Consider the following 57,671-nt stretch of genomic DNA (forward strand, 5'->3'; position numbering starts at 1 on the left):
CGACGGAGCACGGCGTTGATTTTGGCGTGAACCTCCATGGGATTGAAAGGCTTCACCATAAAATCGTCTGCACCCAGGTTGAGGCATTGAATGCGCTCGCTGCTCTCGTCGGAACCGGACAGGATGATGATCGGGATCTCGGAATAGAGGTTGCTCGCTTTCGCTACTTTCAGGAACTCCTTGCCGCTGAGGTTGGGCATGTGGAGGTCGGCAATGATCAGGTCGGCCTGGTTGCCTTCTTCAAGCCAAAGCATCCCTTCGGAGCCGTCGCTTTTGATCACTACATTAAAATCCTTTTTTAGAAAGTGTTCCAGTATTTTGGTGATACTGGGTTCGTCGTCTATAATCAACAGATTCTTTCTATTGTCCATAGGTTGAGTATATGTAAGCAAATTTTCGGTGTCTTAACAATGGAAATGGCAGGTAATTATTTCGTAGAGTTAGTCATAATAGTTGCCATAACAAAACTTCGGCCAGAAAATTGCAGATTACGTCGATCGGATCGCCGGGATCGTTTGAAAAGTTCCGATACAGCGATAGAGAGGAAGGAATGTGCAAATCCGGGTTTGCTAAAAATCAAGAGATGAGTAGTTAAGAGCTTGTAGTAAAATTACGTACTGAGAAGTACATCGCAAAAAATAAGGGGGCGATTTTGGAAATATTTTAAAATTATTTCTACAAGTTACCTGATAACCACTTGATTGGGATGGAATAACTGCTACCGGCGGAATTCCAGGCGGATTTCCGTGAGGGTGCTCGCTGCTACCCCTTTCATCCGTACGGGCAGCCAGGCGGGGCCTTGCCGGACGATCCGGATAGCGGCATTATGAAGTTCCACAGGACCTTTCGCCATAAAGCCCGACAATGCACCTGACTCGCCGACAACAAATGTAACCACTACTTGCCCTGCAATAGCCGAGGAATCGGTATTTTTATCCAGATAGGCACGATAGGCATCCCAGCCGCCCACCGGCAACGGTTCAGGTCGATCAAGCTCGACAAGCGGTGTGGAGATTGATTTTTTTCTGCTAAAAGACGAGCCGGTTACCACCACCTCGTTCAACGTTTCCGGTGCAGCATTGTCGTTGGCATCCCCCGTTTTTCTGGCTGCAAAAGAAGGTTTCGAAGGTGCCGCCTTAGCCCTTGCGCCTGCCGATTGGGCTACCGCCTGGGATGCTCCGGGCGCGGTTAGCGCGCTAGCGGGTTCGGGAGCAGGCGCCGTTTGCGCGGGCGTAGTTTGCGCTGATCCTGAATCTGACTGCGGAACGGTGATTTGCTCTTTTTTCTCCACCACCTCCGCGACGGCAGGCGCCAACGCATAGGGTTTTAATACAAAATCAGGGGCCTGTACGGATTCGCTTTTCTCAGCTTCGGAGGCTGTTGCGCTGCCGGTCGGCTTCGAATAGGACGATAATGGCGGCGTGGCCGGAACCGGCTGGGCAGCTTCCGATCCTGCATCACTGGCCTTTGCAGGCTCGTTTGGAGTCGGCGAGCTCGGTTTCGCGGCATTTTCGCGGGCAACCATCGCGGCACTTTCTTGCATTAACCCCTCACTATCGCGTAAAAAAAACGCCCAGTACGCAAACAGCAAAAGCAAAACAGATGCCGCGGAAGCATAGGCCCACAGCGGCAAAATGCGCTTATCCCTACGCCCGACGCGCGCTCGCAGGCGGGCGTGCAGGTCGACACGCATACCCGCGATGTCCGGATGTGACGTACGCCATGCGAGAAATCCTTCGTAAGCCTCCGCTACCAGCGGCTCATCGACCATACGACCTTCGAGGGCACGCTGCTCCGCCGCCGGCATCTGCCCGCCGAAATAGCGCTCGAAGTCGTCGAAATCAGGGATGAAGTCGTTAGTAACTGCCATGGCTTTCGATGCAGATTTTCAGGTTCCGCTTTCCATTCTGAATATAACTTTTCACTTTGCCCATGTCGAAACCGGTTTCTCCGGCAATGTCGCGGTAGCATTTTTCCTGCATATAAAACAGCTCGATGCTCATCCGCTGCTCCCGCGTGAGCTTCTGCATGCAATCGTCCAATGCGTCGAGCCGGCCTTCGAGGTGCAATGGGCTGTCGTCCCTATCCAGGGCCGCATACAACTCGTGATCCGCGTCTTCGAGGTGCTCAAAACCCGCCACGGACCTTGCCGAGCGGAGTTTCATCAGGCAATGGTTCCGCGCGACGCTGTGCAGCCAGCTCTTCAGGTTCGATACCTCGTGCTGCTTTAAATCGACAATGAGTTTTTCGAAGATCTGCATCACCGCATCCTTACTATCCTCCTCGTCGCGCAGATATTGAAAGCAGACGCCGAAAACCATATCCATATAAGGTGCATACAATACCCCGAGCGCCGAGACATCGCCCGAACGCCGGTAGGCCGCGAGCTTTTCAGCCTCTGGTACCGGTTCATTGCCCTTTAAATGAAACAGTTTCAAAAACTTCACGTGTGCCTGTGGAATGTTTTCCAGCTTTCTGACTACTGGATGCGGTTTGACCAAAATTCCATAAAAAAATTTAAAAACTTTTATGGAATGAGCCGGCGGCATGCATCCAGCGGATAAATAACTAAATCAGGAAACCATGAAAGCCAGAGTGACTATTCTATTAGCCATGATTTTGAGTGCATTCGCCTTCCTCCCCGAGCGCCAGATCCGGGGTACCGTAAGCGACGCCGCCAACATGCCGCTTGCCGGCGTCTCCATTTCGCTGCACGGCGGTGCGAGCCTTTCAGTTACGGACCGATCCGGGAAATTTTCCGTCGGCGTCGCCACACTGGCGCGGGCGCTGGTATTTGCCAAAGCCGGGTATGAAAAGCTGACGGTGCCGATCACCTCCGATTCGGTTCTGAAAATTATTTTGGTCCAAAAGGCGCAGACGCTGAACGAGGTGGTTGTTAACGGTGCTACAATGGCTATGAAGCGGCAACGGATCGCATTGGGGCAGGCCACTTCGGCCCCTAGCGGCTTCGCAGGCATTCCCATGCAAGTGCCCGCCGAAACGGAAAGTTACAAGCCTATCAACGAAAACGGCTATCAGCAGGTAGGCCAGCAGCCGGTTACTACATTTTCGGTGGACGTCGACCGGGCCGCATATAGTAATGTGCGCCGCTTTCTGAACAATGGCCAGCTCCCTCCCGCGGACGCCGTGCGGATCGAGGAAATGGTCAATTATTTTGACTACAACTACCCCCAGCCAACCGGCGAGCACCCCCTTGCGATCACTTCGGAAATCACCGATTCGCCCTGGAATGCAGGATTAAAACTGGTCCATATCGGCTTGCAGGCCAAAACCATTTCGACGGAAAACCTGCCTGCTTCCAACCTCGTGTTCCTGATCGACGTATCGGGCTCAATGTCGGCACCTAACAAGCTTCCACTGCTCAAACAGGCATTCAAACTGCTCGTAGACCAGCTGCGGCCGGAGGATAACATCGCGTTGGTCGCCTACGCAGGCGCGGCGGGGATCGTGCTGCCGCCTACACGGGGAAGTGAGAAAAAGGTGATCAAAGATGCATTGGACAAACTGGAAGCAGGCGGGTCCACGGCAGGCGGCGAGGGCATCCAGCTCGCATATGAACTGGCGAAAAAGCACTTCCTGCCGAAAGGCAACAACCGCGTGATCCTGGCCACAGACGGCGATTTCAACGTGGGTATTTCGAGCGAATCGGAGCTGCAAAGGCTGATCGAGGAAAAGCGTAGGGCGGGTATTTTCCTCAGCGTAATGGGTTTTGGAATGGGTAATTACAAAGACAGCCACATCGAAATGCTGGCCGACAAGGGTAATGGGAACTATGCTTACATCGATAATATCCAGGAAGCGCGCAAGGAATTTGTGCAGGAATTCGGCGGTACGCTGTTTACAATCGCGAAAGATGTGAAAATCCAGATAGAATTCAACCCCGCTCACGTGCAGGCCTACCGGCTGATCGGCTACGAAAACCGCGCATTACGAAACGACGAATTCCATGACGACAAAAAAGACGCCGGCGACATGGGCTCCGGTCACACCGTCACGGCTATCTACGAGATCGTCCCGGCAGGTTCCACGACGTCGCTCATCGGCAAAGTTGATCCGCTGAAATACCAATCGAATCCCGTCGCCGCCACCGGCAGCAGCCAAGAGATGATGACCGTCAAAATCCGCTACAAAAAACCGGACAGCGACAAAAGCGTCCTTTTCGACATCCCTGTGAAAGCTACGACTACCGATTTCGACAAATGTTCCGAAAACCTCCGCTTCGCCACAGCGGTCGCGGAATTCGGTTTGCTGCTGCGCAACTCGGAATACAGGGGCAGCGCCACTTATAACGACGTCATCCGCCGGGCAAAGGGTGCATTTGGAAAAGACGAAGAAGGCTACCGCTCGGAATTTGTGCAGCTGGTAAAGGCGGCATTGAGTTTGGACAGCTCACACGAGCTGTCGCGGAAGTAAGGTGATATTGAAGATGAATAAATGGTAAAAGCCGGTTGACCATTCATCAACCGGCTTTTACCATTTATTCATCGCTCTGCTTTTCTGCGTTTTCTTCTTCTTTTCTCAGTGTTTCTAACAATTCTTTGGCCGGAACATATTTAAATCCCTCTTCCCCATCCCCTATCATGACCACCTCGTCAATCGCAGCGCGCTCTTCGATCATTTTGCGAACGGCTTTACGAACGCCAAGGATGATTCGTTCCGATAGTTTGTCTGTATTTGGATTTACTGGTTTCATTTCCATCGCATTTTAATTTTATCCCACAGAAATTCATCATAAATCTCATAATGCTCACCCAAACCGCCCTCCGCAATCACAACAGGCAGTGTGTGCATATTATTGATTAGCATCCAGTTGTCACAAATCGGCTGATAGATCTTGAAAAAATTAGTCAATCCGCCCTGATACCGTCTGACAATCGTCTCTTCCGGGATGGAATGGCCACCCATGCGCACGCGGTATTTCACGCGTTCCATGGCAACATAAGGCGTAGTTAGCCAAAAATACATTAATGTGACCGTGTACCCCATCGCTTTTGCCTCCTTAATGAGTGAAGGGTAGCTTTTCGTCGATAAAGTGGTTTCAAATGCAAAATCCTCGCCTCGCTGCATCAATTCCCGCACTCTCGTGAGCATGATCCTGCCTGCTTCGAATGCGACACCTTCAACATTGAATGGAGAAAGCCCCGCAGCGATGTTGTCCGCATTGACAAACTCCTTGCAATTCAGTATTTCCGGCAAAATGGTGAAACTCGCCGTGGTCTTACCAGCGCCGTTGCAGCCTGCGACGATGTATAGGTTAGCCATAGTGTGTGTTGGTTAAGTAAATCAATCCTCTTTCAAAGCCCTCAAAATCAAATCCCTACCCTGCTCGCTGTATGGCAGCGACAGCGCTGCTTCCTGGCCGGGGGCGCTCATTTTACCCCAGGTTTTGCGGAGAATGTCGATCATTTTTTCTTCGGTCATTTTGGCGATGAGGTCGTCGTATTGGTATTGAAGGAAAACGAGGCACAATGCATTTTCCATCGTTTGCACGTCGGGATCGGCTTTCAGGCGCTGTTTAAGGACGATATGCCGCACGCGGGTGATCGTTTCCTCATCGTAACCGACTTCCGACAGGATTTCCGCGGCAATGCCGGCATGATATTTCGATAAGTCGCTGCGCCATTTGAGGTAGCCTACCCGACCATCGGGGTAGCTTTTACGGGCAATTTCCCAGCGACCGATGTGCTGGCACCGCGATGCGAGCAGCAGGCTTTCGTCGGCGTCGGGCGATAGTTTCGTAACCCAATCGTGGAGCTTGATCGCATAAAAATACTCTGCGGGGTAATCCACGCCATCCCATAGGATATGCTCCGGCGAGCGTTTGTTGTAGTTGTCAAAAAGTTCGAAAGCCTCTTCGAGTCTGCTCATGGTGAATTAGTTAGGTAAAATATTAGAGAGCGGCCGTGAATTTCAGGGCGATGGTGGTCATGCGCGGATAGTCGTAGGCCGTGCTCTGGGTTTTCATGATGAACGAATCTTTGCGCACGTCGTCGGGGCGGACCGTCCATTCACCTTTGTTGGCTCCTTCCGCTGCGCTGATGGTGATATTTTGCCCGTCGACCTTCCATTTGAGCAGAAAGGGCTCGGTTTCGCCTTTGAACACACCGGCAAATACACCGTCCTTTTTGACCTGCACGGTTTCCATATAGCGTTGGAAATCAATGCTGCCGAATTGCTGGGTCATTTTGCCGTCTTTAAAAGTGACGGCGTCGTTCACGCTGATTTCCTCGATTTTCCATTGCCGTACGGCGGTCAGCAGCTCCGCGGCTTCCTGCGGGTTACCGGCCGGGCGGTCGCATGCGGCGCACGTCGCGAGGGTGAAGAATAGAAAGGTAATTTTTCTCAAAAACATGGTGGTCCCTGGGTTGTGGCTACGCGCAAATATAGCCACAACTCCATTGAGACTTCCCAATTCCCCGGCAGGAATTTTGCCGGTTACTCCCGGTTAAAAAGCAAGGTAATGCCGCTCAGGAATAGCGCCGCCTGCTCATCGATCTGCCCCGGCAGCAAACGCCAGGCCCAGTTATTCTCCGAGGAACCAGGCAGGTTCATCTTCGCGGACTCGTCGAGGTTCAGCAGGTCCTGCACGGGCAGTATGGCTGTTCTGGCTACCGACGCATACACCGCCCGAGCCATTTCCCATGAGGCGTTATCTTCTGTAACCGGCTTGCCCAGATAGGCTTCGAGCCGTTCCTGCACCCCCGACGGGGCCGCCTCTCGGAACCAGCCGCGGGTAGTATTGTTGTCGTGCGTGCCCGTGTAGGCGATGAAGTTGTGCGTATAATGATGGGGAATATGGTCGGAATGCGGCATATTTTCGTCGAATGCGAATTGCAGGACCTTCATACCCGGCAAATTGAACTTGTCGCGGAGCGCGTAAATGCCCGGACTGACCTCGCCCAAATCCTCGGCAATAAACGGCAGCTGGCCCAATGCCGCCCTAACTTTCTCGAAAAATGCCTCGCCGGGGCCCAGGTGCCACTGCCCATTCACCGCCGTTTGCTCACCGCCCGGCACCTGCCAATAATCGACAAATGCTCTGAAATGATCCAGCCTCACCAGGTCGAACATTTCCATGTTTCGCGCCAGCCGGTCGATCCACCACTGGTAATCCTGTGCCTCGACCGCGTTCCAGTTGAATACCGGCATTCCCCAAAGCTGGCCGGTTTCCGAAAATGCGTCGGGCGGAACGCCTGCAATGCCTGTGATCTGGCCGTCCTCATCCACGCAAAACAGCTCCCTGCTCGCCCATACATCGGCCGAATCGTAGCTTACGTAAAAAGGTATGTCGCCAAGGAATTTGATTTCCCGCTCGTTACAATACTGTTTCAGCTTTTTCCACTGCCGGCCGAAAATAAATTGCTGCCATTCGATAAACTGAATTTGCTCCCGCTCCGCTTCACGCACTTCGTCGAGCGCGGCTTGGTCACGGTGACGGAATTCCGCCGGCCAGGTATACCAGGGCCGATGGCCATAGCGCGCTTTAAGCACCATAAAAATTGCGAAGTCTTCAAGCCAGGCCGCATTTTTCTCTGCGAAAGCTTCCAGTTCCGCCGCATCTTCCTCGGGATCGGCCAGATGCCGGGCGAATGCTTTTTCCAGCAATGCCTGTTTGTTTTCCAGCGCCGTCGCAAAATCTACTTTGGCAGAATCCGGCACATGGTAGGGTTGTAATTCCTCTCCACGCAAAAGCCCGTCTTCGGCCAGTGCTTCCGGGCTGATCAGCAGCGCATTACCCGCACGGCTCGACAATGCGCTGTACGGCGAATGCCCCTGTGAGGCCTCCGTCGGGTTGAGCGGCAGGATTTGCCAAACCTTCTGGCCGGTATTTTCCAGGAAATCGGCGAATTTGAATGCCTCCGGACCGATGTCGCCGATACCGAACGGCGACGGCAGCGAAGTAATGTGCAGCAACAGGCCTGCATTCCGTTCATTATTGGCCCGCTTGCCTTGCAAAACCGCAAAAGGCAACGCATCGAAAATATCGTACGGGAGTAGTTTCCCCTGCACCTCATATTGACTGTCTGTCAACAGGTTATCCCACTCAGGAAGCAGGTTTTCCGGCATTACCACGTGCGTGTCCTGCCAATCCAGTTCGAAGAAATCCTTTTGCTGCTCCCGGCTCAAAATGGCGGTATGCAGCGGTATGACGGTGATCAGTACCTCGCGTTTATGGCGGCGTGCGAATGCCAGCAGGTGATCCTTGTAAGTCCCGCGTGTTTTGAGGGGAATGTACTCCCCTTCAGCAAAAAGCTGCGGAAATTGTCGTCGCAGTTGAAACAAACGGTGCGTCAGCCAAAGCTTAACCTGCCCGTTCCGCCGGTTTTCCCAAAGCTTCTCCAACAGGCTTTCCGTTTCGTATTCTTCCAGCTCTTCAAGCCATTCCTTCCGTCTCGCAAAATTCACCTCGCGGCGGTTATCCGGGTCTACAAGGCTAAAATCCCACAATTCGCAGCCCTGGTACACATCCGGCACACCCGGACAAGTGAATTTCAACAGTACCTGCGCCAGTGAATTGACGATCCCGAAATCGGCGATCGATTCCAGAAATGCCTTGAACGAGCCGGAAAACGCAGCGTCATTTTTTAAAATTTCCTGTGCAAAATGTTGCGCAGCACTTTCATAAGCCTCATTCGGTGCCGACCACGAGCTATTCGTTTTCGCTTCCCGCAATGCCTTTTGTAAATATTCTCCCAGTCGATTAGCAAAATCATCCTCGTCTTCTCCCGGCATAGGATAAGTCCCAACTACCGTCTGGTAAATCAGATATTCGTCGTTGGCGTCAGGGGCATTGTCCTCCCGCTTCAAGGGCGCATTAGCCTTCTGCCATTCCTTTACTATCGCAAGCCATTCCCCGGAAAGGTCGGTGAGCACATTCAGCCTTGAGCGAACGTCTTCGCCACGCTTGGTATCGTGCGTGGATGTTGCATTGAGCGCAAGAGGCCAATCCTTTTGCCGCTTCTTCATGTATTGATGGAAGTCACTGACAGACATGCCAAACCGGTCGGGAAAATCGCCGACTTCGTTATGCCCGATGAAGCGGTTATAGGTGTACATCAGCGTGTCCTCACCGCCTTTGGCCATCAGCGGACCGGTAAACTGCATACAGCGCTGGTAAAAATCGCCGGCGCGCCGGTTGTAATCTTCGTCGCCCAATGCAGGCCGGTGCACAAAGCATTGTTCCAGCACTTCGACAGCGGGGGAAAGGTCGAGGTGATGTTTATTAATGTCCGTAAAAATGGCTTTCATCGCCTGCAACTCCCGCTCGTTCAGCGGCATACTATTGCCGTAATAACGATAGACAGGGCAATGGATCAGGAACTCACCGATCACCTGCCTTAGCTGCTCATTACCAATGCGTTCCAGTGTTTCCGGATCGACCAGTTCCAGTTCCACGAACATCTTAAACAGGTTATCGAGCTCACCGGCCATGTGCCCGTAGAGGATGTCACTTTTCTTGCTTAGCAGCTGCTCGCGCACGGGCGCGTCCTCGCCCGTTAGTTCGTTGTAAAAATCGGTAAATGGCTTTTCTGCCGCCACGTTCGTGAACAGGTTGTTGACTACGGCCAGAAATTCATAGCCCGTCGCTCCTTGAATAGGCCATTCGGCGGGCATATCTTCTTTTTCGCCCAATATTTTTTCAGCTACGATATAGGCCTCGCTCCCCAGTTCCTCGCGGAGCTTTTCGAGATAATGCGTTGGCGCGTAGAGGCCGTCGATATGGTCGATGCGGATACCCTGGAAAATGCCTTCGTCCGTAAGCTGCTTAATGAGCGTATGGTATTTTTCAAAAACGGCATCGTCCTGCATGTTAAGGCAAATGAGCCCGTTTACAGTAAAAAACCGGCGGAAATTGATCTGCTCTTCCGTTTTTTGCCAATGGCATAATGCGTAGTACTGCTGATCGATCATCGTTTTCAGCTGTGCCTGGTCCGCATTAATGCGTTCGATAGCCGCGTCGATCGCGGACTTTTCGGAGTTCCGATAAAGCGATTTCAGCTGCATTTTCCACTCGGTCCAGCGTTCGGAAAACGATGGGGCCTCTTCCACCCGCCGCATATCTTCCAGTTGATCAACCAATTGACTGACTGCTTCCGACTGGGTTGCTATCGCGCCCAGTACTTCCCTGTATGACCTGAGATTGAGTGGGAATGCGAGCCCGCCGAAATCCATTTCCAGCCTTTCGCCGGTGAATACAACCTTTACTTGCCCGGCTTCCAGCAATGCTTCCGGTTCCGTCGCCAGGAAAGGCACCATCAGCTTCCCCTGAAAAAGTGTACTGTTCCACGCAATATCGAAAAAGGATGCGTACACCGATTGCCTACCTTTTTCGAGGACGTCCATCAGCCAGGGGTTCTCAGCGTGGAACGCCATATGGTTGGGCACAATGTCCTGCAACCACCCGATCCCCGCGTCTTTCAACTTTCCCGAAATGGTTTTCAGGCGGGCCAGGCTGCCTATTTCCGGGTCGATCTTTTCCGGGTCGACGCCATCGTAGCCGTGCGTGCTGCCGGTAGTTGATGCTAGAATCGGCGACGCATAGATCGTCCCGACGCCCAACTTACGGAAATAGGGAATCAGGTCTTCGAAATCGGAAAATGTGAATTGGTGGTGGAATTGAAGCCGGTATGTAGAAACTGGGTTAGTCATGTAGCCGATGATAAGTGTATCCTCGGCATTTGGTAAATATTATGCCAGCATCCGGCCGCGTTACTGTTTAAGAAGCTCGCGCAGCAGTGGTATTTCGAGGGGTTTGGACAAAAGCTGGATAATGTACGGATTGGCCTCGGCTTGCTCGATGTCGGAAATATCGACCGTGGAAGAGATCATGAAAAGCCGTATCCGACTGCGGATAGCTTCGGGCAGCAATCCATATTGTTCCGTGAACTCGAACCCGTTGATGCCCGGCATTTGCAGATCGAGCAGGATGACTGTTTCGGGCATACCCGCACTTTGCCCCTGCAAGTAGTAAATCGCCTCCTGCGGTGAATTGAACGTTCGCACCGTTTCGGTCAGGCCGCTTTTGAGCAAAAGCTTTTCCTGGGTGAACAGGTCGAAAACACTGTCGTCTACGATAATAAATTCCATTTTACAGCAAGAGAAGGGTTCAGAACAAACCATACTGGATGACACTTTTCCAGGCAAACACATATTGCCGCTAGTTCTACATCCGAATTGAATTGTAGAAATAGTTGTCGCGAATAAGCTACAAAGATTTTAAATCTTACTGACAAAATCGGCAAATATGACCTAATACTTTCTCCGCAACCCCATTTTTTCGCTTGAAAGTGGTCAATGGTGCCCGGCAGTCCGATCATTTACTACGATCAATGAGCGGTCACTGCCTTCGTTTCTTCGGCCTGTTGAAAGGCTATCGTTGAGCGGTGAGATCTGATAGAAGTGGGCTATTGATGGTAAAAGTTACTGAATAGTTTTTTTACTCCCAAGACAAATCAAGGAATTCCATTGAACGTAACTGCCCCCGCTAGCCGGCACACTGCAGGCATGATTTTGATTAACGTTTCGAAACATTCTTCAACAACAAACTAAAAAACCTTGACAATGAGCACGCTGGATGGAAGGAAGCGGGTAGTGATCAGCAACGTGGCGCCGCAGGTGGAAGACGGCCGGTATCCGGCGAAGCGCGCGATCGGCGAGCATGTGGGGCTGTCGGCGGATATCATCGCCGACGGCCACGACGCGGTAGCAGCCAGCGTGATCTTCCGCCATGAATCCGAGCAAACGTGGCACGACCTGCCGCTTTCACCTGCCGGCAACGACCGTTGGGAAGGTACCTGGACGCCCGCAAAGGAAGGTTTTTACGAATATCGCTTCACCGGCTGGATCGATCATTTCGCGAGCTGGAAAAGGGGGCTGATCAAAAAGTTCGATGCTAACCAGGATATCGCTATTGAGCTGCGAATCGGCGAAATATTGCTGAGAGAAGCTTTCGAAATCGCTTCTCCACCCGATAAGCCCGCATTCGAAGCATGGATCAGTGCATTTGGCAATGCCACCGATCCGCAGGAAACATTCGACCTGGTCGTGAGCGACGCGCTTGCGGTAGCTATGGCCAAGATCCGCTTCACCGACCGCATCAGCGTTTTTGACCAGACATTCCGCCTGGAAGTGGAGCGTAAAAAAGCCGGGTTCAGTGCCTGGTATGAGCTCTTCCCACGGTCGGCATCCGAGGAGCCCGGCCGCCACGGGACGTTTCGCGATGTACTCAGACTGTTGCCCAAAGTCGCCAAAATGGGCTTTGACACGTTATACTTCCCTCCCGTTCACCCGATCGGGGAAATGAAAAGAAAGGGAAAAAACAACTCGCTCGTGCCTTCCGCCGCCGATCCGGGATCGCCGTGGGCGATCGGTAACCGCTTTGGCGGTCACAAAGCTATTCACCCGGAACTGGGCACGCTCGAAGATTTTACGGAACTGGTAGCGGCGGCGAAAGAACTGGATATTGAGATCGCGATGGACATCGCCTACCAGTGTGCGCCCGACCATCCGTATGTGAAAGAGCATCCGCAATGGTTCAAATGGCGCCCCGATGGTACGGTCCAGTACGCCGAAAACCCGCCGAAAAAGTACGAAGACATTCTGCCTTTCGATTTTGAAACAGCCGACTGGCAAAACCTATGGCATGAACTGAAAAGCGTGATCGATTTCTGGATCGGCCACGGCGTGAACGTATTCCGGATCGATAACCCGCACACCAAGGCGTTTCCATTTTGGGAATGGATGATCGGGGAAGTGCGCAAAACTAATCCGCAGGTCATTTTCCTTGCGGAAGCTTTTACCCGGCCACGCGTGATGGAGCGGCTTGGGAAGATCGGTTTCAACCAATCATACACCTATTTCACCTGGCGGAACAGCAAATGGGAGCTGGAACAATACCTCTATGAGCTGACCAAGACCGACCAGCAATACTATTTCCGTCCGAATTTCTGGCCCAATACGCCGGATATTCTACCGCACCATCTTGTGGAAGGCGGCGAGAATGCACACATCATCCGTTTCATCCTGGCAGCAACTTTATCCTCGAATTACGGATTATATGGGCCGGTGTACGAATACGGTGTCAATACGCCGCATCCGGGGAAGGAAGAGTATACCGATAATGAGAAGTACGAAATCAAGCATTGGGATTGGGACCGTTACAGCCGCACGCGCGAAATCATAACCCGCGTGAACCGTATCAGGAAGGCTTTTCCCGCCTTGCAATCCACCTGGAATATTGATTTTAACGAGACAAACAACGACCGGGTAATCAGCTACACCAAAACCGCGTCGGAGGGCGGGGAGCCGCTGCTGGTAACGGTCAACCTGGACCATGATCATACGCAAGGCGCCCATATCCGCGTACCGCTGCACCATTTCGGCATCGGGTACGATCAGCCCTATCTGATCCGCGACATGCTGAGCGGAGAAAAATACAAATGGCAGGGAGAATATAATTATGTCGAAATGAATCCCTGGGAAATGCCGGCACACATTCTGAGAGTTGAACGATTGAACTGAGCGCACATGGAATATAAGAAAGGAATGTCCGAGAAAAATTTGCATTGGTATAAGGATGCAATCATTTATGAACTGCACATCAAGGCCTTTAAAGATGGCAATTGCGATGGAATAGGCGACTTTCAGGGCCTGCTCGAACAGCTGGATTATCTTCAAAATCTGGGTGTTACGGCCATTTGGCTGCTGCCATTTTATCCTTCGCCCCTCCGCGACGACGGCTACGACATCGCCGATTACTACACCATTAATCCTGCCTACGGCGACATTCAGGAGTTTAAAACCTTCCTGCGCGAGGCGCACAAACGGGGCCTGAAAGTGATTACCGAACTGGTGATCAACCATACATCCGACCAGCACCCGTGGTTCCAGCGGGCACGGCGCGCGCCGAAAGGCTCTGCTTACCGCAATTTCTACGTGTGGACCGACGACCCGAAGCAATTCAAAGACGCCCGCATTATTTTCCAGGACTATGAAAAATCCAATTGGACCTGGGACAATGAGGCTGAGCAATACTACTGGCACCGGTTCTTTCACCACCAGCCGGATTTGAACTACGACAGTCCGGATGTGCAGGAGGAAATTTTCAAGATTATTAATTTCTGGTGCAAAATGGGCGTCGACGGTTTCAGGCTGGACGCCGTCCCTTACCTTTTCGAACGGGATGGCACCAACTGCGAAAACCTGCCGGAGACACACGCATTTTTGAAAAAATTGCGCAAATACGTCGATGGCCGCTATCCCGGCACGCTGCTGCTGGCCGAGGCCAATATGTGGCCGGAGGATTCTGCCGCCTATTTCGGGGATGGGGACGAATGCCAGATGAACTACCATTTTCCCATCATGCCGCGGATGTTTATGTCGCTGCAAATGGAGGACCGCTACCCGCTCACCGATATTTTCGACCAGACGCCCGCCATTCCCGACAACTGCCAATGGGGTATTTTCCTCCGCAATCACGACGAGCTGACGCTCGAAATGGTCACCGACGAGGAGCGCGATTATATGTACAAGGTGTATGTCAAAGATCCGAAGGCCCGCATTAACCTCGGCATCCGGCACCGTCTCGCGCCGCTTTTGGAGAATAACCGGAAGAAAATAGAGCTGCTTAATACGCTGCTCTTTACTTTCCCCGGAACGCCTATTATCTACTACGGCGACGAAATCGGTATGGGCGACAACTTCTACCTCGGCGACCGTGATGGCGTGCGCACACCGATGCAGTGGAACCCCGACCGCAATGCCGGCTTCTCGCAGGCCAACCCGCAGCGTTTGTACCTTCCGCTGATCCTCGATCCGCAGTACCATTATGAATCGGTGAATGTGGAGTTGCAATCGCGGAACTCGTCGTCACTGCTCTGGTGGATGCGCAAGGCGATCAGCGTTCGCAAGAAATATAAGGCGTTCAGCCGCGGGGATATCAAGTTTTTGAATCACGAGAATGCCAAGGTACTCGCCTTCACGCGCACATATGAGGATGAGACGATGCTCGTATTGGCGAATCTCTCAAAATTCCCGCAACCTGTGGAACTGGATCTGGACCAGTTCAAGGGTTTCCAGCCGGTGGAGATTTACAGTAAAAACAAATTCCCGGGCGTAAAAGATAACACGCCGTATTTTTTCACATTGGAAGCATATGGTTGTCAATGCTTTTTAATGCAAAAAACACATCCCGAAATCAATGAGAACCAGGAGCTTCCGCTGATTAACCTGGAAAAATGGAAGGACCTGCTCGAACCGGAGATGCTCGAAAAGCTTGAAACAGACATTTTACCCTCTTACCTGATGCAAATGCGGTGGTTTGGGGGGAAGGGCAAGGGGCTCGACCGGGTGAGCATTGTCTCGCACGCGGCCATTCCGCTGGGAACTAACCCGCCGTGCTTCCTGCTTCTGCTCGAAACGTTTTATCAAAACGACCTCCCGGAAATGTACCAGCTGCCGGTTGCATTCGGTAAAGTGCCGTTTGCTTTCAATGTACGCGAAAACTGCCCGCAGGCTGTACTGGCGAGGATCAATATCAAAGGTGAAGAGGAAGGCGTATTGTTCGACGCCATTTACGGGCTGGAACTGCAACAGGCGCTGATCCAGAATATGGCCGAAAACGAGCGGCTGAATGCGAAAAACAGCCAGATCCATTTCTCCGGGAACCGCCAGCTCTCGCAGCATGTGAAGGAGACCGACCGCATTAAGCCCCGTGTGCTGTCGGGTGAGCAAAGCAACACGTCGATCACTTTCGACGGAAAGTATTTTTTCAAATTATACCGCAAGGTCGACCGGGCCATTAACCCCGATGTAGAAATTACGCAGTACCTGACGAATAAGGCGAAGTTCAAGAACATCCCGGCCTACGTGGGGGCCATTGAATGGAAATACAAACAGGATTCGATGGTGCTCGGAATGATGCAGGAAATGGTGAACAACGCCACCGATGCCTGGGCGAACATGCTCGACAGGCTGGATAGTTTTAATGAAAAAGTACTTTCGACCACAGGCCTGGAACTCCCTACCGAGCTCCGCGGCACGATGACGAGCCCGGTCGGCTACGAAGACATGCCGGAAATGCTGAAAGAGCTGCTTGATGTGCACGTCGCTGAGCAGGCGAGGCTTCTGGGTGTTCGTACAGCGGAAATGCATCTCGCGTTATCGGGTGAAAAAAATGACCCGGATTTCAAGCCGGAGGATTTTTCGCTGCATTACCAGCGCTCGGTATACTCGTCGCTGCAATCGCTCGTGCGGGTGGCATTTCAAAGCCTGAACCGCAACATGAAGAAGCTGGATGGCGATACGCGGCAGGCGGCCGAAGAGACGATGCAGCTGAAAGACGAGATTTTGACAGAGCTCAAAAAAATTTACAGTCATAAAATCGACACGGCCAAAATACGCATCCACGGCGATTACCACCTGGGCCAGGTGCTATTCACAGGTAAAGACTTCGTGCTGCTCGATTTCGAAGGGGAGCCGGCCCGGAGTTACAGCGAGCGTCGACTGAAACGCTCGGCATTGCGCGATGTGGCCGGAATGCTGCGCTCGTTCCATTATGCGGCGCACAGTAGCCTCTATCTCGACAACCAGATCCGGCCGGAGGATGCTGAAAAGCTCATTCCGTTTGTGGAGCAATGGTACCACTACATGGCCGGCTTTTTCATGAAAGCTTACCTGGAAACCGTCGCCGAAAGCCCGATTATCCCGCATCAAAAGGGCGACCTGGAAATTCTTTTGCGGACATTCTTGCTCCAAAAAGCGATTTACGAGCTGAACTACGAGGTAAATAACAGGCCGTCATGGGTAATGGTGCCGCTACGGGGTATCAGGGCCATTCTCGATCAAAACGAGGCCCCCGTGATGGTGTAACCAATGCGCTTATGACTCAACAACAGGAAACACACGCATGGCTTACCGGCTACGACGCCGATTTGTTCCGATCCGGTAAGCATTACCATATTTATAACAAACTCGGGGCGCACATCAGAACCGCCGGCGACGCTGCTGAGACACATTTCGCGGTCTGGGCACCTAATGCGTCGCAAGTTTCGGTGATCGGCAGCTTTAATGGCTGGGAGCAGAATGCAAATCCACTCACCGTGCGGGAAGATGGCTCCGGCATTTGGGAAGGCCGCATCACTGGTGTGGAAAAGGGAGCATTGTACAAATATTTTATACGTTCCGCCAATGGGTATGAGGTCGAAAAAGGGGATCCGTACGCCATTTACTGGGAAACGCCCCCGCGGACGGCATCGGTGGTGTGGGACTTGGATTACGAATGGACCGATCAGACGTGGATGGAAAAACGCGCCGAACCGGCACTGCAAAAGCCGCTATCAATTTACGAAATACACCTGGGCTCGTGGCGGCGCGTGCATGAAGAGGAAGGCCGGTTTCTCACCTACCGTGAACTGGCCGCCCAGTTACCGGAATATTGCCGGTACATGGGTTTCACGCATGTGGAATTTCTGCCCGTGACGGAGCATCCGTTTTATGGGTCGTGGGGATATCAGGTAACGGGCTATTTCGCACCCAGCAGCCGATACGGCACCCCGCAGGATTTTATGTTCCTGGTCGATGCATTGCATAATGTGGGTATCGGCGTAATCCTCGACTGGGTTCCCTCCCACTTCCCTACCGACCAGCACGGTCTAGGCTATTTCGACGGTTCGCACCTGTACGAGCACGCCGACCCGCGCCAGGGCTTTCACCCCGATTGGCAAAGTGCCATTTTCAATTACGGCCGGCATGAGGTTAAGAGTTTCCTGATCTCCAGCGCCATTTATTGGCTGGACAAATTCCACATCGATGGCCTGCGCGTCGATGCCGTGGCTTCAATGCTTTACCTGGATTATTCGCGCAAGGAAGGCGAATGGATTCCAAACCGGTACGGCGGTCGCGAGAACCTGGAAGCGATCGAATTGCTTCGTGAGTTGAACGTGGCGGTCCACCAATCTTTTCCAGGCGTCATCACGATTGCGGAAGAATCAACGGCCTGGCCGGGCGTGACGCATTCGGTGAGCAACGGAGGCTTAGGATTTGATTTTAAATGGATGATGGGTTGGATGCACGATACGCTCTCCTATTTCCAAAAAGACACCGTGTATCGTTCTTACCATCAGGGCGAACTAACATTTAGTCTGCATTACGCATTCTCGGAACGCTTTGTGTTACCGCTCTCCCACGACGAAGTGGTGTACGGAAAACACGCTCTGGTGCAAAAGATGCCAGGTGACGAATGGCAACGCCTCGCGAACCTGCGCCTGTTATATACCTATATGTACGGGCACCCCGGCGGGAAGCTGCTATTTATGGGCAGCGAATTCGGCCAGACTAATGAATGGCGCCACGATTTCAGCCTCGATTGGAACGAAAATCTCAACCCGGCACATGAGGGCGTTCAAAAACTGGTAAAAGACCTCAATGCGCTCTACCAGACCGAGCCGGCATTATATGAAAGAAACTTCTCTCCCGAAAGCTTCGAATGGATCGACCAACAGGACACGACAAACAGCGTCCTCGCGTGGGCCCGTAAAGGGAATCATGGGAGCGATCAGCTCCTGTTTATCGCCAATTTCACCCCCATCGTCCGCGAAAATTACCGTATTGGGGTATCAAAGCCTGGCTACTACCGCGAAATATTCAACAGTGATAATCTCCGGTACGGCGGTTCAGACCTTATTTCGGCCGACGACATCGAGAGCTATCCGATACCTAAACACGGCCTCGTTCATTCCCTCCCGCTAACTTTGCCACCATTAGGCGTAATTGTTTTAAAATACGACCGTGAATTTGAATGGCTATAAACGAAAAATTCCCGGGCGCACAATGCGGCACCCGGGAAAAGAAACACACACTAAACCTCCTATCCTCTAATCGTCAAAAGTATTTGATTTTGTTTTTAAGAACGACTAGATAGAACAGCCCAAACCAACGTTGAATAAAACTCTTCATAATTGTGAATCTGAGTAATGTCTTTTTTGATCAATCAATTTATCAACAGACGTTGGTGTTGTCTTAATAAATAGACTTCGGCTTTGCTGAATAGACTGTCATCGCAACGATGGAAGAAACAGCAGTTATCACCAAGCCTATTAATAGTATCTTCTTCATATTTTTATTTCTATATCTCAACTTATTGAATTAATAATACGAACTCCACCACGCCGTCAATCACTCTTCACTAATTTGAACTGCTCGACACCTTCCAGGTCAAACACAATCTCATTACAAGTTCTGCTAATGACGGAGAATTCATATTTCGCTGCTGTACCGTTTGCAAATTTCCCTTCAACTATCAGCGAATCATTTTTCACTTTCCAATTGTCTTCTGATTTCAGATAGACTCCAAACAATAAACCTTTGCTCTCTTTGAACTTGCCATTACTTTCGAACGTGATCTCTTGCGGTTGGTTATGCTCCGATGCTAGTGTGGCATTCCAGGTTCCCACGATATGCTCCGAAAGTGCTGCCGGGACACATTCCTTGTCTTTATTACAACCGGTTACAAGCGTAAGCACAAGTACTGTTTTCAGGAATCTGTCTGTCATAGATGAAGAATTTAATATTTGGAAAGAGACAATTCAGTGACGGCGTGGCGCCTGTAAAGTGAGCAAGCGGCGCTCACGCCATCAACCTGAATAACCATTACACTGTCCGGATCACTATCGGGCGATGGTAATCCGATACGCTTTGTACTGCCCATTCCGTTTAGACAGTTTCGCTACATAGAGACCGGCAGGCAAGCTCTTAACATTCACCTCCTTCTCCGGCACTAACGGTGAAGTATATACCTCAACCCCTTGTGCATTATATATCTTGACACTGGAAACATTCTTCCAATCCTCTTCCGACTTGAAATTCAGCTTATCGCTAACTGGATTGGGAAACAAGGTGAAACCTTCCTTTTGTTCGAATTTCAGGTTTCTAATCTGGCTGAAAGCGAAGGTTCCATCCTTGTCCACCATTTTGAGGCGATAGAAATTGTTGCCGCCCAAGGGGCTATCATCCACAGCGCTGTAGTGAGCCTCCACCACACTTTCGCCTTTCGCTGGTAATGATTTCAATTTTCCCCAATCCTTACCGTCACCGCTACGTTGTATCTCAAAATAATCACTGTTTGATTCTTCGGAAGTCGACCAGCTCAGGGTAGCAATACTACCCTCGCGGGCTGTTGAAAAGTCGATCAAACTCACTGGCAAAACCTGGTTAAAAGTTCCTTCTATCGGCCGCCTGCCTGCATTAAAGTCTAGGTTTGTCCAAAAAGCTCTGAATGTGGTTCCGTCAAATGGCCGGATTGAAACTTTGTTCGAGCTTAAAACTGGGCCACTGAAAGTGAGTGTAACGGTTCCAATCAATGCACCGGTCCCATCCGGAATATCTGGTTGATTGTCGCGGATCAAGTCGATGCTAAACTCTCTCCAAGTAGGTCCTCCCAATGGCGAACCAGGGATTGAAGTGTTTACTGCACCATCGCTAAGAAAGGCCGGATTAATAGCAATCGTCGCGCTTGTAATTGTTATCGCGGCTGGATCGGGTGGTACCGGCCCCGGTACCTCAACATCGGACCTGATATTCATAAACTGCCAGTTGCTGTTATTCTGATTGCTAACGTCGTACCCTGTTCCCTTAGTAGCTCGCACATCAAACGTAAATGTCTTCTGGTCCGTACTTAGTATCCGCTTTTCGTATGTGATCTTCACGACCTGGCCAACGGCCTGAGAGAAAGAAATACATATCAAAGTGAGGAAAATAAACCATTTTTTAGAAGTCCTGATCATCGTGTTTGTAGTTAGTAATTAATGATTGTCGAATATAAGCCTAGTAGAAAGTTAGTTTTGAAAAGTGATCCATCCAGCCCGTCAACAATTCCATCCATATTTGTGTCTGCTGGATTGTAGGTATCAAAAAGACCGGCTTTGAATTGCGATTTGAAATATGCGCCGTCGGAACCGTCCACAACCATATCTTGATTTGAGTTTAGATCACCTGATTGCATGCACCAAACGCCATTTTTTTGAATCATTTGGACGGGATCACCGAGTACATTAGCAGCTTGCGAAACACCGGTTGTAAAATCATAACTCACTGTCCCCGACGAGAAACTCTGTATCGGATTACTCATTATTGCCAGGTGATTTCGATGCTTCACCACCAACCTAACTGCCCCAGCCTGATTATTGAATGTCGGCGCCAGTCCATTCCTGTTCACAATACTTCCATCCGGTTTGAGCAGCAAAGCAGCACTTTGCAGGACCGTTTGAGGTGAAGATGCACTTCGGACTTCCACTAGCACCCAGTCGACTACTTCGCCGACTGCTCCGGCGGGATTGTTAATACTCGGGTAGGAACTGGACATCCCGTAAGGTGCGCCCGTCGGCAGTAAACCGGTGCCTCCATAAGTTTGTAAATCATTTCTCATTTTGGCACCGGCTCCTGACATCGCACCCTGAAGACCGGCCTTGAGGTTAAGTTGAACGTTAGTGGCACACAGATTTTGCGTAACTTTTACTTGTGCTGTTGAATTGTCGGTATTGTAACAGTCTAATGCTTGATCATATATGAATGCGTAGTAAGTACCTGCACCGACAGCAGTCGGGTCATTGACCTTGGGTGCTGTGTGAGTTGGGTTGTTGAACCACACAACTTGGGTGTTAGGAGGAACGTTGCTTGTTACTGTTTTTGTTAGATCTGCGGTTAGTATTGGGCAGGTGTTTGTTATTGAGCTTGGTTGGACGGTGACCTGTGCTGTTCCTGCTTTGCAGCATGGAGAATCGAATTTTACTATGACTGCTGAGGTGGATGTTGGGACTGAAAAGCAATTGGTTTCGGAATCGTAATAAAAAGCATAATAGGTTCCAGACATGGTGGCGATAGAATTTGGGACTGCTTGTCCCTGATGTTCACTATCGCCATACCATTTGATTGTTTGACCCGGAGAGAGCCCATTATATGCCCCTGGAAAGAGTTTAGCATCCAGTAAGTAGGTTAGATCGGGACAATGGACCGTTACTGAGTTTCCAAGGTTTAACGGAACCTGTGTTGGTGTATGTGTTATAGTTAGTTTTGCATTAGACTGCAGATTACCAGCATCCAAGCTATAACAACTATTTGCAGGGTGATAATAGAAGGCGTAATATTCGCCTGGCCCATGTTCCGTAGCGGAGAAAGGGATATTGGGCGCACTTAAATTGTCACTGTTCTTCCATACTACACTCGCACCAGTTGGCAGCGGAATTTTCACAGCACTATTAAAAGCACCTTCCCCCACATCTGAGCACGGAAATTTCGTATTTACAGTCGTTTTGGTTAGTTCCACCTGCTTGCCAGGCGGCAAAATACAGTGTAGTGGTTTATCCCAGATATCAAAGTTAACAAAGCCCGTCCCCACGTCCGTATTTCCATATAAAGTAAAAGAAACCTGCGTTGTTGTCGGGGTGAACTGAACATATCTTAACTGCCATTTATTATAGCTATTTGCATCAAAATTAACTTGTGACTTAGTTAATAAAATAGGGTTCTGTTCTACACTTCCTATATCCATTGTCGCTGATGACCCAAAGCTAGATAGTTGCGTCCTCGTTGAAATAACTCCATACTCCATTGTATACTGAACGCCTGGAATAAAACCAGAAACGACAAACTTTACCTTATCCTTTCCCGCTGGACCACTTTGCAGAGTAAGGAAAGTGCCATAAGTGTTTGTCCCAATATAATTTGTTTGTTGGCCTTCAGTAACCGATGGGGATGGAGATAGCTCAATGGTAGATCCTTGCGCTGATTTCCATAGATTTTGCCCACCTTGAAAATTTTTATTCGATACTGATGGAAAACCCGAAATTACTGAATAACCGGCACTTGGAACACAAGACGTACAAGGCGAATGCTGCATCGTTCCAGGAAAAAATTGCCCATATGAAAACACATTGCATAGCAGCAACACCCCAAGTAATAGCGTGATCGTTAGTAATTTCCTTTTCATAATTAATGTGCGTTTAATTGAGTAGTGTGTCGCACTGATAAATAGGTGATCGATTTTAATTCCTGCCTCATTTAAATTTCTTGATTCAAATCTACACCCCTCATTTCATTCAAAAAGAATCCGATGATTCATTGGCGGGATTCAAAAAACCATCGGAAAATTTACGTTGGATGCAATTCGGCAGTTACAAGACTGACCCAATTCTGTACTAATAATTAAGAAGTATAGAGAAATACCCTCCATTGAAACTGTTGTTGAACAGCGTTCCGTCCACGCCATCCACTGCCCCGTCCATCTTTAAATCCGCAGAAGTGTAGACATCGAATACCCCTGCATTAAATGCATTGGTGAAGTGCGTTCCATCCACACAGTCCACAGTGTAGTCCTGGGCGTGGCGACATCGGCCGTTCGCATGCACCAATTACCTCCTACCTGCCGCATCTGTGCAGGAGCAGTACCGTCATTGAATGCCTGGCCAGGCGCCGAGGTGAAATTGTAGGTCTTTGAGCCCGTAAAATTGGTGATTGAGGTGCTCATGACCGGCAGGTGGTTACGGCGCTTCACGACAAGCCGTACCGGCGACGACTGAGGATCGAAAGATGGCGGAAGTCCATCGGGGCCCAATACCGTGCCATCGTTTCTGAGCAGGAGGCTTTTCGATTTCAAGATTACGGAGGGGGCGACAGGCGCACCGGAACGATCCACCGCAGAATACCACTTCATGACTGCATTCGGCGGCAGGGTAGAATTGACCAGGTCAAGATTCTACGTGAGGCGGTAAGTCTGACCATGCTGCGGAATGTGCGCCGTCGCTGAAAGCGAGCCTGCCGTACGTTACAGCCACTCGCGGATCTCAATTCCAGTCCGGCCGGAAAAGCGCGATCAGCAAAATGAAGAGCGCAGTAATCATTACCGGAATGGCCATTACCCATGCGAGGATGGACGCGGTGGTGAGATCATTGATACATATAAAGTAAAGCGATGCGATGATAGCTGCGCTGATGGAGACGATCACAATCCAGAAATGCAGGCTCGGATCTTCGAGCTCTTTCTTCCTTATTATATAGTAAAGGAAATATCCTCCTACTGCCAGCACGGCAGCGCAATCAATCAAAAGGCCTGTTAGATAGAGAGCCATGGCGTCGATCAGTTTTTGATGAAATAGTAGGTTACCACTGGTGTCTTAAGCAAATTTTATCCAGGCAATCGCGTAATAAAAATAGGATGAACAAACGGCGTAATATTATTGATTAAATGGCTATTCCGACTCCTCTTGACATGCCGGCGGATCAGGTCACGAAACGGAATGATTTTCCGTTAGTGAACCGGCGACTGCCTTTCGTTCATCTCTATTTACTTTGAAATTGCTTATGGCTACATTACGCAATCACCAGACAACCGGCGATTTACATGTACCGATATCTAGCACTCTGGCTCGTTTTTGTAGTTTTTCCTTTTGCTGTCAGCGCACAGTTCGTCTTTCAGAATCTGAGGCAGGATGATGGTCTCAGTGCCAAAGATGTCCGATGCCTGTACAAGGACAGCGATGGCTTCCTGTGGATCGGAACTGCCAACGGGCTTAACAGATACGACGGGAACAGCATTAAGTCTTACACGGACCTCCAAACATCCGGTAATGTTGAGGTAAACAGCATTCATCCGATTGACCGGTCGGCAAATCTTTTGGTCGCGACTTCCAGGGGACTACGGCTCTTCAACAGGCAAAGCGGCCGATATCACAAAGACGCCCGCTTTCAGTCCCTGGCCGGCAAACCGATTCTGGCTATCAAAAAGGACGGGAACAATTGGCTGTGGCTTATCTCTCGTTCCGAAATCTTCATTTACGATGGAAAAAAGCTTGGAACGCTAACGGATGTATTTCCCTGGGCGGCGCGGATAGCACAACGAGACCTTTCATTTGCCGCGAAAAACGCGTTTTGCTGGGACGATAAAAGAAAAGGTTTTTGGGTCGGTGGTTACGACAGTTTTTTTATCGATTGCCGCAACAAAGCCATTTACGATCATACCCACAACCCGTTCCAATGGCCGATTCTTGATAAAAGACAACTCACGGCCATCACATTGGATAATTCGCATCATTTATGGTATGCTTCAACGGTCGACTTTTCGCTTCATTTTTCCGATCCGGATGCTGCCACTGATACGGCGTATGTCCACCTCGATAAAGTCCGATGCACAGATGGCATCAATTACCTGTTTGTCGACAGCCAGAACCGGCTTTGGATTTCGACATGGATGTACGCGGCATATTACAAACCCCCCGATGGCCCGATCAGGCAAATCGCGTATAGCCAGGATGCACCCTACTCTATCGCATATGGCTTCATTCAGGATCTGATTGAGGATCAGGAGAAAGACTTATGGATAGCGACCATCAACGGCATCAGTAAACTGACATTCAATAACCCGTTCGAAGACGTTTATAAGCTGCCAAGTAGCTCTTTTTTCCTTCAAACAAACTTTGCCGCTACCAACGCGCTCGCTTTTGCCGATGATACCATTCTCGCCATGAAAGAGGATGGGATTATTCGCTTCCATATCAATAATAAATCATTTACGCATTACACAGCATCAGCGCGGACTCTGGTCAATAATCGGTTTTTTAGCGGGGCCCATGCGGATGGTATCTGGTGGTTTGGCGGGCACGACGGGCTGTATTTGCTCAAACGAGGGATGACGAAACTTACCAAGTTTCAACACCCTATTCTCGGCAGGCTGCCGGCGCCGGTCAACTTTGTACTGGCCGACAATACCGGAAAAATCTGGTTTCATGTACTCCGGGACGCGTTATACAGGTTTGATCCCAGCACAAACCAATGTGAACGCTTCGATGGGAAAGATTCGCGATGGGGGCTATTCGACTACAAATCCTGTCAAAGCGGCATCAAATTACGGAATGGTGACCTGCTGTTTACCATGAAAGGCGAAGGGATATTGCGCTTTTCGAACCAGACAGGGCGCTTTTCACTGGCAGCAGTCCGTAATAAGGAACACTTCTACGTCACCCAAATGGCCGAAGATAAGTCGGGAAATCTTTGGGTATCGGTCTGGGGACGCGGCCTTTTTAAGATTAATGTACAAGGGGAATCTCTGGATAGCCTGGCAACCATTGATGGCTTTTTAACCTCGCAGATTAACAGCCTTGCCGTAGACCCGCGCGGGGCTATTTGGGCGGCAGGAGCCAGCGGACTCCTCTTCTTTTTCCCTGACAGCAAGCACATTACCCGTGTCAAAATCAATTTGGGCAAAACGTTGCAGGACTACTGGAACTTCGTATTGGCCGCATCGGACAAGATTTACGCGGCAATGCTGGACCACGTGGTGGTTTTCGACCCGGCCAAGTTCGCGACTATCCCGGTAACGAGGCCGCCTCACATAACTTCTATCAGGGTTTTCGGCAAAGAAATCACCGATTTCCCGCCCCACTCGCTGGTTCTCGGCCCGGGTGAGGATTTTGTCACGTTTCAATATGCATCCATTAAACACCGCGACGTGCCTTCCCTGCAATACAGCTATCAGCTGGTAGGGATCGACAAGGTATGGGTGAATGCAGGCCGGGATATGACGGTCAGCTACAACAGCCTGCCACCGGGCGATTATGAGTTCAGGGTTCGAAGTACAGACGAACACGAACGGTGGATGAAAAACATTACCGTCGTCAAAATCAGGATTACGCCCTACTGGTGGCAAACCTGGTGGTTCTTCATGCTGGTAGGCTGCGTGTCCGGGGCATTCCTTTTCATCACTTACAATGGCTACCTGAGCAGAAAGCACAAGCGGGAGCTGGCGCAAACGATCGAGTATTTTGTCAACTCGGTATATGGCGAAAACTCTGTAAATGAGATATGCTGGGACATTGCCCGGAGCTGTACCCTTCAACTGCGCTTCGAAGACTGTACCGTATTTTTATGGGATGAGGATAAACAAAAATTGGTGCAGAAAGCTGTATACAGCTCCAAAAACCTGATCGAAAACGAAATCGCCGATCCCCTGGAACTCGACCTCGGGGAAGGGATCGTCGGATATGCGGCGAAGCTCAAAAAGACGCTAATCATCCCCGATAGCTCGCGTGATCAACGGTATATTTCGCAGGATCCCGGGAAGTTCTCGGAAATAGCGGTGCCGGTTTTGCACGAAGGAAAGCTGATCGGGGTGCTGGATTCGGAGCATAGTCAAAAGAACTTCTTCACGGAGGAGCACGCGCGGACACTGGTCACCATCGCCTCCATCAATGCCAACAAAATTGCCGAAGCGCAGGCGGAGGAAGAGGCGGCAAAAAAGGAGATTATGCTGCTCGAAATCAATAAAATGCTGGCCGAAAGCCAGCTGATGGCACTGCGGGCTCAGATGAACCCGCATTTTGTTTTTAACTGCCTCAACAGCATTCAGGAATGCATCGTCACGGAGAAATACAGCGAGGCAAGCAAATATCTGAACAAGTTTTCCAAGCTGTTCCGCATGGTGCTTAATAACTCCGACAAGAATCTGGTATCGGTGGAGGAAGAGAAAAACGTGCTGGAATTGTACCTCGAACTCGAACAAATGCGGTTTGAACAGAGCTTTGCCTACACCATCGATATTGATGAGGATATGGAAGCCGACGATATCCTGCTGCCCTCCATGCTTTTACAGCCGTATGTAGAGAATGCGATCTGGCATGGGCTAATGCACAAGAAGGGATACCGGGAGCTCAAAATCATATTCACACGGATCAGCGAAGACATTTTTCAATGCATTATCGAAGACAATGGGATCGGTCGGCGAAAATCATGCGATATAAAAGCAAAGAATGCACATACAAAAAAGCACCAATCCAAAGGGTTGCAGATCGCCCAGGACCGCCTGAACCTGATCGACCGGCAGGGCCAGCATGCTTCGGTCGAGATTATAGACAAGTATGACGAGGCCGAAAACGCTACCGGGACCCTCGTCGTCATTGAGCTGTCCACGGCATTGGAGAACACCTGATTTTCAGTCAAAACAAATATTTCAACATACACAGCACCTATTTTACACCATAATACCCTGAACGTTATGCTTAAAACACTAATCATCGATGACGAACAGAAAGCACGCAATGTTCTGAATCACTACCTCAAAAATGCGGTCAGGCAGGAAATCGAGGCCCGCCATGCCGAATCGGTCGAAGAGGCACTTAAAGTGCTGGAAGACTATCAGCCCGACATTGTCTTTCTGGACGTGGAAATGCCGCACCAAAACGGTTTCGAATTTTTACTGGCCCGCAAAAATCCGCCTTACGACATTGTTTTTACCACCGCATTCAACCAGTATGCCATCCAGGCGATCCGGTTCAGCGCGTTGGATTACCTGCTGAAACCGGTAGACCCCGAGGAACTGCAAGCGGCCGTGGACAGGCACCTCGAAAAGGTGAATGGGGCCAAACAGGAAACCCAGCAACTCTACGAAAACCTTGTCCACAACATTGAGAAAAAAAATGTACGCGATTTCAGGCTGGCCGTGCCCACCAGCGAAGGCGTCTTCTTTTTTACGCTGGACGAAATTCTGAGGCTGGAAGCCGACAAAAATTACACCTCCATTCACCTGGTAGGGAAGCGGCCCTTCCTGGCCAGCAAAACACTCAAACATTTCGACGAAATGCTCGGCGAGTTCAACTTCATCCGTACGCATAAGTCGCATTTAGTGAATCCCAAATACATCAAGCAGGTGACGCATAACAACCAGTTCCTGCTCCTGTCCGATGGCTCACGGATCGAGATTTCCAGACGCAAGAAGGAACTCGTCCAGCAATACCTGAAATTGAAATAAGCCCTATTTTACCTGTTGCTCGAAAAGTCTCTTCAAAGTCTCTTCCGGGTCTGTACAAAAGCCGGGGTGGACTTTGGAGGCTTGCAACACAGTACTGCGCGTTGCCGTAAGCCACCGGAAACGCGATGCGGCCGGCAATGTGGCAATAGGCCCCCCAATTTGACGGTTACCTTCGCAAATGAGCTTGAATGCCCGCAGATAAGCCTCAATTTCGGACAGGTCGCTCTCGCGCGTGAATGCCTGCAGGCGCGCGGCGTCGATTTCCGAAAGGCACCCAAGAAACCCGCGCGACGGGCAATACAATACCACCCCTACATTCATGAATTCCTCACGCTCCACACGGGGTACGACGCGCAGGATCGCATATTCGTATAAAACGCTATCTGGCATCCTGAGCTCCTTTCACAAAAATGTCCGACACTGCCAGGCGGGCTTGCAAATAGTCAACGTAAGCCTGCCTGTGCTCTTCAACCGTTTCAAATGGCGCGTCGCGCAGCAGCCAGTCGTCCGGGATAAGCGATACTACCTGTGCGATAATGCCGCCGGCCAGCCGTTCGCGGAATTCTGCATCGACCTCACCGAGCATGGATGCCTGGCGCAGGAGCACATGGTCTTTCACCTGCGCGAAAGGCCGCCTCGCCTGCTCTTCCCAATTCTGCCAGGAATGGTGGAAATACAGCGCCGCACCATGGTCGATCAGCCAGAGTTCCTTATGCCACATGAGCATATTGGTGTTGCGGGCCGTGCGGTCTACATTGGTTAGAAAGCTGTCGAACCATACAATTTCGGACGCCAGCCGGGGTGCGATCTGCGTCACCACGGGGTCGAATGTAATGGCGCCCGACAGGTAATGCATGGCCAGGTTAATGCCCGTGCTCGCTTTCAGCAGGTCCTGGATTTCTTCATCCGGTTCCGTGCGACCGAACGCTTCGTCCAGGTCGGCAAACACGATTTCGGGCACTTTCAAGCCCAGAAAGCGTGCCAGTTCACCGCCGATCAGCTCGGAGATGAGCGCTTTGGTACCTTGCCCGGCGCCCCGGAATTTTAATACATATAAAAAATCATCGTCTGCTTCCGCAATAGCCGGCAGCGATCCGCCCTCCCGCAGCGGGGTCAGGTAACGGAGCACACGAACGGTTCGCAGGCTGAGAGAATCGTTTCCCATCGAAAAACCTTAGTCTGTTGAACGCCCAAGTTAAGCATTAAAAAAAAAATTTTGAGCTGGTTAATCGTCAAGCATTATCGTTTTGGCCGTTGCCCCTGATTGTCACGCACATAGTTTGTAGAAATAATTTGCAGGTAACAATTATGATCCTATATTTGTAGAAATAATTGTATAACAAGAAACGTCTCCATCAATTTGAGAAGACTTTACCAGAAACTGCTGCTGGTCATGGCCTGCTGCGGGGGAGGTATGCATATGGCCTGTGCGCAACCTTCCAATGCAGTGTTCGCCGACAAGCAAACGAACGGAGGTAGTGCAGCGGGAGGAGGCACTACCGGAAGCTACTCGGTGGCGAACCCCGACAATGCCCGCAATACCGCATCGAATATCAAACCTAACAATAGCTATGCACTGCTCACGGCCTCGAGTACGCTGGGAACTTCCAACGCATGGATTCAGCTTGAATTCCCGGCGGATATTACCAGCAGTACCGGGGCGCCGGTTACCGTGTATGTCCGGACGGACTACAACACAAATGCATTGCTGGGCGGAGGTGTGGATTTAACTGCCTACGACAAAAATGGCTCGCTGGTGACTTTACAGTCTTCGGGGTACAAAACCTATTTCACGCCCGATGGTGCTGTGTTTCTGGCCATTACTCCAACGGCAACGTTCAACAGGGTACGAGCCAGAGTGACTTCACCGGTGGCGCTCGGTACCAATACATTGCAGGTGTACTATGCATTTTACGGCCCCGGCGCGTCCAATACCTCGAATCCCTACCCTTTCAATGTGGCGGATTGCGGTAGCCCGAATGTTACGACAAAAGACTATTCAGGTATTACGCTGGGTAGTTTCGATGTACAGAATGCAGGCAATGCGATCGATAATGACATCAACTCAAAATCATCGTTTGTATCGACCGGTGCTGCGCTCCTGAACGGCCATATCAAACAGACATTCTTTTTCAATGGTGTTTCTAACAATGCGGATGCCGTGCGGGTGACATTGTCGCAAAGCGGGTCGTTCCTGGCCGTCAATCTGGCTGCGGGCATTACCTTGCAGGCTTACAATGGCAGCACTTCCGTGGGTACCGCGGTACTGGCCAACGCCCTGCTCGACGCCGACCTGCTGGGTCTTTTGGGAGGGAATAATAACCGCGTCGCATTCCATTTCGCGCCTAAGGACGGCTCGGGCAATTCGGTAGTTTTTGACCGTGTCGAAGTGGACCTCAACATCGGCGCGCTCGGCGCAGGGTTGGGAAGCAACGGACTTAACATCCACGATGTGAGGCGGTCACCGGATGCACCTACGGCTACTGGTCCAAAAGCGTGCAGCAATATCGGCACCGCAGCGCTAGGCGCACTGGCTCCGCAGCTGGGGTTACCGGGGATCGGCAGTTTTTCCTACACCTGGTATTCCACCGCACACGGCACCAGCTCGGTATCGACCGCGCAAAACTGGACCGCCAGCGGCCTGACCACGCCGGGAACGGCCACCTATTACGTTGAAATTACCAAGTCGGGCTCGGGCTGCATCGCCTCGCCCCGCAAGAAAGTCGACATTACCGTGTCGAGCCCGCCGGTATCGCCGGGCGTCGCACTGAATCCCTGATTGTGCATTTAAACCATCCTTTATAATTATTCATTTTTTAACATTTCAATCATGAAAAAACTGTTTACAACTTTCTGTGCAGTAGTGTTCTTCTCGTGCCTGGCGCAAGTTTCCAAGGCTGGAACTTATTATGTAATCAGCGGGGAATCCTTCTCTCTTTCGCCTGCCGCGGGTTCCAATTTCTTCCAGTACATCTGGACGTTGGATCCCGGCGCCGGACAAACCATCCAGACGCTGACGCAGGCTTCCGGCGGTGTGCTGACCCACACTTTTTCGGACGCAACCAGCTCACCTACCCTGCATAAAATCTCTTTCGGAGTCATTGAAGTGCTCGACGGCTGTTTGTCAAACGTAGTGGAACACACGATTATCGTTCTTCCAAAACTGACCGTAAGCATCACCGCCGATAAAGAGAACTTCTGTACAGATAAGCCGGTAGCCTCAACGCTAACCGCCTCCGTGTCAGCCACAACAGGTCTTGGAACTTACGGAGTTACCGTTTCTCCATTCGCTTGGAGCAAAGGCGGAACTTTGATCAGCGGCCAAACCGGCTCCACATTGAGCGTGACCGAAGCCGCAACCTACACCGCATTGGTAAGCTATGTATTGCCGACTGCCGGCGACTACATTCCAACGGCTTCCAAATTGCTCAACGCGGTGACCGGCGGTACGAAACAAATCCTGCATAACCTGCCAATTCCAACCGTCCCTTCAATCTCACTTAACTAATTGAGTAACGGGCAAGAGCAAAATCCGGCTGTCATGCGCTACTACTTTTTGATATGGATGCTTCTCGTGTCTGGCTGGGCCTCCGCGCAAAGCCAGACCAGGGAAGTGTTCATGTGTAAAGATGCCACTTTACGGATCCGTGCGGAATCCACCGGCGCGGTGCGCTACGAGTGGTTTCTGAACAACCAGGTCATTTCCGGCTCCTCGTCATCGGAATTGCTCGTGAATGAGGAAGGCACCTATAAAGCAGTGGGCGTGAATGCCGACAGTTGTGAATCCGGGGAGTCGGTTTACATTGTCGTGAAGCATCACAAGCCATCTGCGGTGAACGATCTGGCCAGTACGAAGTCGAGCGCGGTCGTGATTGTGGATGTGCTGAACAACGACGTTTCGGAATGCGCCAGCCTCGACCCTGCATCGCTAACCGTGGTGCAAACGCCCGTGTCGGGATCGGTCGTAAGTGTGAACGGGAAGCTGACGTATACACCAGTACGTAGTTTCGAAGGCGCGGTGACGATCACGTACACCGTCAAAGACCAAACCGGCCAGCTTTCCAACACGGCACAGCTCCGGATCGACGTCGTGGCGGACCCGCTACCCGTGAAGCTCGCGTATTTCGAAGTACAAAAGACGGAGGACGCCGCATTGCTGGAATGGGGCACCACAGAGGAGGTGAACAGCGATTATTTCGATATTGAAAGAAGCGCCGATATGCGCGACTGGCATGCGCAGGGGCGTGTGGAAGCGGCCGGGCAAAGCAACTCGGCGCGGAATTACCATTTCAACGACAGCCTTCCCGAACCGGGTCTGAATTACTATCGGCTGAAAATGGTAGACGCCGACGATACGTTTACATATAGCCGTGTCCGTTCGGCGAATTTCCCTGAATTTTCATGGGCAGAAGTATACCCGAACCCCGTGGACGATCAGCTGCATATCGTGATACGAAACCGGAAAGTGAATAAAGTCCGGCTCATCAGCCACACGGGCATTGTACGGCTGTCGAAACCGATCACAGCCCAATCGTTTACCATTAGTATGAAACAGTTTCCGACCGGCATGTATTACATCCATTTCGAGCAGGCCGACGGAGCTGTCAAGATTTTCAAGTTGATGCATAATTAAAAATCAAACCCCGGTGCTTGGCCGGGGTTATGATTGCTATAATGCTTCCAAAACCGGCTTCCCACCCGATTGCAGGCTGACATTTCAAACCGCGCCAGTGCCCTTAAAACCGAATGCAACGGGCATCGACCTAACCGGCTGGGCGCTCATTGCGAGGCAGGAAGATATGGATGGCGTTAACTAAGGATAATGCCGAATGGCCGCCGGATAGACGACCATTCTGAAACTTCCTATTGATTGGTCAGCACGATTTTACCGAACTGCTTGCCTTCGTGCATGTAGTCGAAGGCATGCTGCGCGTCGGCGAGTGACGGGTATACCTTGTCGATAATGGGCCTGATGCCGTGTTTCGCCGTAAATGCGAGCATATCCCGGAACTCCTGCGGCGTGCCCATGGTAGTGCCAAGAATGGAGAGGTTTCTCCAATACACCTTGTTCGGAATGATATTGCCGATGGGGCCGTCGGTACCGCCGAAGAATACAACGCGTCCGCCCGGTTTGGCCACTTCAAGCAGGTTGCCGAAGCCTTTGCCGGAAGCACTGTCGAGCACCACGTCGAAGCCGCCGGTCGCTTCTTTCGCCTTCACAAACCAGTTTTCATCCTTATAATTGAACCCTTCCGTTGCACCGAGCGCCTTCGCTTTATCGATCTTGTCCTGCGAACCGGAGGTCACGTACACCTTCGCGCCCGCCGCGATCGCATATTGCAATGCCAGCAATGCGGTACCCGCCCCGACGCCGGTGATCAGGATTTGTTCGCCTGCTTGGAGCGCCGCTCTCGTGAACAATGCGCGATAGGTGGTAATGCCCGCCAATGGTAATGCTGCGGCCTCGATGTCGGTCAGGTGGGCCGGTTTTTCGCACACATATTGGACGTCCATGGCAATGTATTCCGCAAAAGTACCGGGCTCGGGATTGCCGAGGATCTTGAACTGATCGCCGAATGCGGCAGGATTATCGCCCCAATCGTGGCTGGGATTGATCACCACCGCCTTACCGACCCATGACGCATCCACGCCGCTTCCCGCTTCTACAACCGTCCCAAACCCGTCCGAGCCGAGGATCAATCCGGCTTTCGGGCCCGCATATTGTCCTTTTTGAATCCACACATCGCGGTGGTTCAGTGACGAATAAGCCAGGCGGATCAGCACCTGGTTCGCTGCCGGAGAGGGAGTTTCTACTTCCTTGATAATCAGCGGCAAATTGGTATCGGTCAAAAATGTTGCTTTCATGATATAAATGAATTAGTGTTTTGATGATGCAAATTTGTACCGGCTTTTCAGTATTTTTGCAGTACATATTTTCCATAATCCGGTACACTTCCATCAAACATGAAAGAAAACCTGCACGAACCCTTCGAAATTATTTACAAGGAACTCGACGAATGTCCTAAACCGACGCATCAGCACAACTTTTTCGAGCTGATCTACATTCTTTCAGGCACGGGTATCCAGGTGATCAATCAGCATACTTTCCGGTACAATGCCGGCCATATGTTCCTGCTCACGCCGGAGGACATGCATTCATTCGATATCCATACCACTACCCGGTTTGTTTTTATCCGATTTAATGATGTGTATCTCAAACGGAACTCTTCGCTGGAATCGCAGCGGGAGGATTTGCTGCAAAGGCTCGAATTCATATTGCAGAATGCCAGCCACCAGCCGGGCTGCATTCTCAAAAACCAGACTGACAAAAGCATTGTGAAGCCGCTGGTGGAAGCGATTATCAGGGAATATGTGAACCGCGACATTTACAACCAGGAGCTGATCCGGCAGTATGTGAATACGATGATCATCCTGGTGGCGCGCAACATCGCGATGTTCCTGCCCGAAAAAATTACGGAATGCAGCGAGCAGAAGGCCGTCGACATTCTGCAATACATCCAGGAAAACATTTACCATCCCGAAAAGATCAAAGCAGCCTACATCAGCAGCCATTTCGGCATTTCGGAGTCGTACCTGGGGCGTTATTTCAAAAAGCACACAAACGAGACGATGCAGCAATACATCGTCAATTCCCGCCTGAAACTGGTAGAAACAAGGCTTTTGCACAGCAATATGCGCATGAACGAGATTGCCGAAGAGCTCTCATTCACCGACGAAAGCCATCTGAACCGGTTTTTCAAGAAAGGCAAGGGCATGAGCCTGGGCGAATACCGCCGCAAACACCGGGTCTTACCAGACCGGGTCGCGCCAGACCGGGTCTTACCAGAGCGGGTCTTACCAGACCGGGCCGCACTCGCGTGAGCCTACTGGAATGGTATTTGAAGAGACGGTAAAGACATCCAACTAAAAACCAGATACCATGAAGACGGTCATCACATTCATTATCGCTTTCGCGCTCGGCGTTCCCGCGTATGTGCAGGCACAATCGCGCAGCACGCGCAGCGAATCTACAAGGCAGGAACGCGTGTATCAGCGGAAAACGCAAAAACACCAGGTCAAAACCGCCGATTCCTCGGACCTCAACGCGATACTGAAAGACTCTGCCAATGCCGAAACCGGCCCGATCCTGAACGATAACGGCAACGTCAATTCCAGCGGCACCATCGACGGCAGCCGCAGCAGTACCGGCCGCCCCGACGCCGACACGACCACCTACACCGTCCGGAGAAAAAAGACCGTTATCCGCAGCGGCTACACAACCCCGCGCGACACGACGAAGCGCAAACGGCCGTAGGGGCTCACGACCGGTTATTTTGATGAGGGCAGAATCATGGTCCTCTTCATGCGAATTCCGTCGCCTTCGCCAGCCGCGTTGACACCCTTCTCTGCCTATTGCAAAAACGGTATTGAAAACCATTTTCACAGCGGGAATACGATAGCTACCACCGCTTCCGCTCAGGATATTGCCCGTCGATCAGCGTGATGGCCTCTTCCTGCGACATGGCTGCAAAGTTCCGGTAGCGATCATGTACATCGATAATTTCCAAAAGGGCCGCGTCCACGAGCGAACGGTTTTCCCACTGCTTTAAATGGGCGAGCACTTTAAGCAGGCAGCCTTTTTTGTAGGCGATCTGGCCGATCACGTGCACGAGCGTCTTGCGCACACGGGCCGTACGATCGTGTTGAAGCTCTTGCAGCAGCGGCAGAATGTCCTCCGGATGCTTCCGTCCGCGTAGTTCGATGCCGTGACAGATTTCCCGACGGATTTCCTTGTCTTCGTCGTGCAGATACCCCCGCGCCCAGGCGAGTACCGGGAGCGGGTTTACCTCCCCCATTTTCTTCACCGAACCGATCACTGCATTGCGCGGCGAATGGTGCCTGTCTTTCAAGCCTTTGTCGAAGTATTCTCGAACTTCTTCGAAATGTTTTTTACCGATCTCACCGGCCGCGTTGATCACCGTTTGCCTCACTTTGAAGTCTTCGTCGGTGAAAAAGTCGGAGAGCATGGCGATGATCGCCGGACGCAGCTTTTCATCTTCTTCGTACAACCGACCCGTCACCAGATAAGCCGACTTACGTATATAAGTATCGGTATCCGCGTAATACAAATGTGCCCTGGCGTGCTCTCCGGCCACTAGGGCGGCACGAATGTCGTCGTGGATCGTCTGAACGCGATTGGCCCTTTCGGATTTCGGCAAGTCGTAAAAAGCCATGGGATTGCGGGTTAAATCAGGTTCCAAAGATTGGAAGATGTTCCCATAGAAAAAAAATCCCCGGCGGAAATTCGTTGGCCGGGGGATGCTGTATAAATAAACGTTGAGTAATAGACGATGGGTGCAGGAGATATATTTAACTCAACAAATTCAAACTACTTCTAATCGGCTACTAATTTAATGCATATTTTGTAGATCAGGCAAAAAAACGCACATAATCACTTAAAAAATCGTCAAAAATTGAATTTTTGATACTTTATGGTGCCGAAACCGGCCAATTTGGCCTCCAAAATTGCAAAAAAGCCGGTTCGAAGGTTCCGAACCGGCTCAATATCAAGTATATTCAAGGTTACTTTTTCTGCTGCGAGAGGAAGGTGATCAGTGATGCAAACTCCTCATAAGACAGCTCGTTCGCCAGTCCCGAAGGCATCATGGAAGTTTCCATTTCCTTACGAGAAGTAATGTCCGCAACCTTGATCGTATTCACCTGTCCGGTGATGTCGCGGATCACCAGCTTTTCGGCCGACTCCTCCGACACGAATCCCATGTAGCTCTTGTCGCCTTTCGTCGTAATGAGCACTGAAGCGAAGCCCTGCGAAATGGATGCATTCGGTTTCAGGATCGACTCGGCGATCTGCTCGCGGTTCATGATCGAACCGATCTGGCCCATAAACGGCCCTTTCATCACCTCGCTGCGGCTCAGGCTGTGGCAGGCCACGCAACCCTGCTTGGTAAACAGCTTCCTTCCCGTAGCCGGGTCGCCCTGGATCTTTGCCATTGCCAGCATCACATCCTCGATCGATGCCTCTCCTACCTGGCCCTTCTTATTGCGGATCTTTTCCAGGTCAACCTTTACCTCTTCTTTTGCCGCTACCACTTCTTCCCCTCCGAATTCACTGATCCCCATCCGGTTACGCGCATTCAGGTCAGCATAGAATTGCTTATCGGAAGCATTGTTGAATTCGTTCATCAAAAAACCCTTCACTTTCGCCGACGACTCCCATTCCACCGCCTTATAGTATGGGCCGTGGGTATCCGGGCGGGTGCTCCACCACCACGAACCGTCGTATTCGGCTTCCTTTTTGTAGATCCTTCCCAATGTGGTCAGAATCTGATCTTTCAATGCTTTGTCACTGGTTTTACCATAGGCGGCGATCAGGCCGTCTGCTGCCTTCGGATCGTGCATATAGCGCAGCGCCCACAATGCGATGGTGGAATTTTCGGTGCCGATGGCTTGTACGCAGGCATCCACGGCGTTCAATGCTACCAATGCGCGTACGGCAATATGCGGGGTTACGATCGCCGAGTTTGGTGTGGCGTGCGGACCTTCCGTACCTTTGGCAGGCGCCACAAACGACGCAGGCACCTTCACTTTCAGCAATGCCTGTGCACCCTCCGGCCGACCCAAACGGCCCAAACCAATCGCTGCGGCAACTTTTTCACGTGCATTACCGCCTTCAAGCGCTTTCAGGAACGGCTCCGCCGGTACTTTCGAGACAAATGCCTTACGATCGGCCAATGCACGCAGGGCATATTCGCGCATGTCGTTTTCCGAGGCAAGTTTCACCAGATTATCAATGCCTTCCGCACCAGCGGCCTGTGCGTAGGTGTACATACCGGCCACACGCACGTACGAAGGGGCTTTCTGATCGGCCGCCACAGCCCATGCCGCTTTGGTCACATCTTTGGCAGGGCGTTTGAGCAATTCCTGCTGCGCAGCAAGCCGCTGCACCGCACTTTCCGACCGCAGTAATGCCGCCAGCTGCTTCACCGACGATTTGCTGATATCCTTAAATGCCTTGTATTGCCAACCTTTCGGCACTGTGCGTACCACGAAGCCCTTGCCGGGGTTACCGGAATATCCGGCACCGTCCCAGGCCGCCATGTATACACGTCCCGAGGCATCGATATCCAGGTCCGTTACCTGCGAAAGTTTGATGAATTCCTCTTCCTTTTGCTGGAATGTAGGCCCGTCGGGCGTAATGCGGTGCACATAAACCTGGCTGCGGCCCCAGTCGGCCATCATCGGTACGCGGTTATATTTCGCGGGCCAGGTAGGGTCGTCCATAAACAGCGAACCGGTTCCCGAGCCGCCGCCCAGGTCGACCAATGCGGGTATAATTTCTTCCGTAAAATGCTTGAAAAGAACAGGATAACCATATTCACCTGTTTGGATCTGGTTACTGAAACGGATGTTCCAGCCGCCGCCGTCGTTGGTATTGTCGCGGGTAAAAATGTTCATATACGGGTCAATCGCCACGTCGTAGATATTACGAAGGCCGTGGGTATACACTTCCATTTCGGTACCGTCAGGCCGTACGCGCACGATCCCACCGCCGAGCTGGGTCATTTTTTTACCCGAAGCATCCACCGCATCGTGGAAACCGAAGTCGCCCACGGCGATGTAAATCCAGCCGTCGATACCCATACGGATGCCATTGGTAGCGTGGTCGGTGCCGCGGCTTTGGAGGAATTTCGGCGAGCACACATTCTTCACCAGCGGCTTCGCAGGCCCGTCGGCCACGCCGTCGTGGTTTTTATCTTCCAGCACCACCAGGTCCATCCCCGAAGCCTTGCCGGTTTCTGCTGAAAATGTAGTATGTAAAACGAAAACCTGGTCGCCCTGCGCAATGATGCCGCGGGGATTGTCCAGCATCGCGAACGATGTGTGCTGGTCTACTTTGCCGTCATTATTGGTATCCACCAGGCGCACAATGCTGCCCTTTCCGGGCGTTTTGCCCAGCGAGCCGATCATATCCACGCCTACAAAAACCTCACCGGTAGGCGCCACCGCCAGACAGGCCGGGCTGGGCGTGAGATCGTGTCCGGCAAAATGCGTTACGTCGAGTTCCGCCGGCCATGCGGCAGCATTAGGGAGAGAGTCGATTCGGGTCAGGGTGCGGGGCTCGGCCCTTTTTTCTGTTTCGAGGATACCGGACGAGCTCCATAGCAGCAGCAGGAACGCCGATACGCTTAATGTGATTTTTAACATAAATAGTTTAACAAAAATAATTCAACCCCTTCAAGCAGAGTTGATTGATACAGTACTCGGTTTATTAAAATAGGAGAATGGTGAGAACTACTCGAAAAAAGCCGCTCATTTGCGCTGGAACAATGCAAATCGCATGAAGAGCTCAGGCAATGCCTCCTGCTGGCCATGCAGCGAAGCGAAGTGAAAATGGCGGTCGATCGACAGCCCGTCGACGTCCACAATGCGGCATTCCTTGCTTTGCAGCTCTTTCAGCACGGCATGCACCGAAATGAAAGCCATGCTATCGGAATGCAGCAGGTACAATTTCATGCTCTCGCTGCTGCTGAGCTGCATTTCCACTTGCAGATCGCCCAAACCCAGTCCCACCGATTTCAATGCATGTGCAATCACTTCGAGCGTTCCGGAGCCCGGTTCGCGGAGCAGTAGCGGGATGTCCCGCAGTTCGGCGGGGGTAATGGTACCGGTAGCCGCCAGCGGGTTCTTACTGTTCGCCACGAGCACGATCTCGTCGTTCAGGAATTCGGTGTACTTGATGGATGGATTTTTTGAAAAACCTTCAATCACACCCAAATCGATCTCTTTCTGCTGCAATGCATGCTCGATCTCCTCCGTATTCTTGGTCGTAAGCGTGACCTCTATATGGTGAAACTTCCGGTGGAATGCGGCCAGAATGGGCGGCAGGATGTATTGCGCCGCCGTGGTACTGGCCCCGAGCCGCAGCTTGCCGCTGTTACGCTGCGAAAGGCTGCTGATCTCGAACTCGATATTGCGGTAAATATCGAAGATCTGTTCGGCATGGTGCAGCAATATCGCCCCCGCCGGCGTGAGGCTGATCTTCGATCCGGCCCGATCGAACAGCTTGGTTTTCAACTGGTTTTCCAGCTCATGAATATGCTTCGTCACCGCAGGCTGGGTGATAAAGAGCTCGGCCGCGGCCTTCGTAAAGCTGAGCCGGCGGGCGACGGTCTGGAAAACTTGCAGGCGGAAGTCAAAAACCATGAAAGGACAGTTCGGTGATAGCGAAGGCAAATAAACGGGTTTCGCTACAAATGGCCGCAGGGATTGTCCGCCATTTGTTTCCAAGTGTCCGGTTTTGAACAAATGCGGCAGGCAAAATCCGCATTTAAAGGCCTGAATGGCCTGTTTCCAGATGGGGCACGCATTTGTTATACATTTAAAGAAATAATAAGGCCCTTATGAAAGGAATAAGGTACGCCCGTTTGCGTTCAGGAGACCAGTTTCAACTTATCGGCAACCATCCGTTTTTCAACAAGCCATGATCCGAAATTATTTCAAAATCGCGCTGCGCAACATGTGGAAGCACAAAGGCTTCTCCGCATTGAACATCACCGGCTTGGTGACTGGGGTAACAGCCTGCCTCATGATCCTTCAATATGTGAGTTTCGAGCTGAGCTTCGACCGCTTCCACAAAGATTTCGACCGCATTTACCGCATCACCAACGACCGTTTCCAGCAAGGCAAACTCATTCAGCACGGGACGATTACCTACCCAGCCGTGGCGGCCGCCATGGGAAAGGATTTTAATGAAATCGAAACCTACACGACGCTGGCCAACCCCGGCACATTCAGTTTGCAAAAAGACCGGAAGATTTTTGAAGAAAAAGGCGTCTACACCGATGAGCGCTTCTTGTCCGTTTTCACCTTCCCGCTCGTCGCCGGTGACCGTAAAAGCGCGTTAAAAGCGCCGCATTCCATTATCATTTCGGAAACCAATGCGCAGCGCATTTTTCACGCTACGCCGGAACAATATGCGGGCCTGATCGGACAGACTATCAAGGTCGATATCGATACCGAGCCCTACCAGATCACGGGCATTATGAAGGATTTCCCGGCCGCCTCGCATTTGCAGTATGGCGCGCTAATGTCCTTCGAAACGCTCACACATACCTGGGGCGACTGGATCAAAAACAGCTGGGAAAGCTCCGACGTGTGGCATTATGCCAAACTCCGGCCCGGCGTCGACGCCGCCGCATTGGAAAAGAAGCTCCCGGCATTCAGCGACCGGTATTTCCGCGGCGACAAGGTCTCGGGCAGCGTGGAGCAGTTTTTCTTGCAACCGCTCAGCAAGGCGCACCTGGTTCCGGATTATGAATATGAAATCGGCAAGGTGAATAACGGGAAGGCCGTGTGGACGATGCTGACCATCGCCGCATTCATTTTGCTCATCGCTTGGATCAATTATATCAATCTCGCGACCGCCCGCTCGCTCGAACGTGCCCGCGAGGTAGGCGTACGCAAGGTGGCAGGCGCCACGTCGGGCCAGCTGATCGGGCAATTCCTGTCCGAATCGGTACTCCTGAACATGCTTGCGTTGGGGCTCGGTATTGCGCTGGCTGTCGTGCTGCAACCGTTTCTGAACACAGTGATCGACAAACCGCTGTCATTTGCATTGCTAACGGGGGCAGGATACGGCGGAAAAAGCTTCGCATTGATGCTCGGCGGGGTATTTTTGCTGGGCATATTGCTTTCTGGCTGCTATCCGGCATTTGCGCTTTCGTCATTCAAGGCGGTGCAGGTGCTGAAAGGGTCGTTCAAACGGTCCGCCAAGGGGACGTGGGTGCGGCGGTCGCTCGTGGTATTCCAGTACACGGCATCGATGGTGCTCATTGTGGGCACATTCATTGTTTTTAAACAACTGAAATTCATGCGCGAGGGCAAGCTGGGCTTCGATATGGACCAGGTGCTGGTGATCCGCGGCCCGGAACTGACCCTTTGGGATTCGACCTCGATTGACCGCATTAATAGTTTCAAAACGGAGCTCGAACGCATTCCCTCCGTACAATCGGCCACGACATCGGGTAATGTGTTCGGTAACAAACTGAGCCGGAGTTTCAATATCAGGAGGCTGGGCGCCGGTGACGGGAAAGGCGTAACATTCAGCCGAATGCCCGTCGACGCCGACTTTTTCGATACTTACAAAATACCCTTGCTCGCTGGTCGCAACTTCCTGCCTACCGATTCGAACAACGACTCCCGCAAGGTTACGACGGCGATCCTGAACGAATCGGCCGTGAAGCTGTTGGGCTTCGCAAATGCCTCGGAAGGCGCCGGGCAGAAATTCGTGCTCAACGGCAAGGAATGGGAAATTATCGGCGTGGTGGCCGACTTCCACCAGCAATCCCTCAAACATAGCATCGAACCCATCGTATTTGCGCCGTTCTACTCGCTGGCCGGCTTCTTTTCCATGAAAATCAACGCTACCGACCCGGCAGGCAGCATTGCGGCAGTCCGCGAGCAATACAACGCCTTTTTCCCCGGAAACAATTTCGATTATTTCTTTATGGATCAGCGATTTAACGAACAATACAAGGACGATCAGGTGTTCGGCAAAGTGTCGAGTTTCTTCTCATTATTGGCGGTACTGATTGCTTCATTAGGCATTTTCGGACTGTCGTCGTACACCATAGCGCAGCGTACAAAGGAAATCGGCGTCCGCAAAGTACTCGGCGCCAGCACATCCGGCATTGTCACATTACTTTCGAAGGATTTTCTCAAACTCGTACTCTTCGCCATCGTCATCGGCGCGCCCATCGCGTGGTATGGCGTAAACCAATGGCTCAGCGACTTCGCCTACCGCATCAATATCGAATGGTGGATGTTCGGCATCGCCGCCGCCGCGTCGCTGCTGATCGCCTTCGCATCGGTGAGTTTCCAAAGCATGCGCGCCGCGCTGATGAACCCCGTAAAAAGCCTGCGGAGCGAATAAAAACAATGTAAATACGTATAATAAACCAGTAGGAGGCCGGGCAACCGGCCTCTTTGTTTTGTACCTGAAATACAATAAGCGATGATTTCAAAACCCGACCATACCCGCCGCCGGTTCCTCAGCCAGGCCGCATTATCCGCAACTGCATTCACATTCCTGAAACCCGAAATGCTGCTCGCTGCGGCGCCCAAGGCCTACACTGTGCAGCAGATCATGGACCTGATCCTCAAAGAAGGTAACCTGCGAACAATCCCGGACACGGTGGACACGCTCAAATCGGGCAGCCCCGACCAGGCTGTAACCGGCATTGTCACGACGATGTTCGCGACGGTGAGCGTCATCGAACAAGCCGTAAAGCTCAAAGCGAACTTCATCATCGCCCACGAGCCGACCTTCTACAACCACCGCGACGACCTGGAATGGGTGAAGGACAACGACGTCGTGAAAAAGAAGCAGGCATTGCTCGAAAAGCATAAAATCGCCGTCTGGCGCTTTCACGACTATTGCCACTCACTAAAACCCGACGCGATCCGCTACGGTGTCGTCAAAAAGGCAGGCTGGACGCAGTATTACAAAAACGAAACGGCAGCCCTGACGATCCCCTCCACAACCCTCGGCGACCTGGTGAAACACCTGAAAACGAAGCTGGGCATCCAGAAACTCCGCGTCATCGGTGACCTCTCGCAGCCCTGCTCGAAGCTCGCCATCATGCCCGGCGCCGCCGGCGGCCAGCGCCAGGTATCGGTAGCCGTCGCCGAAAAACCCGACGTGCTCATCGTGGGCGAGACCCCGGAATGGGAAGGCGTCGAGTACGCCCGCGACGGCCGCCTGCTAGGCTCCAGAATGGCCCTCATCGTGCTAGGCCATGCCGTCAGTGAAGAGCCGGGGATGGAATATTTTATGGAATGGTTGCAGCCGAAAATTTCGGGCGTCAAGGTCACGCATGTGGCTTCGGGGGATCCGTTTTTGTGGGTTTAGGTTGGATTTTTGTTTTGATATCGGCATAATAATTCGCTGGATCGAAAAGCCTGGAAATACTCATTTCCTTTTCCAGCGCTTCGATATGCCGCCTCGTTTTGCCTGAATTGATCATCTGCCGCTCAATTGCCGCGCCGAAGTGGTTAAGGTTATCGCCGTAGTCATCTTCGAGATAAATCATATTGTTCAACTGATGCTTGTAGGCCGGCCCTTCGCTGTGGAGCTGAATGCTATTATTGTATTGTTCGATGGCGTTTTGGTAGTGAGAAAGGTAGTCGTCTATGTTACGGATTGCAGGGCGGCCTACTAGTCTTTCGAGGTTGTCTTCCATTTCTTTGATAATTGCAAAGACTTTGATTTCGCAGCAAGTGCGTTTGCCCTTCTCTTTTCCATCAACATATCGACCAACAATGCGCAGCAGGTTCAAATGCTTGGTCCAATCGCCCATTTTCTTGTAGAAACCAGCAAGATATGCGGGTCCCTGAATATAATTTATGCCGTACATATTGCACGTCAGAACGGCCTGGTGTAAACAAAAGATGGAATTTGTAACTAGTTCCGTGTAGTGCTTCAAAGCTTCAATCTGACTAATGTGATCCGCACATTCCCCATCACAATCCGGCTTTGACTGTGACGACAAATGCCCCTTATCACTCATCGCCAAGTATTTAACCAGGATTATAAAGGCAGCTCGCTCTTCGTCGGGCAGAGAATGATAAAACAAAAACTTATCTCCCTCTTCCGGCGATGTTAGGCTTTCGAAGTCCAATCCGTGAGAATGGCTATTAAGTTTATCAATCCAGCAATAATTTCCACCGATAGAAATCGTAACCGTCTGTGTGTTAGCATTGTCGCTAAGCGCCAATTGGTAGTTCAAAACCTCGTCCAGTAGGATCTTATTGATTTTTACCTGTAAATTCAGCTCCATCACACGCACTGCCTGATGGGATATGCTGTTAAATTGGCCTATTAGATTAAGACTGTCGATGCCCTCAACCGCTGACTTAAAATCGGGAATACTTCTCCCCTCTGCAATTTGCTGCGATCGGTTGAAAGCTATTTGGCGCTTGGTAGCGAACAACTTTATTTCTCCAAAAATTACAAGCGCTTCTTTCGAGTCCGGATTACTTGCCAGGTTCTGATAAAAAGTCCTTCGCGAGTCAGGAGCCAAAGAAATGTTTTGAGTTTTTGAAAAAAACTTGATTGCTGCTATCTGCGCTCTGTCGGAGGAGCCATTCGCAAGGGAGTTTAATTGAAGTATTTTGTTAACAATAGTTTGTTCGAGAAATCTAATTAACGACTGTAAGTGGCCCAATGCATAACGTTTCAATACGCCGGTAGTTCTGATTGTCAATAATATCTTTCTCAATTGAAAACTATAAGCGACGTTTCTGCCTGCCCTCGAATACAATCTGCCGGCGAGGTAATATAGGTTAACAATGTATGTCAACGACACTTTGCTGCTGTTCCAGGCACATCCAACAAATTCGCCCTTGGTGTCACCTGATCCATTAAATACCATTCTATCAATAAAGGCCTCGTCCGTAACAATGAAGTTTTTCTCACTTTCGAAGGCCTCAATCTGCGCAAGAAACACATGCTCAACAGTCGCGCTCTTCCGCGAATCATACAGTGAAAGAAGATGGTCTGCCAGTTTGGTAATCACATTTGCCAGCGAAATAAGCTTACGTGAGCCATGGACATTTTTGTAATCTCTTAATACGTCTATCGATTTACCAATAAGCGATTTAAGCCCAAATGGGCCATCCAGTACCAGTTGCCGCGGGTCGCCCTCACTCCCAATCTTTCGGGCGAAAGAGTCGAATGTATGCAATCGGGGAGGCTTATCGTCTGTAACCATAGGATTTCCCTCGCGCCAATCCACCGCCAAAAATGTCGCTAACGATTTTTTATAGGCAATGTATGTGATAAAGGAAAACCTAAAATCATTCCGCTCGCTGTTCTTTTTTTCGAATGTCCGAAATGACTTATACAATTCCAGGTAAGAAGGAACAATGTATGGGAAAAAAGTCAAGTCATCATTGATCGGGTTACCGTCATTGGGACTATTTCTAAATACCGGCGTTGACCCGATTTCTTGCTCAACCTTTTTTAAAAATTCAATTTCATTTCGACGCGTGATTGGCTTCCGGCCGATGATACTCGCTTTTTCTTTCGAAATCTTATCGGTCTTGTTTAGCGGAAGTGTTTTGTTTTTAAAGTACAATACCGTTCCCAAACCGAGGTAAAAACTGGCCATCATCATATCGCGTCCCTGATATTCGAGGAAAGCATTGTGTTCATGGATCTTCGAATACTGGCGGAGGTAGTCATTCATTTTGGCGTATGTAAGCCCCTCTGCGAACTTCTCCTGCACGTAAATTGAGCCCAGAATGGCATGTTGCGTAACTTGAAGCAATTCCCTGTACAGTGGTGTGCGGGTCCGTTTCTGCTTCGCCCCCCCTTTGCTGTCTTCCTTTCCCTCGTGAAGAACGACGTGCAAAAGCTTTGTTCTGACATTTCGATATTTAGGATCTATTACCTCGTCACGCTCCGGATCAGCCAGATAGCGATCGTGCAAATAGTCCAGTGCTACATCCATTGCCAATCCCAAATGCCCCACTGCCATCTCGTAGTACCGCATCTTATCAAATACCATTGACAGTTTCAATTTGATCCGCATCCATATCAGAAAGCTTTCAATGGGCGTGTCGCGGTCTGGCAAAGGCACGTCGTGCAATGAATCGCTCAACGAAATAATTGCATCCTTATAGTATTCGTCAAATAGCTGACTATCACCCAAAAGGTCGTTCAAAAACAATAGCGATTCTACCGACGAGTTATTGGTTTTCTTAAAATCCTTATAAACGTTACGCAAGTACTGAATTTTATAAGCAATATGATTCTTGATGGCAAAGCTCTCATCCATACTGAAATTGAATGCGGCTGACTCTTCATCTGAAATACGGGATATGTAAGCAATTTCATTGTGGGTCCTATCAAAAAACTTATACTTAAACAAACCTGAATCCGTTTCCCGGATATGATTTTTACCTAAAAAGTCTATCAATTCCTGTACAAAATACCTTAGTTCAGGGGCTTTGTTAGTGGAAAGAAATTCAGGAAGGAGTTCAAGATTATGATTTGAAAATGCAAATGGGTGGAATTTAATTATGCTATCCATTAAATATGGTGTAGACACATTTACACTATCGCTGTAATTTTCAAGGAGGTTTTTTTGCAATGACAGGAATGGAAAAAACAGATATGCATTCAGGCCTAGTTTATATTGCTGCTTGAATGAAAAATTCAAGAACACTTTGTCTTTCAATTCGGTATTACTATTACAAATTACGACGTGCATGTCGTTTTCCAGAATCGTGTAATCCGTATCTCTTCGCTCCCATTGCTTTGTCATTCTGCTATTTTTCCCAAAAATCGATTCACCTTTGACAAAGTTTTCTTCGATCAGTTTTATGAGTTTCTTGGGTGATCCGTTACTCCTGTAAGAGAGATATGTAATGAAATTTTGTATCGTAAATATCGTCTTCAACGAGATTTCATCAGGATTACTGTTTACGCAAGATTGTGACCGAATTACCTCTAAAAAGTCCCAATAACAATATAGAAACGGCTTACCTTTCAATTCAGAATCATCGTTACTCGCGTAAAATCTGTTCAAAAGCGAGTACATCTCCTCGTTTCGATCAGCCCGGATCTCATCGGGACTGTTTGAAGGGCTGTTTTTTAAATGGCGCTTCTTTTCAAGTTGCCCTCGGGACTCCTTTTTCCTGGCCGGCGTTTCAATATTCGCCAACAATATATGTTGCAAATATTCCTCAACGAGGCTGTTTGAATTTACATTTTCAGCATAGTTGATAAGCCGCGTTTCTTTCAAAAAACTCTCTACATAAATGGTGTGGTGAAAAATACTACCCAATGCCGACTGTCTGTCCGAAATATCCGCGAGCGATGCGTCGAACATTTCCCGGCCGGCAATAAATATAAATCGTGCTTCTGCTTCTGTCAGGAGATGCTTCAATGACGAAAGGACTTTGATAATGATCTGTTTACGCTCGCGCAAGTCGTTCAAAAAGGTCCTCTCCGATTCACCGAATTTCTCATCCTTATTGAACTCAACATCCATTTCAACCTTGTCGAGCTCATCAAAAATGAAAATGAATTTGCGTGTTTTATAATCTCTCAAAATTTCGATAAGCTCATACTCGATTTCTTTGGCTGGGGCAATCTGGTAAGTCTTGGATCTCCTTCCACTGAACGAGAAGCTAATATCTTTCAGAACGCTCGCGCCGTCGCCGTCAATCGTTACACTGGCATTACTGCGTTCATGAAGCAGATTCGCCCGTTTGTGCAACTTGTAGAGCATGTTCAGCGTGGGGAACGACCGTACGTAGTGGGGCAGGGCCATCATTAGCGGAAGACAAAAGAAAAGGACAACCCATGTCACGGGCTTCTTCCAAAACCCTGCACAAAAGCAGAAAATGTTGTCAAGCAAGCTTCCACCCGTTTGATGATCGCGTGTTAAAAAGAAGCCCAAGAACGCGACACCCAGTAATAGAAATGCCAACATTAGCAAATACCAATGGTTTCGCTTGTGATGGTCCACAGCCCCGAGTATTGAAATGATATACTTCCCTGAATTGGATAGGACGATAAACAGCAGTGCTACGAAAACGAGAAAGAAGCCTAGTCCGGATAATGAGAGCGCATCATTGTTCTGTGCAAATGCTTTAAACCATCCTGCACCACCGAAAAAGAGTGCCGTAATAAAGGCAATCATGGCAAAAAAAATAGTACTGTAATCCAGCAGAGGAATGCGCCACTTTGCGCGGTCTTCTACAATGCATTGAAGGACAAATTTCAAAATATGTTTCAACACATCCACCTCGTCGAGCTTAGCCTGAGCAAGGCTGATTTTAACGGGACTAATTTCCTCGTAATTATTCCCATTCTTACCCTTCTCAGCGTTCTTCCGGTAGTTATACACCACATGGTTCACCAAGCTCGTCTTACCCATCCCGCGATAACCCGTCACAAGGTATGCGCCATTACGATCCCCCTTTTCCAAGATATGCAGAAAACTCGCCTGTAATTTTGCCCGTCCTATAAATCGGTGATCACGCTTTTCTTGCTTTTCTTTGGTTGATTGCGTTCCGTTGTGCGGCTTGTGATAATAATTGTAGTTGGGAACTTCGATAAAAATATCCTTGATATACGATCGGAAATCGTAATTCTCGTGAGACGGCATGATAGAGGAAAGGGTTGATTATGAGATTATTTCCATAAGGTTACTTATAAAATAATCTAATGCAAACCGGTCGGAAAAATGTTATTGAGCGGTCGGATCTCAGGCATTGAAACTAAACAGGCGCCCGATTCCGAGAATCAGGCGCCTGTATGATGAGCACTGACACCTGTCAGACGATCATCCCGTGCGGATCGATCACAAACTTCTTCGCTGCCCCTTTATCAAAATCCTCATACCCCCTGGGCGCGTCCTGTAAGGTGATCACCTCCACATTTACCGCCTTGGCGATTTTGATTTTGTCGTAGAGGATCGCGTTCATCAGGTTGCGGTGGTATTTCATGACGGGACATTGGCCGGTGTAGAATGAATGGGATTTAGCCCAGCCGAGGCCGATACGGATGCTTAGGCTGCCTTCCTTGGCCGCGCTGTCGCGAGCGCCGGGGTCGCCGGTGACGTAGAGGCCCGGGATGCCGATCGCGCCGCCTGCACGAGTGACGGCCATCGCCGTGTTGAGGACGGTAGCCGGGCGTTCCTCCGCTGCGTGGGCCCCATGGCCACGGGCTTCGAACCCTACGCAGTCGACAAAACAATCTACTTCCGGGACGCCGATGATTTCGGCGATGGCTTGTTCGAGGGGCGTGTCTTTGGTGAGGTCGATTACTTCGCAGCCAAAGCTGGCGGCCTGCGCGAGGCGTTCGGGGATCATATCGCCGACGATCACGACGGCCGCGCCCAGCAAGTGGCAGGATGCCGCACAGGCGAGTCCGACCGGGCCTGCACCCGCCACATATACGATAGAACCCGGCCCTACCCCCGCCGTAACGGCACCGTGGTAACCCGTCGGGAATATGTCGGAGAGCAGGGTTAGATCCTTGATGTACGCCATACCCTGGTCTTTGTCGGGGAATTTCAGGAGGTTGAAATCGGCGTACGGAACCATCACATACTCGGCCTGCCCGCCTACCCATCCGCCCATGTCTACGTACCCGTACGCGGCGCCCGGACGTGACGGGTTCACATTGAGGCAGATACCGGTCTTTCCTTCTTTACAGTTGCGGCAGCGCCCGCAGGCAATGTTGAACGGGACGGATACCAGGTCTCCGACTTTGATGAATTCCACATCACGGCCGGCTTCGATGACGATGCCGGTAATTTCGTGACCCAGCACGAGCCCGGCCGGGGCGGTGGTCCGGCCGCGGACCATGTGCTGGTCGCTGCCGCAGATGTTGGTGGAAACAATTTTCAGAATCACGCCGTGCTCGCATTTGCGATCGCCGAGGGCCAGTTTGGGATATTCGATTTCCTGAATTTCCACCTGGCCCGGTTTAATGTAAGCTACTCCATGGTTTTGGCACATAAGCTAAGATTTAAGGGTTAGTACTACAAATCCACAATCTTTGATCATTACAAGATCATCTTACAATTATGAAATTCAAGCGCACAAATCCCTTAATTTACTCCTATACGAACCACAAAAAGTTCCAAACCGCCCTGTGAATGTGTCAGAGGGTGGTTTGGAAAATTGAAAGGAAATAAGTTATGTTCAGAGCCTGACGGCCAGGATAATACCGGTGGCCCAAATCTGCTTCGTCAGCGCCAGGTCGGCACGGCTGTCGAGGTATTCGACGAGGTTGATCGCCTTCTGGTCGTGACCTTCGGGCCAGTTGGGCTGCGGTAGCATGTCGTCGATGATGTAGAATGCACCGGGATTGAGCATGTTGAGCACTTCATCGAGCAAAAGGTATTTTCCATGCCATGTATCGGCGAAAATATAATCGTATTTCTCGTCCGAATGGGCTTTCACCCAGTCTTCGCCGTCGGTATGCACCAGGCTGAGGCGTGGGTCGCCGCCGAGATGATTTTGGGCGATTTCCAGCAAGCCGGCGTCGTTGTCGATGGACACGAGTGTTGAATGGGCGTCCATTCCATCAAGAATCCAGGAGGTCGAGAGGCCCGAGCCCGTACCAAGTTCAAGAAACTTGCTGCCCGGTTTGGAGGCGGCCAGGGTTTTGAGTAACGAACAGGTGTAAATGTCGGAAGCCATCGTGAAACCCGAGGCTTTGGTTGCCTCGTCGATGGAAAGATAAGCCGCCGGCAGCGGCTGGCGAATGTCCTGATTCATGTGACTGGTGGGGATTTGTGAACTGCAAAAAGTCAAGTTTTGACGACATATGAAAGCATTCCGTCACAAACTTTACCGGTAAGTAAATTCTCCTGATAATGACCCGATTGTACAATGGTAGACAACCCCAAACCTTTACTTTTGCCCACAGCTTCCGCAATTCCCATTCACATCTTTCCACTCTAACTCGACTGCAATGAAAAAGCATTTCCTCTCCTTACTTGCATTTGCATTAATGGCGGCCATGGTGCTCGTCGACGCCTGTACCGACCACGGCGAGCCCGTACCTGAGCCTACACAATTCAACGTTTCTCCTTTTGTAAGCGGATTACGTGCACCCATCGGCATGGTGATCGACGAGCAGGGGCGTTTTTGGGTTACCGAAGGCGGCACCGGCAATAACGACGGCGCGTTGGTGATGATCACCCCGCAAGGCGCAAAAACGACTGTCGTGACCAACTTTACATCGGTGGTTAACCAGGGTAATGTAGAGGGTATCAGTCATTTACTTTATGACAACGGCACATTGTACCTGCTTCATGGCGTAGAAGGCTTACTTTATGTGATCGATGTGGCCAGCGTGCTGGGAGGCAGCCTGCCGAAGGATAAGGCCACCTTGCCAACAGAAAATATCAAGGCATTTGTAGCAACGAAAAACCTGACTTTCGATAACAACTCCAATGCATTTGCCCTTGCAAAAGGACCGGATGGGCATTTGTATATTGTTGACGCCGGCGCCAACGCCGTGATCAAACGCGACAAGAACAACCACATCCTCGACATGTTCACCACGTTCCCTCCGATCGCACCGAACCGCGACCCGGTTCCGACGGGCATCGTTTTCGACGGAACGCATTTCATATTGAGCAGCCTCACCGGCTTCCCGTTCTCGCCGGGCTCGGCCAGCATTTACAAGGTGAATACAACCGGTGTAATGGTCCCTTACAAATCGGGCTTTACAACACTTACGCACGTAACGCTGACCGCCAATAACAAGCCGCTCTTCCTGCATTATGCCGATTTCACGATGCCTCCGGGCGGCCCCGGTAACCCTCCGGGCTTCAAAGCAGGCACGGGCTCCGTGGTGAACGAGGATGGCGCCGTGCTTGCGACCGGGCTCGACAGGCCGACGGACATCAAGCGCTGGGGCGACCGCACATTCTACGTCCTGAGCCTTGGTGATGGTAGTATCAAAAAGCTGGATTATTGATCTACAATATATTATAATAGAACAGGCAGGTATTCGCTCGAATGCCTGCCTGTTTTATTTCATAACAGCGACTGGTGCTCTTTATCCGCCTCGCGCGGGTTGACCACCTGTGCAGGGGGATCTTCGGGCATGGTATCGCCCAGCAGCTTGCCCCAGGGTTTCAACTCGTCGATGCGGTCGAAGATGATTTTCAAAACGGCTACAAACGGGATAGACAGGAACATGCCGCTAACGCCCCATAAGGTACCGCCAAGCAATACCACCAAAATCGAAATCAATGCATTAACCGAAACTTTGGACGACACCACGCGTGGTACGATGATGTTATTATCAAGGAACTGAATGACGGTATAGGCTGCTACAATCAGCAATGGCGTGCTAAATCCGTCCTTGGTGATGAACGAGATGAGCACCGGCAAAGCAATGGCGATGATGCCCCCGATGTAGGGGATGAGGTTCAGAATGGCACCGATCACGCCCAGCAGCAATGCATACTGCACGCCAAGTATCAGCAACGCAATGGAATTCAACGCGGCGATGATCGAGGTTTCTATCATTAACCCTACAATATAGCTCTGGACGGCGCCCTTGGTTTCCTGCAAGATTTCAGCGACCTGTTCGGAGTTATCTTCGTCAAAAACCTCGAATACAAAATTGAGGATCAACGGTTTGTAAAAAAGCAACAGGAAGATGTACAGGGGAATGAGTACAAAATAGCTGATTACGCCGAACACCGTCGTGACCGTCCTTCCCACATAATTTTTGCTGTTATTGACTGCCTCGTCGAGCATGCTCATCTGCTTTTCCGTGGAAATGCCGAAAGTGGTTGAAAGCCATTCCTGCAAGCTCGCGAGCAGTTTGATCGCCTTTTTTTCCAGCTGCGGGATCATATCGCCGAACTGGACGATTTGCGACGACAGAAAAAACATGATCCCGGCTACGACCAGTATGGCAAGGAAGATCGTGAGCACAATGGCGACGATCTTATTGAATTTCCATTTCTGAAATCGGTTGTAAATCGGGTTGAGCAGGATGGAAATCAGCCCGGCGAATGCGAATGGGACGATGATCTCCTGCAAAAGATTGAGTATGTAGAAAAACAGGTAAAGCCCGATGAGCACCATCGGCGCTTTGATATAAAACGGAAAACCGTCCCGCGCGGTCAGCCATTCGGGCAGTTCGGGGGCAGCGGCTTCGTGCTTGCGACTTTTAAAAAATAGTCCCATAGAAAAGTGTCAGAAATGAAAAGCAGGCGTGGTAGATGAACACTGGTGATCTTGGAAACCAACTTGCAATAAGTGTGCCGAAGCTGCTGGCATTATTCTTGACGAAAACCTTCAAACAAAATGCCGCACTATGCCAGAGGGACCGTCCATCGTTATTTTAAGGGAAGCTATTGAGGAGCTGGGATTGACAGGCAAGCCGGTACGCCACGCCGAAGGCAGCGCCAAGATCGATAAGGACCGGCTCATCAACCAGAAAGTGACCGATTTCCGGTCTTGGGGAAAACATTTCCTGATCTGCTTCAAGGACTTCACCGTCCGCATTCATTTCATGCTGTTCGGCTCCTACCTGATCGACGAGCAGAAAAAAGCCAAACCGGCACTGACCCTGCTGTTCGATAAACACGAACTGAACTTTTATACGTCGGCGATCAAGCTGTTCGACAAGCCGGTCGACGAGTTGTACGACTGGTCGGGCGACATCATGGCCAAAACCTGGAAACCGACAGCCGCACTCAAAAAATTAAAGGATCATCCCCAAATGCCCGCTTGCGACGTCCTGCTCGACCAGGACATTTTTGCGGGCAGCGGTAATATCATCAAAAACGAGGTGCTGTTCCGCTGCCGCATTCATCCGCTCAGCGTTGTGGGCAAGATTCCCGACGCGAAATTGAAGGAAATGGTAAAGGAAACGCGGAATTACGCATTCGATTTTCTGGAATGGAAAAAGGCGGGGGTACTGAAAAAGCATTGGCTGGCGCATACGAAAAAGATCTGTCCGCGCTGCGACATCCCGTTTCACAAGGATTACCTGGGGCGTACCAAGCGGCGGAGCTACTACTGCAACAACTGCCAGCGACGCTATGAATGACCGCCTGCCCACTTCATCACCAACGCATTCACCGTCCTGAGCCATAGCCTTTTACCATTCACATTCCAATGCCCGTCGCTTTTATGGTACCATTCGGGATGGCGGAGCAGTTCGTGATCCAGTTTGAGCAGCGGTGCTTCCAGGCGTGCGTTTTGCTCAATTCGGGGAATCTGATTGTTGTGCGGGTGCCGACCCGGCTCGCAGACGGTTACCTTGTTCGGAATGAAGCAAAAATACACTTCCGCAAAGCCGGCATTGCGGTAATGCGAACGAATGCGGTTCATATTCACTACCACGCTGTCTATATCCGCGTCCGTAAGCGGCTGAAACGGGGAAAGTACGCTTTTGGGGCTAGCCTCGACTTCGTAAAACAGGAACCGGTGGTCACGCGAGATGAGCGCGCCCGGGTGCGTGCGATCGAACCAGTTCAGCATCAGGCCCGCCTTCATTTCCTTGCATTTCAGGGCCAGCTCCGAATTGAATAGCAGGAATTCGAGCCGCTGGTTAATTTCTCCATTGATCGGATTACTCCAAAAAGACCCGTCGTAAGCGGTTGCCGCATCAGATTGACCTACCGGCATTTTACCCGCCACCTGAAAACCACGGTGAATGTATAAATCCGCATAATGTTCCCGCAAACGTTCCTGAATGGTCCTTTCAATCACTTCGATCACCAGGATGGAATGCACCCGGGGATCGGGTGCCACCGTTTCGACTTCGGTGCCTAGCCAGATATGGTGGTTGCGATGGCCGGCGTAAAAGCTTGTATCCATCGTGGTAAAACTATCGCCGATCGTGTACAGATCGACATTCCCGGCGCGATGTGCCGGTTGGTCTGTCACGCCGAGATCGTCCGTTTCCTTCCATTGCAATTCCTTAAAATCGGGCAGATTGGAAATATTGTACAAATCCCCAAACCGGTATTGGTCAGGGACGAGGCCGCGGGCATTGAGTTTCCGCTGCAAACGATCGGACAAACCGGTGAGCAGCAGTGAGCCGGACAGCAGCAAAAGCCCCAGCCGGAACAGGTGGAAAATGGTTTGCATAATCTAGAATTGAAAGTAAATAAACTGATTGCTGCCGAACACACCCAGCAGGTAACACAGGAAAGTAGCCAACCCGAGCGACGGCCAGAACAGCCGCGTCGCAGGCACGTAGTCGGGCAGGTAACGTTCTTTCAAAAACAAAACACCCGTTAACAGCAGGCAAAACAGGCATTCGCCCGTACCGATCGGCAGGGCGGGCATTCCCCAGCGTGCGGGCGTGCCTAGTGCGCGCAGGATCGCGAGCGCGTGTTGCAGGTTATGCGCGCGGAAGAAAATCCAGGTTAGTGTTATTAAAATAAATGTAAATAATGCCTGCATCCAGCCGGGTAACTGCGGGAGGCGGAATGTCGGGCGATCAGCTATTTTAGAGATGATGAGGTAAATGCCGTGCAGGCCGCCCCAGATGACAAATTTCCAGTCCGCACCGTGCCAAAGGCCGCTTAACAAAAAGACGATCATTAAATTGATGCATGTCCTTACACCTCCCCGCCGGTTACCACCCATGGGTATGTACACGTAATCGCGGAACCAGGTAGAGAGCGAAATGTGCCAGCGTTGCCAGAACCCGGCGATGGAACGGGCGAAATAGGGTGAGCGGAAATTGACCATTAGCCGAAAGCCCATCGTACGGGCCGAACCCAATGCAATGTCGGAATAGCCTGAAAAGTCGCAGTAGATCTGAATGCTGTAAAATAGGGCCGCCAGGGCTAGCGCGGGGGCATTCCAGGCGCCGGGGTTTTCGAACACGGGGTCGGTGACCAGTGCAAGGCGGTCGGCGATCACCACTTTTTTGAACATACCCCACACCATCCACCAAAGGCCGGTACGGAGATTGTCCCAGTCGAAATCCATTTTTTGGCGGAATTGCCAGAGCACATTCTGCGGGCGTTCTATCGGGCCGGCGACGAGCTGCGGATAGAACAGCACATACAATGCATAAATGCCCAAATGTCGTTCGGCTCGCTGGTTTCCGCGGTACACTTCGATGGTGTAGCTCATCGATTGAAATGTATGAAACGATAACCCGATCGGCAGCGCCAGGCCCGGGTACGACGATGCCATGCTTTCAGGCTGATAGTCAAGCCCGAACACCCCGAACAACGCCGCCATGTTGGCAATAAGAAAATCGTAATATTTGAAAAACGAAAGAAACCCGACATTCGCCACGATGCTCATGACCAGCATACAT

Annotated in this window: 41 protein-coding genes (2 of these 41 running past the window's edge); 15 read left to right on the forward strand and 26 right to left on the reverse strand. The window is 50.9% G+C overall.

Going from position 1 to position 57,671, the window contains the following annotated elements; genetic code table 11:
- From H144_RS0121240 to H144_RS0121250, 3 genes are all read right to left on the reverse strand, one after another.
- Positions 1–371 carry the 5' portion of a response regulator transcription factor gene (locus H144_RS0121240; RefSeq protein WP_019944127.1) on the reverse strand. The gene continues 19 nt to the left of window position 1, outside the view, so only the first 371 of its 390 coding nucleotides appear in the window; its start codon is at positions 369–371; the stop codon falls past the left edge of the window.
- Between the two features lie 347 nt (positions 372–718).
- Positions 719–1,870 (reverse strand): hypothetical protein, encoded by a 1,152-nt coding sequence (locus H144_RS0121245; RefSeq protein WP_019944128.1) that lies wholly within the window; start codon positions 1,868–1,870, stop codon positions 719–721.
- Positions 1,857–2,549, reverse strand: a complete 693-nt coding sequence (locus H144_RS0121250) for an RNA polymerase sigma factor (protein WP_019944129.1) — start codon at positions 2,547–2,549, stop codon at positions 1,857–1,859. Before H144_RS0121250 ends, H144_RS0121245 begins: the two co-directional genes overlap by 14 nt.
- A 34-nt stretch (positions 2,550–2,583) precedes the next feature.
- Here H144_RS0121250 and H144_RS0121255 point away from each other — a divergent pair, with 34 nt between their 5' ends.
- The gene (locus H144_RS0121255; protein WP_026350885.1) at positions 2,584–4,434 is read left to right on the forward strand and encodes a vWA domain-containing protein; all 1,851 of its coding nucleotides are present in this window, start codon (positions 2,584–2,586) and stop codon (positions 4,432–4,434) included.
- 64 nt (positions 4,435–4,498) lie between these two features.
- Here the strand turns inward: H144_RS0121255 and H144_RS32305 are convergent, their stop codons facing one another.
- The 6 genes from H144_RS32305 to H144_RS0121285 all read right to left on the reverse strand — a co-directional run bounded on the left by H144_RS32305 (position 4,499) and on the right by H144_RS0121285 (position 11,109).
- The gene (locus H144_RS32305) at positions 4,499–4,714 is read right to left on the reverse strand and encodes a DUF8506 family protein (RefSeq protein WP_211220702.1); all 216 of its coding nucleotides are present in this window, start codon (positions 4,712–4,714) and stop codon (positions 4,499–4,501) included.
- Entirely contained in the window at positions 4,711–5,283 is a 573-nt protein-coding gene (locus H144_RS0121265) for an ATPase (protein WP_019944132.1), read from the reverse strand. Before H144_RS0121265 ends, H144_RS32305 begins: the two co-directional genes overlap by 4 nt.
- Positions 5,284–5,304: 21 nt before the next feature.
- Positions 5,305–5,889 carry a DUF4202 domain-containing protein gene (locus H144_RS32310; RefSeq protein WP_019944133.1) on the reverse strand — a complete coding sequence of 195 codons (585 nt, stop codon included), beginning with the start codon at positions 5,887–5,889 and terminating at the stop codon, positions 5,305–5,307.
- Positions 5,890–5,911: 22 nt separating this feature from the next.
- Positions 5,912–6,373, reverse strand: coding sequence for a hypothetical protein (locus H144_RS0121275; protein WP_019944134.1), 462 nt, complete (start codon positions 6,371–6,373; stop codon positions 5,912–5,914).
- Between the two features lie 83 nt (positions 6,374–6,456).
- Complete coding sequence (gene treY / locus H144_RS0121280; protein WP_019944135.1) at positions 6,457–10,671, reverse strand: malto-oligosyltrehalose synthase; 4,215 nt, start codon at positions 10,669–10,671, stop codon at positions 6,457–6,459.
- Between the two features lie 60 nt (positions 10,672–10,731).
- Positions 10,732–11,109 carry a response regulator gene (locus H144_RS0121285; protein ID WP_019944136.1) on the reverse strand — a complete coding sequence of 126 codons (378 nt, stop codon included), beginning with the start codon at positions 11,107–11,109 and terminating at the stop codon, positions 10,732–10,734.
- Between the two features lie 474 nt (positions 11,110–11,583).
- Between H144_RS0121285 and H144_RS0121290 the strand changes: the two genes are divergently transcribed.
- Genes H144_RS0121290 through glgB form a run of 3 tightly spaced genes read left to right on the forward strand, consistent with a single transcriptional unit; the run spans position 11,584 to position 18,827 of the window.
- A complete protein-coding gene (locus H144_RS0121290) occupies positions 11,584–13,542 on the forward strand; it encodes an alpha-1,4-glucan--maltose-1-phosphate maltosyltransferase (RefSeq protein ID WP_019944137.1) in 1,959 nt (652 codons plus the stop codon).
- 6 nt (positions 13,543–13,548) lie between these two features.
- Complete coding sequence (gene treS / locus H144_RS0121295; RefSeq protein ID WP_019944138.1) at positions 13,549–16,890, forward strand: maltose alpha-D-glucosyltransferase; 3,342 nt, start codon at positions 13,549–13,551, stop codon at positions 16,888–16,890.
- An 11-nt stretch (positions 16,891–16,901) separates the two neighbouring features.
- On the forward strand, positions 16,902–18,827 hold the full coding sequence (glgB, locus tag H144_RS0121300) for a 1,4-alpha-glucan branching protein GlgB (RefSeq protein ID WP_019944139.1): 1,926 nt from the start codon (positions 16,902–16,904) through the stop codon (positions 18,825–18,827).
- A 363-nt stretch (positions 18,828–19,190) separates the two neighbouring features.
- Here glgB and H144_RS0121305 read toward each other — a convergent pair whose 3' ends face one another.
- From H144_RS0121305 to H144_RS0121330, 5 genes are all read right to left on the reverse strand, one after another.
- Entirely contained in the window at positions 19,191–19,571 is a 381-nt protein-coding gene (locus H144_RS0121305; protein WP_019944140.1) for a hypothetical protein, read from the reverse strand.
- A 114-nt stretch (positions 19,572–19,685) separates the two neighbouring features.
- Positions 19,686–20,801, reverse strand: coding sequence for a T9SS type A sorting domain-containing protein (locus H144_RS33420; RefSeq protein ID WP_019944141.1), 1,116 nt, complete (start codon positions 20,799–20,801; stop codon positions 19,686–19,688).
- An 11-nt stretch (positions 20,802–20,812) separates the two neighbouring features.
- Entirely contained in the window at positions 20,813–23,002 is a 2,190-nt protein-coding gene (locus tag H144_RS0121315) for a hypothetical protein (protein WP_157505011.1), read from the reverse strand.
- A gap of 297 nt (positions 23,003–23,299) precedes the next feature.
- Positions 23,300–23,725 carry a hypothetical protein gene (locus H144_RS0121325; protein ID WP_026350886.1) on the reverse strand — a complete coding sequence of 142 codons (426 nt, stop codon included), beginning with the start codon at positions 23,723–23,725 and terminating at the stop codon, positions 23,300–23,302.
- Between the two features lie 130 nt (positions 23,726–23,855).
- On the reverse strand, positions 23,856–24,140 hold the full coding sequence (locus H144_RS0121330; protein ID WP_019944143.1) for a hypothetical protein: 285 nt from the start codon (positions 24,138–24,140) through the stop codon (positions 23,856–23,858).
- Positions 24,141–24,412: 272 nt separating this feature from the next.
- Here H144_RS0121330 and H144_RS0121335 point away from each other — a divergent pair, with 272 nt between their 5' ends.
- The gene (locus H144_RS0121335; RefSeq protein ID WP_019944144.1) at positions 24,413–27,991 is read left to right on the forward strand and encodes a histidine kinase; all 3,579 of its coding nucleotides are present in this window, start codon (positions 24,413–24,415) and stop codon (positions 27,989–27,991) included.
- A 66-nt stretch (positions 27,992–28,057) separates the two neighbouring features.
- The gene (locus H144_RS0121340; RefSeq protein ID WP_019944145.1) at positions 28,058–28,810 is read left to right on the forward strand and encodes a LytR/AlgR family response regulator transcription factor; all 753 of its coding nucleotides are present in this window, start codon (positions 28,058–28,060) and stop codon (positions 28,808–28,810) included.
- Positions 28,811–28,813: 3 nt separating this feature from the next.
- Here H144_RS0121340 and H144_RS0121345 read toward each other — a convergent pair whose 3' ends face one another.
- Positions 28,814–29,200, reverse strand: a complete 387-nt coding sequence (locus tag H144_RS0121345) for a DUF3037 domain-containing protein (RefSeq protein WP_019944146.1) — start codon at positions 29,198–29,200, stop codon at positions 28,814–28,816.
- Complete coding sequence (locus H144_RS0121350; protein ID WP_019944147.1) at positions 29,190–29,975, reverse strand: HipA family kinase; 786 nt, start codon at positions 29,973–29,975, stop codon at positions 29,190–29,192. Before H144_RS0121350 ends, H144_RS0121345 begins: the two co-directional genes overlap by 11 nt.
- A 195-nt stretch (positions 29,976–30,170) precedes the next feature.
- On the opposite strand from H144_RS0121350, the gene H144_RS0121355 reads away from it, so the two are divergent.
- The 3 genes from H144_RS0121355 to H144_RS33425 are packed head-to-tail and all read left to right on the forward strand — an operon-like array spanning position 30,171 to position 33,443.
- On the forward strand, positions 30,171–31,589 hold the full coding sequence (locus tag H144_RS0121355) for an immunoglobulin domain-containing protein (RefSeq protein WP_157505013.1): 1,419 nt from the start codon (positions 30,171–30,173) through the stop codon (positions 31,587–31,589).
- Between the two features lie 51 nt (positions 31,590–31,640).
- Positions 31,641–32,318, forward strand: coding sequence for a hypothetical protein (locus H144_RS32320; protein ID WP_019944149.1), 678 nt, complete (start codon positions 31,641–31,643; stop codon positions 32,316–32,318).
- Positions 32,319–32,351: 33 nt separating this feature from the next.
- Complete coding sequence (locus tag H144_RS33425) at positions 32,352–33,443, forward strand: Ig-like domain-containing protein (RefSeq protein ID WP_019944150.1); 1,092 nt, start codon at positions 32,352–32,354, stop codon at positions 33,441–33,443.
- A gap of 230 nt (positions 33,444–33,673) precedes the next feature.
- Here H144_RS33425 and H144_RS0121370 read toward each other — a convergent pair whose 3' ends face one another.
- Positions 33,674–34,675, reverse strand: coding sequence for a quinone oxidoreductase family protein (locus H144_RS0121370; RefSeq protein ID WP_019944151.1), 1,002 nt, complete (start codon positions 34,673–34,675; stop codon positions 33,674–33,676).
- A 99-nt stretch (positions 34,676–34,774) separates the two neighbouring features.
- Between H144_RS0121370 and H144_RS0121375 the strand changes: the two genes are divergently transcribed.
- Together H144_RS0121375 and H144_RS0121380 are read left to right on the forward strand one after the other, a co-directional pair.
- Positions 34,775–35,692 (forward strand): AraC family transcriptional regulator, encoded by a 918-nt coding sequence (locus tag H144_RS0121375; RefSeq protein WP_019944152.1) that lies wholly within the window; start codon positions 34,775–34,777, stop codon positions 35,690–35,692.
- Positions 35,693–35,750: 58 nt separating this feature from the next.
- On the forward strand, positions 35,751–36,125 hold the full coding sequence (locus tag H144_RS0121380) for a hypothetical protein (protein WP_019944153.1): 375 nt from the start codon (positions 35,751–35,753) through the stop codon (positions 36,123–36,125).
- 145 nt (positions 36,126–36,270) lie between these two features.
- Here H144_RS0121380 and H144_RS0121385 read toward each other — a convergent pair whose 3' ends face one another.
- The 3 genes from H144_RS0121385 to H144_RS0121395 form a co-directional block, all read right to left on the reverse strand.
- The gene (locus H144_RS0121385) at positions 36,271–37,044 is read right to left on the reverse strand and encodes a HEAT repeat domain-containing protein (protein WP_019944154.1); all 774 of its coding nucleotides are present in this window, start codon (positions 37,042–37,044) and stop codon (positions 36,271–36,273) included.
- A gap of 349 nt (positions 37,045–37,393) precedes the next feature.
- Positions 37,394–40,036, reverse strand: coding sequence for a DUF7133 domain-containing protein (locus H144_RS0121390; protein ID WP_019944155.1), 2,643 nt, complete (start codon positions 40,034–40,036; stop codon positions 37,394–37,396).
- A 105-nt stretch (positions 40,037–40,141) separates the two neighbouring features.
- The gene (locus tag H144_RS0121395) at positions 40,142–41,035 is read right to left on the reverse strand and encodes a LysR family transcriptional regulator (RefSeq protein ID WP_019944156.1); all 894 of its coding nucleotides are present in this window, start codon (positions 41,033–41,035) and stop codon (positions 40,142–40,144) included.
- Between the two features lie 277 nt (positions 41,036–41,312).
- On the opposite strand from H144_RS0121395, the gene H144_RS0121400 reads away from it, so the two are divergent.
- Entirely contained in the window at positions 41,313–43,763 is a 2,451-nt protein-coding gene (locus H144_RS0121400; RefSeq protein ID WP_019944157.1) for an ABC transporter permease, read from the forward strand.
- A gap of 81 nt (positions 43,764–43,844) precedes the next feature.
- On the forward strand, positions 43,845–44,741 hold the full coding sequence (locus H144_RS0121405; protein ID WP_019944158.1) for a Nif3-like dinuclear metal center hexameric protein: 897 nt from the start codon (positions 43,845–43,847) through the stop codon (positions 44,739–44,741).
- On the opposite strand, the gene H144_RS0121410 is transcribed toward H144_RS0121405, so the two are convergent.
- The 3 genes from H144_RS0121410 to H144_RS0121420 form a co-directional block, all read right to left on the reverse strand.
- Positions 44,701–50,010 (reverse strand): ATP-binding protein, encoded by a 5,310-nt coding sequence (locus H144_RS0121410; RefSeq protein WP_019944159.1) that lies wholly within the window; start codon positions 50,008–50,010, stop codon positions 44,701–44,703. The genes H144_RS0121405 and H144_RS0121410 overlap by 41 nt on opposite strands.
- A 169-nt stretch (positions 50,011–50,179) precedes the next feature.
- Positions 50,180–51,367, reverse strand: a complete 1,188-nt coding sequence (gene fdhA, locus H144_RS0121415; protein WP_019944160.1) for a formaldehyde dehydrogenase, glutathione-independent — start codon at positions 51,365–51,367, stop codon at positions 50,180–50,182.
- Positions 51,368–51,553: 186 nt separating this feature from the next.
- Positions 51,554–52,132, reverse strand: coding sequence for an O-methyltransferase (locus tag H144_RS0121420; RefSeq protein ID WP_019944161.1), 579 nt, complete (start codon positions 52,130–52,132; stop codon positions 51,554–51,556).
- Positions 52,133–52,328: 196 nt separating this feature from the next.
- Between H144_RS0121420 and H144_RS0121425 the strand changes: the two genes are divergently transcribed.
- Complete coding sequence (locus H144_RS0121425; RefSeq protein WP_019944162.1) at positions 52,329–53,342, forward strand: ScyD/ScyE family protein; 1,014 nt, start codon at positions 52,329–52,331, stop codon at positions 53,340–53,342.
- 59 nt (positions 53,343–53,401) lie between these two features.
- Here H144_RS0121425 and H144_RS0121430 read toward each other — a convergent pair whose 3' ends face one another.
- On the reverse strand, positions 53,402–54,568 hold the full coding sequence (locus tag H144_RS0121430; RefSeq protein WP_019944163.1) for an AI-2E family transporter: 1,167 nt from the start codon (positions 54,566–54,568) through the stop codon (positions 53,402–53,404).
- Positions 54,569–54,698: 130 nt separating this feature from the next.
- Here H144_RS0121430 and H144_RS0121435 point away from each other — a divergent pair, with 130 nt between their 5' ends.
- Positions 54,699–55,436: a DNA-formamidopyrimidine glycosylase family protein gene (locus H144_RS0121435; protein WP_026350887.1), complete on the forward strand. Its 738-nt coding sequence runs from the start codon at positions 54,699–54,701 to the stop codon at positions 55,434–55,436.
- On the opposite strand, the gene H144_RS0121440 is transcribed toward H144_RS0121435, so the two are convergent.
- Entirely contained in the window at positions 55,427–56,482 is a 1,056-nt protein-coding gene (locus H144_RS0121440) for a hypothetical protein (RefSeq protein WP_019944165.1), read from the reverse strand. The genes H144_RS0121435 and H144_RS0121440 overlap by 10 nt on opposite strands.
- A 3-nt stretch (positions 56,483–56,485) precedes the next feature.
- Positions 56,486–57,671, reverse strand: partial view of an MBOAT family O-acyltransferase gene (locus H144_RS0121445; RefSeq protein WP_019944166.1) — the 3' portion only. Its footprint extends 218 nt past the window's final position; the window shows 1,186 of its 1,404 coding nt (coding positions 219–1,404); the start codon falls outside the window, past its right edge — the gene reads right to left on this strand; its stop codon occupies positions 56,486–56,488.

The organism is Dyadobacter beijingensis DSM 21582, assembly GCF_000382205.1.
In the GTDB taxonomy this organism is placed as follows: domain Bacteria; phylum Bacteroidota; class Bacteroidia; order Cytophagales; family Spirosomataceae; genus Dyadobacter; species Dyadobacter beijingensis.

Bases quoted from the DNA above. Each gene is read 5' to 3' on its own strand.
- H144_RS0121345 (WP_019944146.1), bottom strand. From the start codon at position 29,200: ATGCCAGATAGCGTTTTATACGAATATGCGATCCTGCGCGTCGTACCC.
- H144_RS0121340 (WP_019944145.1), top strand. From the start codon at position 28,058: ATGCTTAAAACACTAATCATCGATGACGAACAGAAAGCACGCAATGTT.
- H144_RS0121410 (WP_019944159.1), bottom strand. From the start codon at position 50,010: ATGCCGTCTCACGAGAATTACGATTTCCGATCGTATATCAAGGATATT.
- H144_RS0121390 (WP_019944155.1), bottom strand. From the start codon at position 40,036: ATGTTAAAAATCACATTAAGCGTATCGGCGTTCCTGCTGCTGCTATGG.
- H144_RS0121275 (WP_019944134.1), bottom strand. From the start codon at position 6,373: ATGTTTTTGAGAAAAATTACCTTTCTATTCTTCACCCTCGCGACGTGC.
- H144_RS0121285 (WP_019944136.1), bottom strand. From the start codon at position 11,109: ATGGAATTTATTATCGTAGACGACAGTGTTTTCGACCTGTTCACCCAG.
- H144_RS32320 (WP_019944149.1), top strand. From the start codon at position 31,641: ATGAAAAAACTGTTTACAACTTTCTGTGCAGTAGTGTTCTTCTCGTGC.
- H144_RS0121245 (WP_019944128.1), bottom strand. From the start codon at position 1,870: ATGGCAGTTACTAACGACTTCATCCCTGATTTCGACGACTTCGAGCGC.
- H144_RS32305 (WP_211220702.1), bottom strand. From the start codon at position 4,714: ATGAAACCAGTAAATCCAAATACAGACAAACTATCGGAACGAATCATC.
- treY (WP_019944135.1), bottom strand. From the start codon at position 10,671: ATGACTAACCCAGTTTCTACATACCGGCTTCAATTCCACCACCAATTC.
- H144_RS0121315 (WP_157505011.1), bottom strand. From the start codon at position 23,002: ATGAAAAGGAAATTACTAACGATCACGCTATTACTTGGGGTGTTGCTG.
- H144_RS0121400 (WP_019944157.1), top strand. From the start codon at position 41,313: ATGATCCGAAATTATTTCAAAATCGCGCTGCGCAACATGTGGAAGCAC.
- treS (WP_019944138.1), top strand. From the start codon at position 13,549: ATGGAATATAAGAAAGGAATGTCCGAGAAAAATTTGCATTGGTATAAG.
- H144_RS0121420 (WP_019944161.1), bottom strand. From the start codon at position 52,132: ATGAATCAGGACATTCGCCAGCCGCTGCCGGCGGCTTATCTTTCCATC.
- H144_RS0121375 (WP_019944152.1), top strand. From the start codon at position 34,775: ATGAAAGAAAACCTGCACGAACCCTTCGAAATTATTTACAAGGAACTC.
- H144_RS0121290 (WP_019944137.1), top strand. From the start codon at position 11,584: ATGAGCACGCTGGATGGAAGGAAGCGGGTAGTGATCAGCAACGTGGCG.
- H144_RS0121385 (WP_019944154.1), bottom strand. From the start codon at position 37,044: ATGGCTTTTTACGACTTGCCGAAATCCGAAAGGGCCAATCGCGTTCAG.
- H144_RS0121380 (WP_019944153.1), top strand. From the start codon at position 35,751: ATGAAGACGGTCATCACATTCATTATCGCTTTCGCGCTCGGCGTTCCC.
- glgB (WP_019944139.1), top strand. From the start codon at position 16,902: ATGACTCAACAACAGGAAACACACGCATGGCTTACCGGCTACGACGCC.
- H144_RS0121255 (WP_026350885.1), top strand. From the start codon at position 2,584: ATGAAAGCCAGAGTGACTATTCTATTAGCCATGATTTTGAGTGCATTC.
- H144_RS0121335 (WP_019944144.1), top strand. From the start codon at position 24,413: ATGTACCGATATCTAGCACTCTGGCTCGTTTTTGTAGTTTTTCCTTTT.
- H144_RS0121405 (WP_019944158.1), top strand. From the start codon at position 43,845: ATGATTTCAAAACCCGACCATACCCGCCGCCGGTTCCTCAGCCAGGCC.
- H144_RS0121325 (WP_026350886.1), bottom strand. From the start codon at position 23,725: ATGAAGTGGTATTCTGCGGTGGATCGTTCCGGTGCGCCTGTCGCCCCC.
- fdhA (WP_019944160.1), bottom strand. From the start codon at position 51,367: ATGTGCCAAAACCATGGAGTAGCTTACATTAAACCGGGCCAGGTGGAA.
- H144_RS0121435 (WP_026350887.1), top strand. From the start codon at position 54,699: ATGCCAGAGGGACCGTCCATCGTTATTTTAAGGGAAGCTATTGAGGAG.
- H144_RS0121430 (WP_019944163.1), bottom strand. From the start codon at position 54,568: ATGGGACTATTTTTTAAAAGTCGCAAGCACGAAGCCGCTGCCCCCGAA.
- H144_RS33420 (WP_019944141.1), bottom strand. From the start codon at position 20,801: ATGATCAGGACTTCTAAAAAATGGTTTATTTTCCTCACTTTGATATGT.
- H144_RS0121440 (WP_019944165.1), bottom strand. From the start codon at position 56,482: ATGCAAACCATTTTCCACCTGTTCCGGCTGGGGCTTTTGCTGCTGTCC.
- H144_RS33425 (WP_019944150.1), top strand. From the start codon at position 32,352: ATGCGCTACTACTTTTTGATATGGATGCTTCTCGTGTCTGGCTGGGCC.
- H144_RS0121425 (WP_019944162.1), top strand. From the start codon at position 52,329: ATGAAAAAGCATTTCCTCTCCTTACTTGCATTTGCATTAATGGCGGCC.
- H144_RS0121250 (WP_019944129.1), bottom strand. From the start codon at position 2,549: ATGCCGCCGGCTCATTCCATAAAAGTTTTTAAATTTTTTTATGGAATT.
- H144_RS0121350 (WP_019944147.1), bottom strand. From the start codon at position 29,975: ATGGGAAACGATTCTCTCAGCCTGCGAACCGTTCGTGTGCTCCGTTAC.
- H144_RS0121305 (WP_019944140.1), bottom strand. From the start codon at position 19,571: ATGACAGACAGATTCCTGAAAACAGTACTTGTGCTTACGCTTGTAACC.
- H144_RS32310 (WP_019944133.1), bottom strand. From the start codon at position 5,889: ATGAGCAGACTCGAAGAGGCTTTCGAACTTTTTGACAACTACAACAAA.
- H144_RS0121330 (WP_019944143.1), bottom strand. From the start codon at position 24,140: ATGGCTCTCTATCTAACAGGCCTTTTGATTGATTGCGCTGCCGTGCTG.
- H144_RS0121395 (WP_019944156.1), bottom strand. From the start codon at position 41,035: ATGGTTTTTGACTTCCGCCTGCAAGTTTTCCAGACCGTCGCCCGCCGG.
- H144_RS0121370 (WP_019944151.1), bottom strand. From the start codon at position 34,675: ATGAAAGCAACATTTTTGACCGATACCAATTTGCCGCTGATTATCAAG.
- H144_RS0121265 (WP_019944132.1), bottom strand. From the start codon at position 5,283: ATGGCTAACCTATACATCGTCGCAGGCTGCAACGGCGCTGGTAAGACC.